Raw genomic sequence first — 56,151 nt, 5'->3', positions numbered from 1 at the left:
GTTCCAATTACGAACCTCGTCAATGCTGGTCGGGTACTTCACCTCTCGGTTGCCGCCGTCTGCGCAGGCAACCCGCGCGTTCATATCCACTTCGAGGTACGCCGTCGTTCCCCCGATGGCGAGTTGGACATCGTCGGCGGCCAAGAACGTTTTCCGGAAAGTCTTCAGATCGGACTGGGACAGGTTGCCCTGCACAACGAAGCTCTTCCAGGCAACGTCTTCAAAGTCCTGCCGGTTCACGCGCTTGCCCCGCACACGGTTCGCCTCCTCAACACCAAGTGCGCTGACCGGCCGCTCCGAGATGCTGCCCTGTTTGATGCTCGGCTTTACCGCCCACACCTCGACCTTTGTAAGTTCCTCGGTGAGGTGTTGTGCCAGCGCATGCTCCATACCTACCTGCTGGAGGCGTTCCGTGTACCGCTGCTCAGTGCGCTTTTGAGCCTCTTTGGCGTCTGCGAGCCTGCTTGCGAGATTCTTCTGTGCCTCCACAAGCTCTGCCAGCGAGGGTTCCGCTCGGAACTCCCGAACGATGTTCTCTGTTCCGGGGTACAGCACCTCAAATGCTTTCACCGCAGCGTTGGCGTACACCTCTTGTGTGCTGACGTTGGCCCAAGCGCTGTAGGTTGCCGCTTCCCGGTCGTTCAGCTTTAACATGCAGATCCCGTTCGCCGCCAACACCATGGGCCCTTCATTCGGCCCGACTGTAGCGGCGACTGCAGCTGGGGCAAGGCCGCCCGCGACCAGCGATACGGCGAGCGGCAGGGTAATAATTCGACGGTTCAACGCGGGCTCCTTTTTAGCAACAGCAGTCCGGTATCGGACACGGTGCTTTCAGGATATTTTCACCGAGCAGAACCCGCAGCAAAACGCGAAAATCTTCGGTCTTAGCGGTCGACGTCTAAAACGAGGCCGTCCTTATCGATATCAATGTCGATTTCGCCGAACTCCACCTCGAAGTAGCCGTCATCGTCCCACTCCACTTTGGCCTTGCCATCCTGGGCGGCCTTTAAGACGTCTTGGACTTCGGCTTCGGTCACGTTTTCGTCGACAAGATCCTTGCGCGCCTCGTCCGAGTAGCCGGTCACAGCGGCTGGGAGATCCTCGGACACAGCGGCTCCAGCGTTCGACGTTTCCGTCACCGTTTCGGGCGCGACGGTTTCAGTGACTGTTTCGGGCGCAGTCTCGCCAGAATCAGAACACGCCGCCACGGCAAGTCCTGCTGTGGCGGCGACTGTCAGGGCAACCATCTTCTTCGTAAGCATGGCCCCACTGTAACGACGAAGATCAGGTCGGGTTTGGCACCGCGACGAAAAGTGCGAGCGACACCGGGATGATCGTCATGAACACAAACGCAACCGCGCCGTAGATGATCGACTCTTTCTTGCGGCCCTTCGTTGCCATGTAGAACGACGCGCCGAACAGGGCAAACGCGATCAGGATAGAGACGATGCCGAGCACCGTTGCGGTGGTCATGGTTGCGTACTCACCGCCTCCACCTCAGGCTCGGGCGTGGGCTCGTCGATAAGCACAGGCTCTTTCCACTGCGCAGGCAGCGACATCAGCGGGTCGTGGCCGTTGTGCGCGTCGCGGACCTTGTCCGGGCGCTTGCCGAGCATTTGCTTGACGACGAGCACCATCACCGCCACGATAAACGCATCGCGCGCCAGGATGAAGATGTCCAGGAACCAACCCGGCACACCCATGTTGTCGTCGCCCATCATGTGCCACATCAGCACCGGCCAAACCATCATGTCCGCCACCATCCAGGACAGCAGCAGACGCCAGTACGGCAGTGCGAGGACCGCGGGAACCACGAACCACAGAGAGTACTGCGGGCTCCATACCTTGTTAAACAGCAGGAAGAAGCCGACGATGAGCACGATCAGTTCCGCAATGCGCGGGGTTTGCGGCGCACGCAGGCCGAGGATGAGGACGAACAGGCAGCCGAGCAGGAACAGGATCAGGGTGACGGCGTTGAGGATCACCGGGGCGCCCTCACCGGAGTCGAAGCCGGCCCACCCGAACTCGCGGGAGAGCACCGCGTAGATGGTGGTCCACTCCCAGCCGCGGTCGGTGTTGAGGCGGTTGAACTCGCTCCATGCGTCTGGGTAACGCAGGTACACCGGCGCGTTGACGGCGATCCAGGTGATGGCGGTGGCGCCGACCATCTTGAAGAACGGCACGAGGTCACGCTTGCGGATCGCCACAGTGAGGTACGCGCCGAGGATGAACAGCGGCCACAGTTTGAACGCGGTGCCCAAACCGACGAGCACACCGGCCAGCCACCACTTGCGGTTGCGCGCCGCGAGCATCGCTGCGACGGCGAAGAAGATCGAGGGGATGTCCCAGTTGGTAAACGCGTGGACGATCAGCAGCGGCGAACCGGCGACGAGCAGCGTGTCCCAGATGCGGTTGCCGGCAAGTTCCGCGACCATGCGGATGGTGATCACCCAGATGATGGACATCAGCAGTGCGGTGACGTAGAAGTACCAGCCGGATTCCGGCAGGAAGCTATCAGTCAGGAAGTAGGTACCGCGCGCGATCCAGGCGCTGAGCTGCTGGAACAGGCCAGCGAGCACCGGGTATTCCATGTAGCGGGTCAGGTCGTCTTCTACCCACGAGTAGGCGTAGACAAAGCCCGGCTGGTCCAGACCACGTGCTCCGTAGAGCGGGATGATGTCGTTGTAGCAGGCAGCGACGAACTGACGGTTGCCGTCCCAGTTGAGCTGCATGATGCCGTTGTCGTCCAGTTTGCCGCCAGCGCAGCGCGACTTCTGTAGTGCGCCGAAGGACAAGAAGATGTATGCGACGGCGATGATGGCGCGTAGCGGCGTCCAGAACCGGGCGCGGCCGATCTGGGCGAAGCGGCCCATTGGTCCGCCGAGGTAGTTCACCCAGCCGCGTGCCACCGGTTCGGTTTTGCCGGGCTGGACGCGGTCGGCCGGGTCCGGCCATGTGACGGTTGTTTGATCAGTCTGAGACATGCTGTTACTGGAACGCCTCCTGAACTTGGCCGATCACATCGTTGACAGCATCACGCAAGTCCGGCGCAGGCGCCGGTGCGGGAGCAGGTGCAGGTGCCGGTGCTGGCGCGGGAGCCGGTGCTGGTGCCGGAGCAGGTGCTTCGCTCGGAGCGGAAGATGCAGCCGACTCGGATTCCGTCGGCGCAGTGCCGGTAGCCGAGTTTTGGGTTGCCGGAGTGGAGTAGTAACCACCCAGGCCAACGCCACCCTTGTAGGCGTTCACGCCCCAGTACACCGGGCTTGCCGGCTCGAAGTACTCAAAGTCTTGATCCGCCAGCTCAGTGTCCAGGACCTGCTTCCAGATCTGCGACGGCGTGTTCGAGCCCCACATGATGCCGCCCCACTCGTTAAAGATTGGCGAGGTGTTGTCGGCGGTGCCCACCCACACGGCCACGGCGAGCTGCGGGGTGGAGCCGACCATCCAGGCGTCCTTGTTGTTGCCGGTGTCGCCCATTTGGGCGGTGCCGGTCTTTGCCGCGGACGGGCGGCCGCCAGCGAGCACCGCGTTGGAGTACGCCGGCACGGTCTGCATTGCTTCGAGGACGTTGTCCGCCACCTGCTCGGAGACGCGACGTTCGGTGTAGTTGCGGTCCACCTCGTAGAGGACCTCACCGTTGGCGTCCACAACCTTTTCCACGAAGTGGGTTGGGTGCATGGCGCCGCGGTTGGTCAGGGTTGCCACTGCGGTAGCCATGTCCAGCACGCGCGACTGGTACTGGCCCAGCACGATGCCCTCGTACGGCTGGCCGCCGTTTTCGCGCAAGGTCAGCGGGATGCCGGGGATGGACTTGGCCACGCCCAGGGCGTGCGCCATGTCGGCGGTGTCCTGCGTGGTGTTGTCCAGTTCGTCTTGAATGCGCATGTAGGCGGTGTTGGAGGACACGCGGGTGGCCTCAGTCATGGACAGCATTCCGCCTCCGCCGCCGTCCCAGTTGGTCACGACGTGGTTGCCCGGCAGGGTCACCGGGGAAGAATCGAACATGGACGTCAGCGGGATGCCCTGCTGCAGGGCGGCCGCGAGCGCGAAGATCTTGAACGTCGAACCCGTTTGCAGGCCCGCGTTGGCGTAGTCCCAGCCAGACGGGTCGTCGCCGCCGTAGTAGGCGCGCACGGCACCGGTACTCGGCTCGATGGCAACGACGCCGGAGCGGGCGTCATCCTGTAGGTAGGACAGGCGCTGACGGGTGATCTCTTCGACGTTTTGCTGGGTGCCGGCATCGATCGTGGTGGTGATCTGCAGGCCACGGTTGGTCAGGTCGTCCTCGGTGATGCCAATGGTGGCCAACTCCGCCACAACCTGGTTCTTAATCAGGCCGTTTGCGCCGGTTGCTTCCGTGTAGGCCGAGTAGGTGGCCGGGTCACGGGTCTCCGGGTAGTGGGCGGCTGCGCGACGCTCCTGGGTGATGGCGCCGGTTTCCACCATGCCGTCCATGACGTAGTTCCAGCGGCCTTCCGCGGCTTCGCGGTTGGTCCACGGGTCAAGCTGGCTCGGCAGCTGGATCGACGCGGCCAGGACTGCGCCCTCCTCCAGTGTGAGCTGGGAGGCTGGTTTGTTGAAGTAGGCGTGCGCTGCGGCTTCGATGCCGTAGGCGTTGCGGCCGAAGTAGACCGTGTTCAGGTAGGCGCGCAGAATGTCGGCCTTTTCCCACTGGTTGGTCATCTTCACCGAGTAGACGAGCTCTTTAGCTTTACGCTCGTAGGAGTGCTCGTTGCCCACCAGTGCGTTCTTCACGTACTGCTGGGTGATGGTGGAGCCGCCACCTGCGGATGCGTTGCCGGTGAGCTGCCCGATGGCGGCGCGAGCGAAGCCTGTCGGGGAGAAGCCGGAGTTGGTCCAGAAGTCACGGTCTTCTGCCGCAAGCACCGCGTTTTGGACGTCTTCGGGCACCTGGTCAAGCGGGATCTGCTTACGGTTGCCTTCCGGCGGGACGATGCGGGCGAGTTCCTTGTCGCCGTCGCGGTAGAAGATGTTGGAGATCTGCGCCGTTTCAATCTTGCCCGGCTCGGGCACCTCGGCGCGTGCGTAGCTCCAGAAGAACCACGCCAGCGGGATCGCCGCAATCATGGCCAAGAACAGCAAGAACGCGATAAACCACTGCCATGCGCGCGACCGTTTCTTCGTGGTGACGGTCGTTGAGCCGTTGCTTTTCTTTTTGGCGGTCGTGTCGCCGCCGTTGTCTTTATCTGACACTCGTTTTTCCCTGCGCAATTTGACCCGCGGCCCCCGCGGGGAGGGCGAAACCGCGAGCTACCTACTCGTTTTCTATGCACACCCTACCCGGCCAACGCGAAATCACACTACTGGTACTGCAGTGACTTCCTTTAACAGATGGTTCCACTTGCAGTAGCGGCAAACCTCCACGAAGTGGACGGTGATGGGGCCGACCTCGTGCACCATGCGGTCGATTTCTTCTGCGCTGCGGGCGGTGCCGGTGCGTCGACCGAGTTTTTCGCTGTACACCCAGGTAATCTCCCGCAGTTCGGCGCCACAGATGGGGCAGGACCGTGGGGATGCGGTGCCGTGGTGTTCGGCGGCGGCACGGAGGATGAAGTCGGCGTCGCAGGCGTCGTCGATACGCATGCGCCCTGCGTTGAGCTCGCGCAATGCGTGGCGACGACGCCACTCGTGCGACACCTCACCCTCATACACAAACATCTGCGCAATGGTAACGCCGTTTTCGGTGCGTCGCCGACGCCACATATGATGTTGATGTTCAAACGTTTGCTAGCGACACTGCCACTTCGAGGAGCCACGACGTGAGCCACCACGCTGTATCCCCCGAGTCTGCACGCCTACCGAACACTGTCGATTCGGATGCTCCTCTCCGCGTTGCGGTTGGCTGGGACACCACAAGCGGCGAAGCCGTCGAGTTTGCCGCCTGGCTCGGCCGCTCCCTGCCGATGAAGGTGCAGGTCATGGCATCTGCGCAACTGCCGCCGATCCAGGCGCTGACAACCTCGGCGAAGAGCCGCAAGAAGCAGCTGAAGAAGATGCGCGAAGAGTTCCACAAACGCGTGGTCAATGAACTCGACGGGCAGATCCCAAAAGCGCAGTGGTCCAAAGAGGTGGCCACACTCAAGGACGGCAAAGATACCGTCCGCTCGCTTCTCGACAACGCCTTAGAGTTCAACGCTGACCTCATCGTCATGGGCTCCCGCGCAAAATCACCCAAGGGCCGACTACGCCCGTCCAGCGTTACGGACGAAATGCTCTACTCCTCCCCCATCCCCCTCGGGCTGGCACCGCGCGGAGTGAAGCTGTCTAAGAAGGGCATCACGCGCGTGACCTACGCCGTGGTGGACACCGACGGGAAGAAAGAGCCCGAGTTTTACGGCCTGGACTACGCCACCGCCCTCGCGTGCGCGCTGCACCTGCCGCTGCGCATCATCGCGTTCTCCCCGACGAGTTACGACGAGCACGGCCCGAAATGGTACGAACGCACCCTTGGCATGCTTGACCACGCCCGCGACCGAGCCTGGGAGTACGCATGCGAACTCTCCCCCGACCGCCTCGACCATTTCGACGTGACCAGCTCCGTGTCCACCGGCAAGAGCTGGAAGCGCTCGATTGACTCGGTGAAGTGGCGCAAGGGCGACATCATGTGCCTGGGTTCGCAGCCGTCGCCGAATCTGCGCACGGTGTTTTTGGGCACGCTCGAAGGCGAGTTCATCCGCTACGCGCCTGTGCCCGTCATCGTCTGTCCGGAGGCAGCGAAGTAGGTTAGGGCGTATGCGCGACCATCCTGAAAACGACCTGCACTCCCCCGCCGACCGCTTTTCCCGCGTTCGCCCGGAGCCCCGTTCCTTTGATGAGTTGGCGGATGCCCCGGATCCGCTGGAGGTAGACCGGCGCAATAAGCGCTCCACCCGTCAGGCGATCACGTGGGCGCTGGGCACCGTTGGGGTGACGTTCCTGTTGGCGTTTGTGTTAGGCCTGGTCGCCCGCCTGCAGGGCGGGCCGCTGTGCAGCGACGGCGACGCCACCTGGCTGTGCACCCCAACCTGGCGCACCACCTGGGCTGTAGTCACCTCTCTCCCACCGATCGCCGGCCTGATTGGCTGCGCGGTGATCATGGTGCGCAAACTCAACCGCTACGAGCGCTGGATCCCGTGGATGGGCGTGTTCTGGATCCCGCTCGTGCCGTTCACCATGGCGTGGCTGATTCTGACTATTGGGATGCTGGCAACGATGTAGTTGCGCACTGCGCACAGTACGGGTTCTTCTCCCGGCAGGCCTCGCAGCTTAAGTACTGCTGGCGGCACTCCGGCTCGTTGGCGCAGTTGTAGAACTGGTTGGTCGCCTCCCCGCAGTGCACGCAGTGGCCGAGCTGGACGTAGTCCGGGTCGTCCGCGGAACCGAATTCGGTGTGCATGCGGTCGTCGAACACGTAGAGGGAGCCCTCCCACAGGCCGGAGTTGCCGAAGGCTTCGCCGTAGCGGACGATGCCGCCGTCGATTTGGTAGACCTCTTCGAACCCGCGGTTGATCATCAGGCTGGACAGCACCTCGCAGCGAATGCCGCCGGTGCAGTACGAGATGACCGGCTTGTCCTTCATCCAGTCGTACTTGCCGGACTCGAGCTCTTTGATGAAGTCGTGAGTGGTTTCCACATCTGGCACCACCGCGTTTTTAAACCGTCCGATCTCGGCCTCGCGGGTGTTGCGTCCATCGAAGAAGAGCACGTCCGGGTTGGCCTCCACGAACTCGTTGACCTGCTGCGGAGTGAGGTGCTTGCCTCCCCCGATCACACCGTTTTCATCAACCTTCAACTCCCCCGGTGCGCCAAACGCCACGATCTCGTCGCGGGCTTTGACGCTGAGTTTCGGAAAGTCTTCGGCACCGCCTTCGGACCACTTGAACTCGATGCCTTTGAAGTACTCTTTGGTCTTCTTCGCGTAGGTTTTGCAGGCGCGGATGTCGCCGCCGACGGTGCCGTTAATGCCGTGTTCGGAGACGATAATCCTGCCGGTCAGGCCGAGCCCTTCGCACAGGTCGCGTTGCCACAGACGCACCGCGTTCGGGTCGGCGATGGGCTGGAACTTGTAGTAGAGCAGGATTTTGCTGGTCATGCCTGGCAGTCTACGTCGAGCGGGTCCGTTCTTTGTAGGCGTATACGTCGCGCGTGTACACGCGGCGGTGTGTACCGACTCTGTGGCCGGGCAGTGTGCCTTCGTCGATAAGCTTGACCACGTATGGACGAGACACGTTGAGCAGGTCAGCTACCTGCTGGGTGGTCATTTCATCTTCGGGGCTGGGTGGGCGCATGAGGCGCCCCTCCGCAAGATCCTCGAGCAGATCACGGATCCAGGCAGCGGTCTGTTTGGGTAGCGTGATTTCCTCACGCTGGTCAGCTCGGGCGGCAGCAATGCCGTCGTTGAGCTGAGCCAACGCGGTCTCCACCGGCGGTTGTTGTACAGGCATACAGGCGACCATAAACCACAAATACAACGAGCGGAGCCGTTTTAAAGAAGAAATCTAAGATTTTCTTAGCGTTTGTGGTACAGCCCTTTTCGCCAGTACTGCGGCTCAGACGTTGCAAGCACACCAAGGTTGCGGAAAATGCCCTCGTCCACAGACCCAAGGATCGCCGTGATGTGAGCATCGCAACCACGAAGGGACTTCAGGTGATCCAACGCGAGCGCCGCGTCCGGGTTCGAAGCCGCCGACACGGACAAGGCAATCAGTACCTCGTCGGTGTGCAGGCGCGGGTTGACCGAACCCAGGTGGCGTGTCTTCAGCGACTGGATCGGCTCGATGGAATCGGGGGAGAGCAGGTGCACATCGTCGTCGATACCCGCGAGCTGCTTCAGGGCATTGAGCAGCACCGCAGCCGAAGGTCCGAGCAGGTCAGAAGTCTTACCGGTAACAATGCGGCCGTCCGGCAACTCAAGTGCCGCACCCGGCTTGCCGGTCGCCTCCGCGACGTCGAGCGCAGGGGCAACCACAACGCGGTCCTGCACAGAGAGATCCGCCTTGCGCATCACGTTCATCACACGGTCAGAGATGGAGGAGTCGGAGCCGGTGCGGCGTTCGTCGACACGCGATGCAAAGTAGCGGCGAATGATTTCCTGCTGGGCGGCGTGGCGGCAGGCCTCGTCGTCGGAAATGCAATAGCCCGCCATGTTGACACCCATATCGGTCGGGGACTGGTACGGCTCGGTGCCCGTAACCTCACGCAGCAGCGTCTTCAGCAGCGGGAAGACCTCAATGTCGCGGTTGTAGGAGGTGACCTTCTCCCCGTAGGCGTCGAGGTGGTACTGGTCGATCACGTTGATATCGTCCAGGTCCGCGGTGGCCGCCTCGTAGGCTAGGTTCACCGGGTGGGAGAGTGGCAGGTTCCAGATGGGGAACGTCTCAAACTTGGCGTAACCTGCGGCAATGCCTCGCTGGTTCTCGTGGTAGACCTGCGACAGGCAGGTGGCCAGTTTGCCGGAGCCAGGTCCCGGCGCGGTCATGACAATCAGGTCGCGGGAGGTTTCCACATAGTCGTTGCGGCCAAACCCTTCCTCGCTGACCACCTTGGCGGTGTCGTTGGGGTAGCCAGGGATCATGTAGTGGCGCGACACCTTCAGGCCAAGGCGGGAAAGACGCTCGAGGAACGCCTCCACGGTGCGGTTGTGGCCGTCGAGTTGGGTGCACACCACATTTTCGACGAGGAATCCGCGGTCGCGGAACACATCCACAAGACGCAGCACGTCATCTTCGTATGTAATACCCAGGTCCGCGCGCACTTTTTGGCGGATGACATCACCAGCGTTGAAGCAGATGACAATTTCCACTTCGTCCTTGATGCGGTCAAGCATGGCGATTTTGTTGTCCGGAGTGAATCCGGGGAGAACACGGGAGGCGTGGTTGTCGTCGAAAAGTTTGCCACCCATCTCCAGGTAGAGTTTGCCGCCTACCTCGGCTCTCCGCGCTTGGATGTGCTCGGACTGCATTGCAATGTATTTTTCGCGGTCAAAACCGGTCGTGTACGGCATGCGCGCAATTCTATTGCTTTGCTGCGACACCACGCACCCCGCTACCTCCACACGGTGGTAGCGCTACGGTGGCAGGCATGTTTTCCTCCACGTTTACCGCCGACCAGATCCGAGCTGCGGAAGCACCCCTGCTTGCGGCGCAGGAGTTCGAGGACCAGTTGATGCAATCCGCTGCCCACGCCGTGGCGGAGGTAGCCAACGTGATGCTCGCTGAAGGTACTGAGGCACGCGCCCGGGTGCTCGTGCTTGCAGGGCCTGGCGGCAACGGGGGAGACGGCCTCTACGCCGGCGCGGAGTTGTTGCTGGCAGGCCACCGGGTGGATGCGGTGTTGCCCACAGGCTCGGCGCAGGAGCGTGCCCTGCGGGCGTTCACAGCGGCCGGCGGGGAGGTGCTGGAGGAACTCCCGGAGCAGTGGCAGGACTACGCCCTGGTTATCGACGCGATGACGGGCATCGGCGCGACCGGCGAGGTACGCGAGAACCTTCGCCCCGCCGTCGAGTTAGCCAACGCACTCAACGCCCAAGTGCTGGCCGTGGACGTGCCCACCGGCGTGGAGGCCGACACCGGCTGGGCAGGGCAGTGCCACGTCAACGCCGATGTGACGGTCACCTTCGGCGGGTTGCGCCGCGCCCACGGGCTGTCGCCAGCGTGCGGGGTGCAGTTGCTCGCCGACATCGGATTGCCGGGCAAGCGCCTGCACGAAACGCTCGGCGACCAACTCACCTTGTGGGCAGAGGATGGCCCGCCGCTGTTGATTGCAAACCGGGCGGTGCTGCCGGAGCAGAAGTGGTCCGAGCAGAAGTGGCCCGACGGGATACAGACCCTGTGGCAGCCACCGCTGCAAGACGTCGCGCCGGCTCCTGCGGACGACAAGTACACCGGCGGCGTGGTCGGCATTCGCGCAGGCAGCGGCGACTATCCCGGCGCGGCTATCCTGTCTACTGCGGGCGCGGTGTACGCCACCCCGGCGATGGTGCGCTATGCGGGCCCGCAGGCGGTGGAGGTGGTGCGGGCGCATCCGGAGGTCGTCGCTACGCACACGCTCCAGGATGCTGGCAGGGTGCAGGCGTGGGTGTTCGGGCCGGGCGCGGGCACTGACGAGGCCGCGGCGGAGGAGTTGCGGTGGGTGCTCGGCCAAGAGGTGCCTGTGCTTATCGACGCCGACGGCCTGACCCTCCTCACCCAACACCCCAACCTGCGCGAACAGGTGGCCAAGCGCGAACAGATGACGGTGCTGACCCCGCACGACGGCGAGTTCGCCCGCCTGTGTGAAGCCGCCGACGTGGGGGAGAGCGATCGCATGGCGGAGACCATCGCCCTGGCCGCCGCGCTGCAGTGCACGGTGGTACGCAAGGGGCGGGTGACGGTGATTGCGCACGAGGGCGACCCGTACACGGCGTACGCGATCGACGCGGGGCATTCCTGGGCGGCGACTCCGGGATCGGGCGATGTGCTCGCGGGCATCGCGGGGGCGCACCTGGCGCTTATGCATGCCAAGCGGCTATGGGAGGAGGTCGCACTCGCCGGCGCGGTGGCCGTGCACGCTTTGGCTGCGAAACTGGCCGCTGCTACTGCGTACGGTGACGCGACGGCGCCAGCGAGCCGGATCGCCGAGTTCATCCGTCCCGCAACCGCGAAGATGCGAAATGATGCTTGATGCGGTCGTGATCGGCGGTGGCCAGTCTGGCCTTGCCGTGTCGTACTACCTGCGCAGATATGGCGTGAACTTCACGGTTCTGGACGCCGCCGACGCTCCCGGCGGGGCGTGGCCGAACTACTGGGACTCGCTGACGCTGTTTTCGCGCGCGGAGTTTTCCAACCTGCCGGGCTGGCCGATGCCTTCGTTTGATGGGTACCCGCCGCGTGATCATGTCGTCGATTATTTAGCGCGCTACGAGGCCCGCTACGACTTGCCCGTTCGCCGTGGGCAGCGCGTGGAGCGTGTGCTTATCGACGACACTGGCTTCACCATCCGCCCCCAAAACCTCCACGCCCGCAACGTGGTGGTTGCAACCGGGATCTGGTCGGCGCCGTTCGTGCCGTTTGTGCCGGGTGAGTTCTCGGGCAGGCAGTTGCACTCGGCGCACTACACGCGACCGGAGGATTTCGCAGGCCAGCGCGTCGCGGTCGTCGGTGGCGGTAACTCGGGTGCGCAGATCACAGCAGACCTCGCGCTAGCCGGGGTAAAGGCGCAGTGGCTGACACGTTCTGCACCGGGTTTCATGCCGGACGACGTGGACGGTTCCACGCTGTTTCGCCGCAATCGTGAGCGCCTCACTGCGATTGCGAAGGGGGAGCCAGATCCGGGCGGGGTGGACTTCGGCGGAGAGATCGTCGTCGTACCGGAGGTGCGCCGAGCGCGCGACGCCGGCCTGCTTCAGGCGCGTCCGATAGTAGGTTCGCTCGACGAGGTGGACGCGGACGTGATCATCTGGGCAACCGGGTTTCGCCCGGCCCTCGGGCCTATCCGCGGGCTGCCCCGGGACACGCATGGTTTGTACGTGTTGGGGTTTGACAACATCAACGGACCGGGTGCCGGAACGATTCGAGGGGTGAGCCCGTTTGCCCGCGATATTGCGGCTCGGATCGCCGATTCTTTTGGCGCACACCGTCGCAGGTAAGCACGCTTCGACAAAATTACATAGGTGTTATTTAGGCCTTGACGTGGAAAAATAGCCCTTTTCGGGGATACATTCACCTTTTCGTTACATGAGAGTTTCCTGAGTAGCACTAACTCAGCTTTCTCCAACCAGCACGTACGTTAATTAAGCACGGACTGGCCCGTACTTGAGACGCAGGTCACCCTACTCACGAAGGGTGAATAGTTGGACATCTGCGCTACGCTTACTTATGTGTTAAATAAACGGAGGATCGCAGCGCTTGCCCTGACAGCTACTACAGCAGCGGCTGCCACTGCCGTGCCCTCCGCCGACGCGGCCACTGTAGGCAAGCCCATTAACGGCGTGTGCTCATTGCAAATGAGCATTGCAGAAAAGGATTTCGCCGCAGCATTGCCGCGAGACCTTAGGAGCCCCCAAGCGCAGCAAAAACAGCAGTGGACCAACGCCTTCGAGGTAGCGTTCCCGGAAGCTGCGCCCATCGCACAAGAATTCCTCGAAGCATTCAACGGCCCATACTTCAGGCAGTTCCATGCCAACCGCAACGCTGAAACCGCCCGTTGGGAAGACCGCATCGCTACTGCCGCAAATGTAGATCCGGCAGGCGCAAAGTGGTACTTCACCGAAATCATTAACAGCGTGCTGGTATCCAGTGAAGACGGACTGGCGCTGGATCATGTTGAGTTCTGGCGCGTTGTGGATGACGCCCTTGAAAGTGGCACCATCAGCGCCACTGACCCACGCGACATTTACCCCGCTTTCCCACAGGAAATTAGCGACAGGCTTCTCGAGGGCGCTCTGGCAGACATGCCGGCAGACCAGCGCAAAAAGTGGGTAAACGCGCACGCCTCGTCCAAGGAAGCCATCGGCTCGGTCAATGCGGCACAGTTCCGCGATGCCTTCAAGAAGGCACGCGAGGCCTGCGCCAATGGTGGCGGCTCGGTCACTCTGCCCGTCGCTCCCAAGCCGACCACTCCGTACGACGTGCCACCGGTACAGCGCGGCAAGGACAAGCCTGGCAAGACCACAGAGCCGTCCACACCGACTGAGTCGAAGACCACCACCAACATCAGCGTTGACTTCTCCACCTCGGTTGAGCGCCAGAAGAACGAACCACAAGCGTCGATGCCTGTCGGTGCGATCATCGGCATCGTCGTCGCTCTGTTGACAATCATTGGTGGCGCTGGGGCAGCATTTGTCATGGGCGGGCGATAGGCGTAATTTGGCGCGGTGTCCAACACCGCGAAAACCCCCCAGAAAACCCCGGGCCAATTCCCCTTCGTACCACTGGCGGCGATGAGTTTCGCCGCCTTTGTTTATGTCACTTTCGAGATGTTCTCGGTGGGGCTCATCTCCCCGATGGCGCGAGACCTCGGCGTCTCCGAAGGCCAAATTGGCCTCCTCATGAGCGTCTATGCGGGCTTGGTCGCAGTGGTGACCATCCCGCTGATCCACTTCACACGCAGCGTCAATAGGCGTCCGCTGCTTATCGCCACTCTGGTGTTTCTCCTCGGCGGGATCGTGCTGCAGGCAACAGCCAGCAACTACTGGATGCTGGTGGCCGGGCGCGTCACCGCAGCATTTACACACGGCGTGTTCTGGTCGCTGGTCAACCCGATGGCGGCCCGCATCGCTCCCGCCGGGCAGACAGGTAAGGCGGTGGCTGCGGTGTCCATCGGCTCTACCTTGTCGCTGGTTGCGGGCTCGCCGCTGACCACTGCGTTGGGCACGATGATCGGCTGGCGGGCATCCACGTGGGTGCTTGGCGTAGCGACGATCGGCGCGCTGGTCACCCTGATCGCCACCCTGCCAAGTCTGCCGGCGGTGCCACCGGCGAACAGGGCGAAGGCGACGAACACGAAGTCCGCCATCCCTTCGCTTGTGGTGTACGTGCTGCTCGCGGTGACGGGTATCTTCTCCACCTTTACGTACTTGGCGCTGCTGGTGGAAGGCACCGCCGGCCACGCGTATGTGCCGTTCGGCGTGTCCCTGTACGGCATCGCGGGCTTGGTCGGCATCACGATCGCCGGCCGGAGGGTGGATAGCCGAATGATCCGGCTCAATGCCCTGGCCGCTGCCGTGATGGTGGTGTCCGCCATCGCAGGTTTGCTCGCGCTCGGTGCCGGAAGCGGCCTAGGCATGTTCGCGGTGATCGCCGTGTTCGGCATGGCCGCCGGTGCGCTGCCCACGGTGGCCACCACCATCTTCTTGCACGCAGGCCAGCGCAACCAGGACCTGGCAAGTTCGGTGTACGTGGTCACGTTCCAGGTCGGTATCGCATCCGGTTCCGCGGTTGGTGCTGCGGTGGTAGATGCGGGCTACTTGTCCGGCACCCTGATCTCTAGCGGTGTGCTCGGCGCGCTGGCGTTTGCGGTGCTGGCGCTGTGGTCGCGCACGCTCCTGCGCTAGCGCCAGCGATTGAAGCACCAGACATACAAACCCCAGACATATAAGCGCAGTCTTATGCGTAGACCGGGGTGCGTGCGTTGACGCCAACCTCGAAGACCTCGTCTCGCGGATTGATCAGCGAGCGGTCGTGGGTGACAAACCCGCAGGCAATGTTGCGCTCTTCAACCAGGTCACGCAGCAATTTCACAATCTCTTGGGAGCGGTCGTGGTCGAGGGCGGCGGTGGGCTCGTCGGCAAGCAAAAGCTCTGGCTCACCCATCAACGCGCGGGCGATGCCGACGCGCTGGCGCTGACCGCCGGAGAGTTCGCCCATACGGCGATCGCCAAGACCCTCGAGGCCGACCTTGGCCAGGAGCTCATCGGCGCGGTCCGGGCGTGGCTTGATGCCGCGGATGTCGTCGGTCACCAACAGTTGGTCACGCACGTTGAGCGCGGCGATCAGGTTGGCCTGCTGGAAGATCATGCCGATCTTGTCGCGGCGCACATCGTTGTTCACCTCAACGCCGTTGAGGGTGGCGGTGCCGGAATCCGGTGTGATCAGGCCCGCGGCGACGGAAAGCATGGTGGATTTTCCGGAGCCGGACTCGCCAACAATGAAGGTCAGCTCGCCGGGCTTGGCGGTGAAGTTCATGTTGTCCAGCACGGTTCGCATTTCCTGGCCGTCCTGGAAGGCGACGGTGACATTTTTCAGTTCAAGCATTATGCGGCACCTCCAAGGGCCTGCTGCGGGTTAACTTTTGTAATGGAGCGGGTGGCAATCAGCGCGCCGACCATGCCGAGCGCCCAGATGGCAACTGGCGGGGCGACGGCGGTGAGTGCGGTCAGGGAGAACGGTGCAGCGCCCTGCATCGCCAGCCCGAGGCCGAAGGCGACCACGCCTCCGATTAGCGCACCTGCGCCGAGCAGCACCGCGGACTGGCCGAGTGCGTCCTTGAGCAGGTACTTGTTCGATGCGCCGATGGCCTTCAGGATGGCTAGGTCGCGGCCGCGCTGCATCGTCCACACCGTGAGGAACGCGACGATCACCAGCGCGGCGATGGCGTAGAGGAAGCCCTGGATGAGCTTCAGGGAGCCCTGCTCAGAGGAGTACGCGGGCAGGCCCTCGAAGGACTCCTTCAACGACACACCGCCGCCGACCTCGTGGTCGGCGAGCAGCACGGTGCCGTCGGCGTCGGTGTGCATGATCTCTTTCCAAAAGTCCGTGGGCACCCACAGGACAGGGGAGTGGGAGAACGCAAGGTCCTCGCCAATCGCGCCGACGGTGATGGCCTTGCCGGCGACGGTGATCTCCTCGCCCTGTGTGAGTTCAAGGCCCGGCGCGGCAACCGCGTCCTTGCCCAGCGTCTGGCCGCCCGGCAGCACGGTGCCTTCCGGCAGGGACAGGATGGACACTGCGGCGTCTTCGCCGTTTGCCTTGGTCAGCAGCATTTGGCTGGTGCCAAGCGGGGTCATGCCGTCGCGAGCCTCCACACGCGAGGTGGTAAACGACAGGTCTTCCGGGTCCTGGAAGACAACGGATTCCGGCTCGAGCGCTTCAAGTGCTGAGGTGTTCTGCTTGCCCAAGCCTGCGGTCAGGCCGGTCAGCACAACCACCAGCAGGGTGATCAGGGTGACCGTGCCCACGATCAGCCCGAAGCGCCCCTTGGCCGACTTCATTTCTCTCAAACCTACGAACATGACTCCGATTATGGCTTTGACCTGCACTGTTCCACATCGGGCGGGCGGTTGAAATCCCAATCAACCGATCGGTTGATCTACGCTCAGTCCTATGTTGTCCACGACCCGGATTCTGGATTTGTTGCGCGTGAGCTTGCACGTGCTGGTCGCCGTATTGCTTGCGGTGGGTCTTATGGGGCAATTGCGTATCGACGACCCCCTGCCCGGCCTCGTTCTCTCCACCGTCTTCGCCGCTGTGTACATGGCGGGCACGGTGTGGCACTACGAGGGCCGGGCCTATCCAAGTTGGGCGCCGTACGCGTGGCTGGCGGTCGTGGCCGCGCTGTGGGTGGGGCTGGTGCAGGTCTCCGCGGACTTCGTGTGGCTGGAGTTTCCGCTGGTCATGTTGGCGTGTGTGATCCTGCCGCGCTGGTGGGAGCTGCTGGCCGCGGCCGGCTTGCTGTGTGTGTCCCTGTGGGCAGTGGCCGGGCCTAGTGTGGGACCGGGTGTGGGCTCGGGTGCTGGTGGAAATATCGGTGCGGTGGTGGGGCCGTCGATAGGCACGGTGCTCGCGGTGTTCATCGTGCACGCGTACCGGGCGCTGCGCGCGGAGGCGGACCACTACAAGCAGATGGCCGATGACCTGCGCTCGGCCCAGCGGGAGCGCGCCGCGGCGGAGCATGCGGCGGGCGTGGCACAGGAGCGAGCGCGCCTGGCGCGCGAGGTGCACGACACGATGGCGCAGGGGCTCAGTTCGATCGTGCTGCTCGGCCGCGCGCTGGATAAGCAGCTCGGCGACGACGCCGCGGCGCGCGAGACCCTGGACGTGATTCGCTCGACGGCTGCGGACAACCTGGCGGAGGCGCGCCGCTTCGTCAAAATCAATTCGGCGGACACGGTCTCGGTTGACGACAAACCCCAGCGTGTGGCGTTGCCGGTGCGGTTGGAGCGGCTTGCCCGGGCGGCGTCGGACCGCCAGCGCGCGCTCGGCGAGCCACTGGAGGTGCAGGTCAACGCGGTTGATTTGCCGGAGCCGGCGGCGTCGGTAGCTGAGCGCATGGTGCGCGAGGGCTTAAGCAACATCGTGCGCCACGCGGGCGCATCTAAGGCGGTGATCACGGTGGATAAGCTGGGCGCGACCGCAACCATCGACGTCTTTGACAACGGCCGCGGCATCTCCGGCAAGGAGGGCTACGGGCTCAAGGGCCTGCGCGCCCGCGTGGAGGAGATCGGTGGGGAACTTTCGGTGGAGGGCAACGTCCTCGCCGCGACACTGCCTGTGGAGGAGCAATGACGCTGCGCGTAATGCTTATCGACGACCACCCGGTCGTCCGCGCCGGCCTTCGCGCCGTTCTCAACTCGTTCGGCGATATGGAAGTGGTGGCTGAGGCCGCCGACGGCGATGTTGAGGTGCCGGGAGACGTGGACGTGGTGGTCTCCGACATTCAGATGCCCGGCGCGTCCGGAATCGACCTGACCCGCCGTTTGGTCAAGGCGGGCGGGCCGCCGGTGCTCATCCTGACCACCTACGACACACAGGCCGACGTGGTCGCCGCGGTGGAGGCCGGTGCGATGGGCTACCTGCTCAAAGACGCGCCGGAGGATGAATTGCATGACGCGGTGGTGCAGGCGTCGAAACGCAAGCGCGTGCTCTCTCCGCAAGTGGCGAATGTGCTGGCAGACCGCCTGGTCAACCCCGACGAGGCTCTGTCCGCCCGCGAGATCGAACTGCTTCGCGCACTGCAGACGGGCGCGTCGAACCGGGAGATCGCCGAACAGCTCTTCATCTCCCAAGCCACGGTGAAAACCCACCTGATCCACATCTATACAAAGTTGGGCGTGGACAACAGAACAGCTGCCGTAGAGCAAGCTCGGCAGCGTCGCATCATCTAGTGTGTCCCGTATGACTTTCATCGAGCTGCATACTGGGCCCTGGCGCGCCAGTACCTGCTTACTGGGGCTCAGCGGCCCGCATGACGCGCCAGTTGGCTTGGCCAGCCTGACCTGGCGCCATAACGGCTCGCTGCGTACCGGCGACGATTTGGACCGCCCTCAAGGGCAGATGTTCATCGAGGCAGATGCGTTGCCCGCCCGCCAGCAAATCGCCGAACCTGAGGCGTTTCCGCTGCGTACCGTGACCACTCGAACCGCCGGCGAGGCGTACGTGTTCATCGGTGAAATGTTCGGCCGCAAAGGAGAAATTGAGACGCTCACGCCGTGTGTCGCAGCGCAGATGACGCTTGCCACGGACGCTGAACTTGCGATGACGCTCAACCCTGACTTCGAGTACGCCATCATTGCCTGCGACGGCGATATCGAGGTCAACCGCTCCTCGGTGGTCTCTCACTCCCACATGCTCATTGGTCCGGGTGAGCGCACGCTCGGTTTGGAGAACCGTTCCGAGCATTTCACCCACGTGCTGGTGTTGGGTGGTCTTCCCGAGTAACACGAACCGGGGAGATCTTGCCCACATATAGGCCACTTACCGTGCAGACATGCGGTAACAGCGCAATAATCGGATAGTGCTATATATTCTGATTGCTGTCTTGGCCGTCGCTGCCGTCGGCTACTTCATTTACAAAAAAGTCCACGCCGCATCCGCCATCTTCGCGGTGGGTGTGCTGCTGCTCATGATCGCCGCCGCAACCGGCCGCATCGACTACGCCTCAACCGAGTTCGAATCTTCCGGCAACGCGTTCTACGACGAGTTGCTCATCATCGAGGCCCTGTTCAAGTCCCGTTTCGCCGGCACCGGCATGGCAATTATGGTGCTGTTCGGTTTCGTCGGCTACATGCGCCACATCGGCGCCGACGCAAAGACCGTAGTGGCACTGTCTAGCCCGCTGCGTCGCTTCAACGGCTCCTACTGGCTCGTACCCATCGGCTACTTGGTGGCGACGCTGCTGTCGTTCGTGGTGCCCTCTGCCAGTGCGTTGGCGCTGTTGCTCGTGGCCACGCTCATGCCGGCGTTGATCGCTGCGGGGCTGACTCCGCTGACGGTGGGTGCGATCGTCGCTACGGCCTCCACTATTGCCCCGTCCCCGCTGGAGGCGGGCCTGATTCAGGCCGCTGACCTGACCGGCATGACGGTCACCGAGTTCACCTTCGGCAACGTGGCTAAGGCCACCATCCCGGGCCTGATCGTCATCGCGTTTGTGCACATGTGGTGGCAGCACCGCTGCGACAAGAAGGACCTGGTCAAAGCCGGTGCCGCCGCAGGCGAGGCCGACCTGGAGGCCGCGAAGCACCAAGAGTCGGATCGACGCATCCACGAAGCCATGGAGCGCGCCGAGGGCCTGCCCGGTTTCTACGCCATCTTGCCGCTGATGCCGCTGTTGCTGATCATCGTCTCCGCAATCCTGAACCGCCTGGACATCGTCGGTTTCGAGGCCGGCATTCTCCCCGTGACCGTCGTGTCGCTCATGCTGACCATGATCATCGAGGCGATCCGCCTGCGCGACGTGAACTACGCCGCGGATTCCCTCCAGGACTTCTTCAAAGGCCTCGGCGAGGGCGCCGCAGGCGTGGTGTCCCTCATCGTCGCCGCCGCCATCCTGGTGGAAGGCATCACCCAGATGGGCGTTATCGAGGGCCTGACCAGCCTCGCCCAGGCGTCCTCGGGTGCTGCGATCCTGATGGTGCTGGTGTTCGTCATCGCCACCTCTGTCATGGCAATGCTCACCGGCTCCGGCGTGGCCCCGTACTTCGCGTTCTCCGAAATGGTGCCGGGCATCGCGGCCGACTCCGCCGTGTCCGCCCCGCAGATGCTCACCTCCATTTGGGCCGCCTCCAACACCATGCGCCAGGCTTCCCCGGTCAACGCTGCGGTGCTCATCGTCGCTGGCGCACTGAACGTGAACCCGGTTGACGTGGTGCGCCGCACCCTCGTGCCGTTGGCAGCGGGCATGGTCACGTCGGTGGTGTGCGCGCTGTTGTTCGTCGTGTAGCAAAAGTCCGTATTGTTTCCGGTATGACTGTCTCAGTGCTGATCACCGTCGAAGACTCTTCGCCGGAAATCTCACGTTGCTTCAACGTTGACCCCGACATGACGCTCGGCGCGCTCGCCGAGGTCATCGACGCATCCCTCGGGTTCTCCGGCGCGTCCTCGCACCTGTTCGTGGGCAAGCACGGCACGCAACGTGAGGTGTACGCCGAAAGCCCCGGTGCGGGTGAGCAGCACGAAGACACCATCACGGTCGCTGAGATGGAGCCGATGACCTACATTTACGACGCGGCGGCCGACTGGTCCATCCACGTCGAAGTCCTCGGCCCCTCCCACATCGATGCGCCAACGCCGATGCTTGTCGACGCCGCCGGCCCCGACGTCATCGAAGCCTGCAACGGCCCCGCCATGATGACCGAGTTCCGCCGCCAGGCCCGCCTGCTCGCCGCCGGTATCGAACCCGACGTGGACACCGTCACCTTGCTGTTTAGCTTCCTGCCGGTCATGCCGCCGGAGCGCATGCTGGACCGGCTGACCTTCGCCGACCCGGTCACGGTCGCCTCCCGCATGGCCAACGTCGCCGAGGAGCAGTTTTTCGACGAGATGGCCGCCGCCGAATCCGAGGGTCTGGGCCTGGCGGAGCGCTTTGACAACTTCATCAACTCCCAGCCCGGCCTGCGCGAAATCCTGGACGTGGACCCCCACCCGGAGCGCAACCCGGCGATGATCTCGGCCGTGACCGACTTCTTCAACTCCGTCCTCGGCGAAGGCACCGATTTCCCCGAACTCGCCGAACTGGCCAGCCTGCCCGGCTTCGCTGGATTGCCAGGGCTCGAAGGGCTCGAAGGGCTTCTCGACGACACCGATGACCTCGAAGCCCCCAACTCCCTGACCTTGGTGTTCGGCGACCTGATCAGCCTGTTCATCGCCAGCGTGCCCTACAACGTGGGCGAGCTAACCCCCGAGGTATCCCGCGAGATCCGCGAGATCACAGCGCTGCCGTTCCCGGGTACCGTCGTCGATTTTCTTCTCGACGCCGGCCTGTTAAAGAAGCGCCACGAAATCCTCACCCCGACCAAGGCGGGCCTGACCTTCCTCAGCAGTGACGACGCCGTCGCCGCCAACGCCGACAACCTGCGTCGCTTCTTCGAATCCGTCATGGGCGCAGACCTGTGGCGCGCCACCGTCGACTGGTTCATCGGCGAGCCCCAGCCCAACCCCGACATCGACGACTACATCCCGTGGCTTTACGGCTTCTGCGTCGTCGAAGAGTACGAACCGGGCCGCTCCGGGCTTTCCGACGAAGGCCGCGCCATGATGCACCTCCACCGCGCCTACTACGAAGGCTAGGTCTAGACCCCGCCTGGTTGGCCCCGCCCGGTTAACTCAGGCGAGCACCAGGTAGAGCCCCACCACGGCAATGCCCAGCATCATCGCGGTGAGAATGGCGATGGGGGCGGTGTTCGGGGCGCTGCGCTCGTCGGCAAGAGCAAATGCGTCGCGCCTGTACAGCCGGCGGTTCAGCAGCCCGATCGCCACCGCGCCAAGCGACAACGCGCACGCCGCGAACACAATTAACTCCGGGTAGGCATCCGCCCAGCGCAACAGCGTCGCCGCACACACCAGCATGGCAAGGCCGGTGCGCGTCCAACTCATCGCGGTGCGCTCCGGCTGCAGACCGGGGTCCGCAACGACGATGCTCACAGCAGGCTCACCCCAACCACCACTGCGGCGACGAACACACCGATGCCCAGAATCGGCACGATCGCCGGCGCCGGGATTGGTTTGCCGTGGCGCAAGGCGCGTTCGATCCGTACCCAACGCACCGCAGCACCTGCAGAAATAGCCATTGAGATCACGATGATGGTGGCGGCGGCGATGGAGCGCACGGTGTCGTCGATACGCGGAAGCTCAAACGCCTCCAATGCAATCCCACCCGCCAAAAACGCGAGCGCAGTACGCGTCCACGCGAGGAACGTGCGCTCGTTAGCCAAGGTGAAACGCGGATCCGGCTCGTTGCCATCCGGAAACACCCGCCGGGTAAACCAACCACGCTCACTCATGCGCTCAACCCTAGCGCCGCATACACCGTCAGGAGAACCACCCCAACCGCAGCGATCACCCACAAAACCGTGTTTCTTTGCGACGACACCCTCGCCCACACCGCCCCCAACAACGCACCCGCCGCGTTGCAGATGACATCGTCCGTATCGCTATACCCCCACCCGCCGAGGTACTGCGCCGTCTCGATGCCCAGGCTGAACAGCGTGCCTGCCGCGAGCGCCCTCACGATCGAGCCCCGATACGCCACGAACCCCACCGGAATGAACAGCGCAATGTTGCCAAACAAGTTCAGCCACGGACCCCACCACACCCGCGCATACGTGAACGTCTGCAGCGGATTGAGCCGGATCTGACTGATCTGGTGCGACTCCGCCGCCCACACTCCCGGGATCGACACGAAAGCCTTACCCACCGTAAACGCAAGCACGACAACGACAGTCACCACTGCCGCGGCGACCGTTGCCGGTCTACTTCTGGTCGTATTCACCCGCCCCACGCTAGACGCACGTTAGGCTGGCGACCATGAATAGCACCTTGCTGGTTACTGACAATGGTCCCGCGATCGTAGAAACCCGCGATGAATACGCCGGCGAAGGCGACACGCTGATCAACGTCTCGCACTCGTCGCTGAACTACAAAGACGCAATGGCACTGTCCGGCAACCGCGGTGTCCTGCGCGAACTGCCGCGCGTCCCCGGCATCGACGCGGTGGGCACCCTCGAAGACGGCACGCTGGTCACGGTGAACGGCCGTGGGCTGGGGGAGCGCCGTCACGGCGGCTACACCCCGCAAGTGCGTATCGACGACACCCACATCACCCGCATCCCATCCCGCTTCACCGCCGAGGACGCCGCCGCCATCGGCACCGCCGGCTACACCGCAGCACTCTCCGTCGCGGCGTTCGAGCGCGCCTCCTACTCCGTCGACGGCCCCGTCCTGGTCACCGGCGCCACCGGCGGAGTCGGCTCCATCGCCGTATCACTGCTCGCCGAGCGCGGCCACGAGGTCTGGGCGCTCACCGGGCGTATCGACGAACACAGCACCTGGCTGCGCGAACTCGGCGCCACCGAAATCCTCGACCGCGCCGACTTCACCGGCAAAGGCAAACCGCTGCAGAAGGCGCGCCTCGGCGGCGTGATCGACACCGTCGGCTCCGACATCCTGGCCAACGCGCTCACCCAACTGCGCTGGGGCGGCGTCGCCACCGCATGCGGCATGGCCGCCGGCAACGACCTGCCCGCATCCGTCCTGCCGTTCATCCTGCGCGGTACCCAACTCATCGGCGTGAACTCCGTCGACACCCCCAACGACCTTCGCGACGAAGCCTGGGCACTCCTCGACACCTCCCTCAACACAAACGCCATCCGCACCGAAACAATCGGATTGGATGGCGTCATCGAAGCCGGCCAGGCCCTGTTGGAGGGCCGGGGCGGTGGAAGGGTCGTCGTTAAGCTGTAGGCTCCTGCGGCACCGGACCAGCCGAAATCTGCCGGTAGGCGTACGCCAACGCGAGCATCGTCGCCGGCAAGGTCACAATCAAACCAAGACCAAACGGGATCGCACCAATGAGGTTGATCAAACCAGCCAACACCGCGAAGCCCAACAGACGGCCATAATTACGCGCACCCGCCTTGAAACCGCCGGTGAACGCCTGGCCAAACGTGCCATTGTTGTCACCCGCGAACCACGGCTGCAGCATAAACAGCGGGCTGATCAGCAGCATCACCACCAAACCAATGCCGAATGCCGCCATCACCGGGCCCATCACCGCAAAGAACGTCTCCGGATCATCCATGATCGCCTCCGGATTCTCCGGGATCATCGTCGGATCGATCGCCGAAAACGCACCAATGCCCAGCGCCGTCAGCAGCACCGTCATGCCAAGCATGGCGATGACCGACAACAACACCGACATGCCCAGCGTCTTACCAAACGTCGGCGACTTCACATCCCCGAAACTCAGGTTGCGCGCCAACGTCGCCTGCAACGCCGCACCAATCATCCACGGGCCGAACACCGTCGTGCCGCCCACCTGAATCCAGGTGCCCACCGTCGGCACAAACTGCACCGCCACGCTCAGCAGCAGGTACACCACGCCAAGCGGCAACCACAGCTTCGGGTTGCCAAACACGGTCTTGAAGCCCCAGCCGATCGCCTCCAAAATGTTCAGCTTGCCGGTGCCCTTCACATGCGACCAGCCGTTATTCGCCGGGTCGTTAATCGGGTGCGGGCTCACACCATCGCCCGGAACGTTGTCCGTCAACTGCTGGCCATGGAACCGCAACGCCGTGTTGCCCGCCATCGACGCCGCCGAATTGACCTCAAACGCGCTGTAGTCGCTGTAGCCGTTTTGGTAGTTGCCGGCTTGGTCGGCGTAGTTGCCGGCGTCGGCGGGGTCGGCGTAACTGTCATAGCTCGGGTAACCCCCGTCGTTCTCCGGGTGGCTTCCTTGCGGATGCTGCGGATACGGCTCGAAGCCGTCATTGTTCGGAGTGGACATTGATGTATTCCTTCATCGGATAGGTATCAGTTTTGCCCAGCCGAGTTTAACAACCCTGCGCGGTGGGACGCCGGGCCGGAACGTTGGCGCTGCCCGGGCCGCCTCCTGACAAACTTTGCAAAATCTGTCAGGAACGTTTTCTGACCTGCACGTTTACCGACGCCTGACAGATTCCGCCGTGATCTGTCAGCCGGACGGGGCGGTGGGGGGCGGTGGGGCCGGGCCCGCGGGTCGGGGTGAGGCGGCGGGGCGCCCGGGGTGAGGCAGGCCGGGCATTTTGGGCATCACCGGCAAAATAGTTCCCCGGCGGGGAATTTTCTTCGTCCGGTGGGCTAAGAAGTTTCACTACGCCCAGGACAGGTCGGCGCGGGCACAAAAAAGCTCCCCGGATTCGGCCGAACCGGGGAACTTTTTTGAGAAGGGTATGAGAAAAGGGTAGGGCAGCAGAACCCGAGCAGAACCCGAGCAGAACCCCTACTTGACCACGAGGTTGACCATGCGGCCCGGGATCGCGATCACCTTGACCACGGTCTTGCCGTCCACCAAGGCGGCGACGCGGTCGTCGGCAAGGGCGGCGGCTTCGAGGTCGTCCTTAGAGGCGTCGGTGGCCACGTCGATGCGGGCCTTGACTTTGCCGTTGATTTGGACGGGGACCTCGACGGTGTCGTCGGTAAGCCATTGCTCGGCGAACTCCGGGAACGGCTCGAACGTGATGGTCTCGGGGTGGCCCAGGAGGGACCAGAGTTCTTCGGCGATGTGCGGGGCCAGCGGCGAGACCATCTGGACCAGCGGCTCGACGGCGTCGCGAGGCGCACCCGACGGGTAGGTCTTGGTCAGGTAGTTGACGTACTCGATGAGCTTCGCGGCGACGGTGTTGTCGCGCAGGTGAGCATAGTCGTCGCGTACGCCAGCGATGGTGCGGTGGAGGGCTTTGAGGTCGTCTTCCGTCAACGAAGCGTCCACCACGGTGACCTCACCGGTGGCCTCATCCACGACCAGGCGCCACAGTCGCTGCAGGAAGCGCTGCGCGCCGACGACGTCCTTGGTCGCCCACGGGCGGGAGGTGTCGAGCGGGCCCATGGACATTTCGTAAACGCGCAGGGTGTCGGCGCCGTAGTCCTCGACAACCTCGTCGGGTGCGACGGAGTTCTTCAGAGACTTGCCCATCTTGCCGTATTCGCGGTTGACCTCGGCGCCGTTGTAGAAGAACTTGCCGTCCTTCTCTTCGACCTCGGCGGCGGGGACGTAGACGCCGCGGGAGTCGGTGTAGGCGTAGGCCTGGATGTAACCCTGGTTGAACAGGCGGCGGTAGGGCTCCTTGGAGGTGACAAAGCCGAGGTCGTAAAGCACCTTGTGCCAGAAGCGTGCGTAGAGCAGGTGCAGGACGGCGTGTTCGACGCCGCCGACGTACAGGTCAACGCCGCCGGGGTCGTTGGCGCCGTGCTCCTCGGGGCGCGGGCCGGTCCAGTAGCGCTCGTTCTCAATGTCCACCAGCGCATCCGTGTTGGTCGGGTCGATGTAGCGCAGTTGGTACCAGGAGGAGCCGGCCCATTGCGGCATGACGTTGGTGTCGCGCCAGTACTTCTGCTTGCCGTGGCCCAGGTCCAGTTCGACCTCGACCCAGTCGGTGGCCTTGGCCAGCGGCGGGGCGGGTTCGGAGTCGGCGTCTTCGGGGTCGAAGGCGACGGGGTTGTAGTCCTCTACCTGCGGCAATTCGACGGGCAGCATGTCTTCCGGCAGGCCGTGCGCCTGGCCGTTTTCGTCGTACACGATGGGGAATGGCTCGCCCCAGTAGCGCTGGCGAGCAAACAGCCAGTCGCGCAGTTTGTACTGGATTTTCTCGGAGCCCTTTTGCTTATCGACGACCCACCCAAGGGCCGCTTCAATCGCCTCATCCTTACCCATACCGTTGAGGTCCAGGCCGGATTCGTTGGCGGAGTTGATGTGGGTGGCGTCGCCGGTGAAGGCGGCTTCGGAGACGTCGCCGTCGAGAACAGGCGTAATCGGCAGGCCGAAGACGGTGGCGAACTCGTAGTCGCGCTCGTCGTGGGCCGGGACCGCCATGATGGCGCCGGTGCCGTAGCCGGTGAGCACGTAGTCGGCGATGAAGATCGGGACCTGCTCGCCGTTGACCGGGTTGACCGCGTAGGTGCCCAGAAACACGCCGGTCTTTTCCTTGTTTTCCTGGCGTTCCACATCAGACTTGGCGGCGATGGAGCGCAGGTAGGCGTCGACAGCTGCGCGCGGGGTGGCTTCGCCGTTGGTCCAGCGGGTGTCGACGTCGGTGGGGTAGGAGTCGGCCACGAGGTCGTCGACAAGCGAATGCTCGGGCGCGAGCACCACGTAGGACGCGCCGAACAGGGTGTCGGGGCGGGTGGTGAAGACGGTGATGTCGCCGGCGGGCGATTCGAACACGACCTCCGCGCCGCGGGACCGGCCGATCCAGTTGCGCTGCATGCTCTTGACCTTTTCGGGCCATTCGAGCAGGTCAAGGTCGTCAAGCAGGCGGTCGGAGTAGTCGGTGATGCGCATCATCCACTGGCGCAGACGCTTGCGGAAGACCGGGTAGTTGCCGCGCTCAGAACGGCCCTCGGCGGTGACCTCCTCATTCGCCAGCACGGTGCCCAGGCCCGGGCACCAGTTGACCATGGAGTCGGAGAGGTAGACGAGGCGGAACTCGTCGATAGCCTTGTGCTTCTCCTCGGTGGTCAGGTCGCGGAAGTTGCGGCCGTCCTTGGTCTGGCGAGCGCCGGACATGAGGTCGCGCACGAGGTCCTCGATCGGGCGGGCCTTCTGCTGCTCCTCGTCAAACCAGGCGTTGTAGATCTGCAGGAAGATCCACTGCGTCCAGCGATAAAACTCCGGGTCCGTGGTGGCAACGGAGCGGCGCGGGTCGTGGCCGAGGCCCAACATGGCCAGCTGGCGGCGCATGTTGGCAATGTTCGCCTCAGTGGTCGTGCGCGGGTGGGTGCCGGTCTGGATGGCGTACTGCTCTGCCGGCAGACCAAACGCGTCATAACCCAGTGTGTGCAGCACGTTCTTGCCCAGCATGCGGTTGTAGCGCGCGTACACATCCGTGGCGATGTAACTCAGCGGGTGGCCGACGTGCAGCCCCGCACCCGATGGGTAGGGGAACATGTCCTGAACGTTGAGTTTGTCCTTGGGCAGCTCGACCTGGTCTTGCGACGCTTGCGGAGCAAGATCACCAACCGGGTTCGGTGCGTAAAACGTGTGGTTGTCACGCCAGTACGCCTGCCACTTCTTCTCGATCTCATTGGCCAGCTCGGCCGTATAGCGGTGCGGGGTCGCCTCAGTCATGGTTATGCAGTGTAGTGAACAGGCATTGCTTATCTGCGACCTCCGCCCCGAACGCCATTTCCCCAGGGAATTGTTTTCGGGGTCGTTTTTGGGATGTGAAAGATATAGAAAAGATATAGCGGGCGTTTGGACGAGCCGTTTTGCCAGTTGCCGCAGGTCAGCGAATTGTTTCGATATCTTTCACTATCTTTCGGAATTGTTTTCTGCGCGGATTTACGCGCGAATCCAGCGGGTGCCGCGGCCACGAGGGGGACCTTCCGGATCAATCTTTGCCCTACCGAGGCTTCGAAGGTGTCGCAGGATTCTGCCCGCCTCTGCAACGCTGACGCCGGTTTGATCGGCGATGTCGGCGGACCGGAGGGTTTCGCCGTCGAGAAGCTTTGCCTCGATCCATTCCTGAATGCTTACCGTTGCCAGTTCACCGGCCTGGCCCAAATTAAGAAGTTTCCGAGCCTCGCCGCTGAGTGTCCATTCGTTTGCGTCGGCTACGGAATCGAGGAGGCCGCGGTCCACGAGCTCGTCCATGAGCTCCCTGACCTCAAGCGAAGTGAGCTGGGTTTTCTGCACTGCGGTCGTTGCCGTGATGAGCGCTGCGGAGTTGAGGTGCCACAACACAATCAGGGACGCCACACTATCGACGACAACCTCCCCGTAACGCTTCGACAACCCCCTCAGCCCCTTAATGAAGTCCACGTCCGGTTTCTGCGCAGCCAGAATCACTTGGACGTTCACGTCGGTCGCGATAACCTCCGGCTCACTGCGTCCGGTACGGATCATGGTCGCCCACATACGGTCAAAACCACGAGAGCTTTCTTCCGCCAAGCCCAGCGTGCGCATTGCCGCCATCAGCCGGTTGTTCCGCGGAACCGAGGACGTAGATAGGAGTTTGTCCCGGGTCACACCTGGCGGGAGTGGGCCAGGGGAGGTGACTTTAAGCGTTCGATTGGACTGCTCGACAACCACCGGGCCGGGCAGTCGCCAGTCGCGGTGAATGAATGCATTCGCAACAACTTCATCAACCGCTTGTTCCGGAAAACGGCTGATGGCAACTTCTTCACCGTCGTCAAACTGGACCCGTTCAATCTCAATGTCACCGTTTTCGGCGATCAGTCGGCGAAGGCGTGGCAGTGCCAGCAGGACCGGGTCGGAAATCAACGTCGCTCGGGGTTCCTCACCCGGCAACGTCCGCCAAAGGTGGCGCACAACCACGTCCGTTGGCTCTGGACTGGCCAGGAGAATCTCGCCGGCGCGTTTAAGTTTGCCGTCGTCACGCAAAAGCCCAAGCTCCCGCAACAGTCCGCTTGTGGTCTGAGGGACGGCAGCATCGAGGCCGCGCGTCCTGCGGTGTTCGCGGAGCATCCTGCGCGCTTCTTCAACTACCGCTAACGGCAAGTCGACTATCGAGATATCGGCTGGACCGTTTGAGTAGTCCGGGTTGCGACGTGCCGCGTCGATAGCGCGTCGCTCCTCTTCCGTGATCTCCTTGCAGGAGAATTGGCCGTCTGCGGTGCGCTTCTTCGCGGCGCCGTCGCTACGCGTATACAACGCCCGCGCTTCAGGGACGTGAATAACAACGAGCCTTGCGCCCCACGCATCCAACGTCGTGACCTGGACGTTCATGTTGGGATTGGTCTTGACGAAGATCCGGTGAGTGATCTTTTCTTCATCCAGTTTGGTACCCGTAAACGCTTCCCTCCCGGGAACCTTGTCGGCGACACCCACCACGATGTACCCCATGGCTGCTTCCCCGTTCGCCATGCAGACGGCCTCATCCACCAACTTGTCGACGAACCGCTCCCTCTCCGCCTGTCCTCCTCCTCGAGCGGCGGGGTCCTCCTTGAACTCCAAGATGAGCGACTCCTGCGAGTCCGCCGTTGCCCCGTCATTGATCGCCTGAAGCGCATCACGCACGTTTGGGAGAAGATCATCCCAGGCAGATTCTGTAACCATGGTGCGATTGTACATTTCCCCAGGGAATTGTTTTCGGGGCCGTTTTTGGGATTTGAAAGATATAGAAAAGATATAGCGGGCTTGCGGGCAGGCATCTACATGAAGTTTCCCCAGGTCAGAGAATTGTTCCGATATCTTTCTATATCTTTCGGAATTGTTTCCTGCGCATTTATTCGCCCCAAAATGTCCCTACATTACAAATTAATAACGACAACTGGCTATATTGATAGCTGTTCATAACTCCCCTCTAAGATTTGGAGCTCCCGTGAAGAAGATCGCCGCAGCCACCCTGGCAGCAACCATGACCCTTTCCCTCGGCGCTGTTCAGGCCAACGCCGCAACCAACGAGATGCGCGGCACGGGCGACGACCGCGTCTGCGTTCTGACCCTCGATGGCCAGAAGAACAAGATCGAGGTCGCACCGGCCAAGGTTGACGAAAAGGTCAAGGACATCCTCCCGGACAATACGAACGGCCTGGTGCGCACCAGCGCTGACCTCGGCCAGGCTTTTGGCTCCTCCGACCAGGAGCTCATCAACGGCGCTAACAACCTCGAGGCTATCGACGCCTGCAAGAAGGGCGTGGACTACAAGACCGCCGATATGACCGCGGGCAAGAAGGCTGCCATCATCGGCTCCACCGTGCTCGCTGTGATCTTGGCAATCGCTGGTCTGGCATCGCCGTTCGTCGGCCCGATGATCCAGCAGTTCCTCCCGCGCTAATCTTTGCGACGACACCAAGCGGCCGTTCCTCACCGAACGGCCGCTTTTTCGCTGCCCGGCGCCGATAGTTGGTGCGCCCCCAGTTGTCCGCAATGCGGAGTCCGCAATGCCCGTGACACCTGCGGCACCTGCGGTGCCTGCGGTGCCCCGAACAGGGGTGACGAAATTCCCTTTCGGCGACCGTAATTGTCACCCGCCATACATGGGAATATCTTCATAAGTGGAACCTGTTTTTCCCCTGTCCAAGAATTGGAGTTTCCCTGTGAAGAAGATCGCCGCAGCCACCCTGGCAGCAACCATGGCCCTTTCCCTCGGCGCTGTTGACGCCAACGCTGCGTCCAACACGATGTCCAACCTCAACCACAATTGCCGCGTTGTCACCGCCATGGGCATCGATAACATCACTCCAGACACTGCCCAGGAGTACCTGAAGATGAATCCGGAGCTCGATGCAAAGGTTGTAGGCTCCGCAGACATGGCCGAGGCCTTCGGCTCCAGCGACTCCGCAACCATTGACGGCCGCGAGACCTTTAATGCATACAAGGCCTGCGCTAACCGGGAGAACTACCAGTCCCAACCGATGACCGACACCAAGAAGGCCCTGGTCATCACCGGCACCGTCATCTCCGCTCTGGTCCTGATCGGTGGCGTTCTCGCCCCGGTCGTCGGCCCGATGATCCAGCAATTCCTGCCGTTCTAATTTCGATATAGAACACCAAAGCCGCTCCGGCGAATACCGGAGCGGCGTTTTCGTTGGCCACGACCAATCGTTGGTACGGACCCAATTGTCCGCAATGCGGAGTCCGCAATGCCGCAACTAGCCTCGCGGGTATGCACCTTTTCACCATTGGATACAGCAAGAAGACCGCCGAAGAATTCTTTGACATTCTGCGTGACAACGACATCAAGCAGGTCGTCGATATCCGGCGCCACAACTCGAACCAGCTCGCGGGCTTTACTAAGCAGTCCGATCTGCCGTGGTTCCTCGACACCATCGCGGGCATCGGCTACACCCACGAACTCGCCCTCGCGCCCAGCGAGGACCTCATGCACGCCTACCGCAAGGAGGGCCTGCCGTTCGAGGAGTTCGCGAAGAAGTTGCGGGCAGAGTTCGACGAGCGCGCGATGCCGAAACTTGCCGACGCCTCCGTGCTCCTCTGCTCAGAACCCGACCCCGACGTCTGCCACCGTTCCGTGGCGGCGGACTACCTGGCCGAGCAGGACAGCGATGTCGAGGTCGTGCACCTTTAAGCGTCCGCTTGACGACGAACCCATGCCACCACCGGGTCCAACGCCGCAAAGGCCACCCAGTCGGTGTCTTTGCCGTACATATCCACGGTGTCCTGCTCGGAGGCGCTGAGGTTACCCTTGGCCTTCAGCGCGGTGACCAGCCCGCGCATCACCATCTTGTGCTTGAGCGACAGCCCTGAGTAGTTCATCCGGCCCGGCAGGTAGAAGCGGGTGACGGAGTCGGCACGTTTGCCGAGAAGACCTGCCGCCGGGTCGGTCTCGGGCGCTGCCGTAGACATGCACACGGTCACCAGCGCCACCGGCACGTCGGCCGGCAGCGACTTCACAAACTTCGCGCCGGCGTGCGACGGGCCGTGGATGGGGGAGAGGACCACCACCGGCCCGTCGATTGAAGGCGAGGTGGAGGGAATCGGCTGCGCGGTGTCGTCGAGAAGCGATGCGAGCTCCTCGGCGTACTCGCGGGTCGAGCCATAGACGGTGGAGTAATAGATCCGAACCATGACTCTTATTGTGTCACCTAACCGGCGAACATCTGCCAGATGGCGACGCCCATGATGATCACACCGAGAACGAACACGAAGATCGTTTCGGGTTTGTTGGCAAAGCGGTGGAAGGCCTTGGCGTTGCGGAAGAGCAGCATCGGCACGATGTACACCAGGAAGGTGATGAATACGCCGCCGACGACCGAGATCAGGTCCAGGATGGACGGGTTGACCACGGCTGCAGCAACGGTGGTGACGAACACGAAGACGTAGATGCCCCAGCGCATGGCTTGGGGACTGACGCGGTCGGCAAACTTCGGGGCGACGGCGCGCACGAGGTAGGTGGTGCCTTCCTCGGCACCCATGACGTGGCCGAAGTAGGACGACGCGATCGCACACAGGGCGACGATGGGGGAGAGCACCGCCAGGAACGGCGCGTGGGTTTCGTTGGCCAGGTAGGACAGGACCGGGATGTTTGCTTCGCGGGCGGCGTCCATGCCGTCGGCACCGAGTGCGAGGCTGCAGGACCAGACGAAGAACATGGTGAAGCCGACGAGCATGATCGCGGAGATGACTTCGATCTTGGAGACGAGCTTTTCGGTGGCCTTCTCGTCGCCATCGAAACGCTTCTGCGCGTCGAGGGCCGCCTGGGAGATCGCCGGCATGTGGCTAAAGGAGAACACGAAGACCGGCAGGATCAGCAGCAGCGCCTGCCAGGTTGGGGTGTCGGACTGGTAGGAGCGGAAGCTGGCCAGGTCCCACTGAGGGATGAGGTAGATGGACACGGCCGCGAGCGCGATGATCAGCGGGTAGACCAGGATGTTGGCAAACGCCAGGGTGGCTTTCTTGCCCATGGCGTAGGCGCCGGTGAGCACACCCACGCACAGCGCCGCCAGGACCCAACGCGGCAGCTGCGGCCCGCCCAATTGGTTGACCAGGAAGCTGTCCATCGTGTTGGTGATACTCACGCCGTAGATCAGCACGATGGGGTAGATGGAGAGCCAGTACATCAGGCCGGTCATCAGCCCGCGGGTGCGGCCGGACAGCGCGGTAACCACCTGCAGGACGTCGAGGCCCTTCACCGGGGAGGCCGACACGATGCGCGAGTAGGTGCGGTGCGACATGAACACCATCGGCAGCGCCAGCAGCGAGATGAAGATGAGGGGGAGGATGCCGAACGATCCGGCGTCGATAGGCAGGAACAGAATGCCCGCACCGACTGCGGTACCGAACAGGGTGATCGCCCAGGACAGGGTGCTGCCGTCGGGCGCGTCAGCGGCACGTTCGGCCTTGATTTGCCGCATGTCCGCATCTGTCAGATGGTCTAAGTTAAATTCACGCGCTGGTGTGGTCAATGTCGCCTTCCTCGTTAGGGGGTGTCATACGCCACACGGATCATAGACCACGCCTTTGCTTATCGACGAAAAACGCCCGCGGCCCCAAACCTCGGGGACGCGGGCGTACATGCCGTTTACCGCTTATGCACGGGGGAGGACTGCCAGCGGGGACACGTCGATGTGCGTGGCAAGGCCACGGTCCTCATCGCGGAACCACGCGCGAATCTGGTCGAACAGGTTCATCATGCGGGTTCACCTCCTTTCAAAGCGTGAAGGTTGTTCACCTTCCGTTCATCTTGAGGCAACCCTAGGCCGGGCCAAATAGTTTGTCAACACCAACGATTGGCCCGAGCGAATAATCCCTGTATACGCACTAAAAATTAATGTGACGCATGTGACTAGAGGAACGGATACGGGTCCCATCCGGTGAAGTACTCGATGCGCTCGCGGGCGATCAGCAGAATCGCCGCAACCACCGCCACCAGCACCATAGCTAGGAACACCCAGCCGATCACCCGGCGCGCACCCACGGGTGCCGTGCCGTCCTCCTCAGGCGACAGGAAGTGGATGCTCAACGAGAACAACGCCGGCAGGCCAGCGCCGAGCAGCAGGCCGGTGCCGAGCACCATCAACAGAGACTTCAGAATTTCAAGCATGACCTATACCTCTTTACTGGTGGTCCAGGCCGCGGGTCGTATCCACGATGTGGGCGGGTTCGCCGCGGTGGGGGGTGGTGGGTTCGTCGATAAGCGAATCGCTCTCCCAGTCATCGTTGACATTGTCGCGGTGCACCGGCTCGCGCTGCGCCACGATGAACATGTAACCGCCGCAGATCACAAGCACCACTGCCAACATGATGCCGCCCCACACGGGGTCGCCACCAAGATCCGAGACCCAGCGGGCTGCCCACCAGGTGACGAACGCGACGAACGCGGCGATCGGCAGGGTGGTGATCCACGCGATGGCCATGCGGCCGGCAACGCCCCAACGCACCTCGCCCTTCGGGCCCGTCAGGCCGGAGCCCATGATGGAACCGGTGGCGACGTGGGTCGTCGACAAGGCCATGCCCAAGTGCGACGACGTCAGAATGATCGCCGCCGACGACGTCTCCGCAGCCATACCCTGCGGCGGGTGAATCTCCACCAGACCCTTGCCCAGGGTGCGGATCACGCGGAAACCACCCGAGTAGGTGCCAATCGCGATCGCAAGCGCACAGGACGCCTGGATCCAAAACGGCATCGTGTGATCCGAATCAAACTGACCCGCGGCCACCATGGCCAGGAAGATCACACCCATCGTCTTCTGAGCATCCGACGTACCGTGCGCCAACGCCACCAGCGACGCCGTGCCAATCTGGCCCCAACGGAAGTAATTGTCGCGGTGCTCCTTCTCCGCATTCGACGTCAGGCGGTACACCAGCCACGTACCAATCATTGCGACGAGACCAGCCACGAACGGCGCGAACAACGCCGGCAGGATGATCTTGTGCAGCACGCCGCCCCACACAACGCCCTGCCAGCCAATCGCCGCGATCGCCGCACCGATCAGGCCGCCGAACAGCGCGTGTGACGACGACGACGGGATGCCGTACAGCCACGTAAACAAGTTCCACAGAATGGCGCCCGTCAGGCCCGCGAACACGACCAGCAGGAGCCGCTCCGACTCAACCGTGTCGCTGAGATCAAACACGTCTAGCTTCACAATGCCGTTAGCCACGGTCTTTGCCACCGCCACCGACAAGAACGCGCCGATGAGGTTCAAAATGCCAGCCAACGCCACAGCCGTCTTCGGCTTCAACGCGCCAGTAGCAATCGACGTCGCCATCGCATTCGCGGTGTCATGGAAGCCGTTCGTGAAATCAAAAAACAGCGCCACAACAATAATTAGGACGAGGAGGATAGTGATGCTCACATCCTGGCATTATGCGCCCTAATTAGCACTTAAGAAACTCACGGTCGCGCCATTAACCTCCTGTTCACCAAGCCCTTTGGTGCTACTTTGCTTTACCTGGGGGTTTCCGGCCTACGGCACCTAGCGTTCACCTTCTGGGGGGTAGTTAGCCGGCCACAATGTTCCACACAGTGACACCCATGATCACCAACCCCACCACGAGCACAAAGATCGTGTCCGGGCGACGCGCGTAGTGCTTAAACGCCACCGCCTTATGGAACAGCAACACCGGCATGATGTAGACCAAGAACGCAACGAAAATGCCGCCGACCACCGAAATCATGTCCAGAATCGACGGGTTCGCCACCGCCACCAACACCGCAGTGACAAAGACGAAGATGTTAACGGACCAGCGCAGGGTGGTCGTCGACACGCGAGACGCAAAGCCCGGCGCGACCACGCGCACGAGATAGCCGGTGCCCTCCTCCGTACCCAGGAGGTGACCGAAGTACGACGTGACAATCGCAGCGATGGCAATGATCGGGCTCATCCACGCCATGAACGGCGTATCCGTCTCATTGGCCAAATACGACAACACCGGCACGTTCTGCTCGCGCGCCGCATCCATACCCTCCGCGCCGAGGGCCAACGCGCACGACCACACGAAAAACATGGTGAACGCCACCAGCATCAGCGCGGTGACCAACTCCACCTTGGACACCTCACGCTCGACAGCCTCAACGTCGCCGTCCTTCTTCTTCTGCACATCCAACGCGAACTGGCTCAACGCCGCCATGTGGCTGAACGAAAACACCAGCACCGGCAGAATCAGCAGCAGACCCTGCCACACCGGAACATCCGACTCGTAACTCCGGAAGCTGGCAAAATCCCACCGCGGAATCAGATACAACGACACCGCCGCAAGCGCAATGATCAGCGGATACACCAGTGCATTCGCGATCCACAGCGTGATTTTCTTGCCCAACGCGTAGGCACCCGTCATGATGCCGACCGACACCGTGGCCAGCACCCACCGGTCCACCTGCACGCCGCCCAACTGGTTGACGATGAAACTGTCCAGCGTGTTCGTAATCGAAATGCCGTAAATCAACACCGTGGGATAAATCCCCAGCCAATACAGCACCGCCGAGGCGAACCCCCGCTTGCGGCCCGTCAGCGCCGTAATCACCTGCAGCACATCCAGGCCCTTCACCGGCGACGCCGCCACAATGCGCGCATACGTCCGATGCGAGAAAAACACCATCGGAGCAATAAGCAGCGTAGCGACGACCAACGGCCAGAACCCGAAACTCCCCGCATTAATCGGCAGAAACAGGATGCCCGCACCCACGCCGGTACCGAAGAGCGTGATCACCCAACGCATAAACGAACCGTCTGGTTCGTCGCCCTCACGCTGCTCCTTGATCTGGTCGATATCCGCGTCGGTGAGGTTCTCCGCGTCGAACTCGTCACGCGCGAGTTCCAGGTGTTCATCGCTGTACTGCTCCGGCAGCTCCGGTTTTGTCATAAAGAATTACGGTACAGGCGTTGTCTGCGTCCGGCACGCTGCGTGTTTTTGTGCGGTGGGGTTGTCGGTGGTTCGTGCGGAACGCCAAGGTGAGTCGGGGGCGTTACGTTCATATGCAGGTCTCGATATGCGTAAGTGCCGGTCAGAGCGTTTTCCGAAATTTCGGCCGATTTTCCCAGAAACGCCGTGACCAGGGGTTACGCATATCGAGACCTGCATATGAAGCCTGGAGGGGCAGCGTGAGAGCCGAAACGGAAACTGGTAACGACGCAACCGCGGCCAGCGCTAGATTCGGCGGCCGGCGTGGTCGGCGAACTCGTCGAGAAGTTCGAGCACGTCGGGGGAGCGCCACCCGCGTTGGCGCTTATCTAACTGCGCGGACACGGCGATCCCGTCGACTTCCAGGCGCTCGAGTGCGTTGCGGGCGGTCTCCGCTGACACGCTGAACTCTGCGGACACGGTGGCGGTTGTCAGTACGGGGCGCTGCACGAGGAGGTCGAGGACTCGCCATGCGAGGGCATCGGCACGTGCGGTGAGCAGGCCGTTCCACTCGTTGCGGATCTGCGTGAGCTCTTCTGCCAACCGCGCTCCGCGCCGTGCGGCTTCGATCGATGCCCGGGCGAACAGTTGGACGATGCTATCGACATCACCAGCGCGGTACGCGTCCAGTGCTGCGAAATATCGTGTGGTGTCGGTGAGGAGGCTAGCGGAGATGGGCAGTGCGGTGGTCGTCGCTAAGCAACGGCTCCGCATTAACACGTGGACGAGCGCTCGCCCTGTGCGGCCGTTGCCGTCGGCGAACGGGTGGATCGTTTCAAACTGCGCGTGCGCAATCGCCGCCTGCGCCAGCGCCGGCATGTCGTCGCGCTGCATGAACGCGCCGAGGTCCTTCATCAACGCCTCGAGGTGGCGGTGGTGCGGCGGAACAAACAGAGCACCGGCGGGGGAGTGGTCGCTACCGCCGATCCAAACCTGCTGGTCACGCAGCCGCCCTGCGATGTTCGGCGAAGACTGCCCCAACAGAATCCGGTGCATCTCCACGATCCCCTGGACGTCCGCCCGCGCGTTCTCCACCGCCGCCGCCATCTGCCGTGTGTTGGCCACGATGAGGTTCGCGTTGGCGCTGCCTCGTCCAGTCACCTCGGCCTCCAGCACTTTCCTTGCCGACGACGTCAGCTTCTCAATCCGACTCGACGCCACCGACTCGCTCCGCAACAACAACGGCGTAAACGGTACGACCCGGTGTGCCTCGGTGGCGTCGAAACGAACCGTCTCAATCGTTGCTGCGTCCAGGACCGTCTGCGTCTCCTGCGACAGTGCAACGCGTTCGTTGGCAATGCGTGGCACCACGGCCGCTGCGTATTGACGCGGCGCATTCCGAATCGCCCGCCGCGAGTACGCAGCAGGCGACGGTGTCCACGGCAGCGTCTCACTACCAACCTTGGGCCAAGTCATGATTTTGAAACTACCACCAAACTTTTGGCCTTAAGTTTGGCAGTTTGCGCGGATCGCCAAGGTTTCGGTGGCCTCGCCGGACCGCCCGTTTCGGTGGCCTCGCCGAACCGCCCGTTTCCGTTCATATGCAGGGCTCGATATGCGTAAGTGCCGGTCAGAGCGTTTTCCGAAATTTCGGCCGATTTTCCCAGAAACGCCGTGACCAGGGGTTACGCATATCGAGACCTGCACATGAAGCCTGGAAAGGCAGCACGGGAGCCGGTACGCTCGGCCCCATGACTCAGTCAACCCGCAGCGCATCGCTTCACGACGACACCACCACCGACCGCCTCACCCAATCCGCCATCGCCGGCGCCCTGATCGCGGTACCCGACTACGTCCGTTCCACCCCAGGACGCATCTTCGCGTGGACGGCGATCCTCGGCGCGTACGCGACGGCGGTGGCGAAGTTCGACACCGTCTACGAAGACACCGACCACGACGTCACCGCCAAGGTGGAGGAGAAGCCCGACACCACGAACCCGAAGGTCACGTGGGGGTTGTTCGCCGGGGGGATCGCGCTGAATGCGCTGGGCCTGCGCCTGCACGTTGTCGTCCAGACGAAACTCGCCCGCGCACTGGAGCGCCGCGGGGTGAAGAAGCCGCACACGTTGCTCGGCGCCGCGTTTGCAGCGGTGATGTTCGCGGTGCTCGAGGCCGCCGCACGGGTCAGCCTGCGCTAGCGCTGCCTATCGACGAACGCTCGCCCCACCAATAGCTCCCTCACCGGCTCCTTCTCACCGAAGACGTAGAACCGGGCGAGGAAATCGTTGAAGTGCTCGGCGACTGACGGGTCCTTCTCATCGAAGGGGACCGTAAGGAGCAGGCTCGACCCCTCGCCGATGAGGTAACTGTTCGCGGCGAAGATAGCGGTGCGCTTGTTGCCGTCTTCGAACGGTTGCGCGCGGGCAATCTCGAGAAACAGGTCGACCGCTGCGTCTTTGCTGGTGTCGCTATTGAGCGTCTCGGTGATCAGGACGTCCAACGCCTGCTCCGACACCGCCGGCGGCTCGTGGCGACCGTAGCGGGTGCGCACGCCGATGCCCTGGTCGTCGGTACGCAAACTGCCCGGGTTGAGCGCGGCGCTTCGCGTCAGTGTGGCGTTGATGCGCCGCAGGTAGGCGGCACTGATCGGGGTACCGGTGTTGCTGAGGATGAACTCGCCGGCTGCCTTGAGATCCTCGAGCAGGGCGAGGTCACCGCGGCCGCGCACGCCGGTGGTGTCACCGGTTTCGAGGAAACGACCCGTGGCGGGCCTGCTAGTGGAGAGGTTGTCGAAGACGACACCCGCGGTGAAGATGACCTCGAGAAGTTGGCCGACGTTCATGGGGCCTCCCGGTTCCGGCGGTTGGGGTTGATGGGATCGAGTGTAGGGGGCGGTTAGTTACTGAGCGCGCCGCAAGTCCGACACTTCGCGGTGGCGGGCTCGCTCTCGAATGTTCGCAAGCCGCTCCTGCGCAACAGAGTCATGGGACTGCCTCCAACGCAGGTACGTGTCCTGCAGGTTCAGCCACAGCTCTGCCGAAGTTCCCAGCGCCGCCCCGACGAGGGCTGCTGATTCTCTCGTGAGCTCGTGTTGCCCTGAAATCAACGCTTCCACAAACGTCGTTGGCTGGGCCAGGATTTCTGCAAAGTCTTCTTTGCTCCAGCCACGCGCTTCCAATTCTTCGGCCAGGTAGTCTCCGACCGGAAAGGCTTCGGCCAGTGGTTGAGTAGTCATCGTTCACCTCCCATTAGTGGTAGTCGACCATCTCGATCACAACTACGATGCGTCTATCTTCATCTGTCTCAAACCGAATGACAAGGCGAAATTGCCTGTTTAATCGAATCGATGAGGTACCGACTCGATCGCCTCGAAGTTGCTCGAGTCTTAAGGACTTCAGCGCTCGCAAATCTCTTTCGTCACTGACATTTGCAAGTACCTGAATCTTGCGACGAAAGGCTCGCACCAGCTCGGGAGACCAACGCTTTGGCTGGAACGTTGAATCTTCGGCAAGGCGTTTAAGGATCTTGTCTTCGAAACGAATTCTCACGCAGGCCATGACTCCGTCTGGTGAAAACACCGGCCGTTTGAGAACTTGCCTAAATTACGCGTTGGCCCGCTTGCCCACCCTTTTCTCCCCATGAGAAGAAGTGTAGAGAGCGATCTACGGTCTGCATAGCCTCTGCCTGCTCATTTGAGTGAACACTTCCCCGCGGAAAACCGCACCAAACGAATAAAGTGCTAAACAAGCAGCGCTTGGGGGTTCACACGCAAGACGCGCCGATGCTGGCGACCTCGCCCGACTAGAGGAACCGGCCTTCGCGAGCTGGCTGGTGGACAGGTCGTCGAAGACGACACCCGCGGTGAAGATGACGTCGCGGAGCAGCGTGACGTTCATGGGCACCTTCCGGGACAGCGACGAAGACAGACAGCACCGAGTGTAGGAGGCGGATGCGGGGGTCAGTTACTCCTCGTCTGGCAGTGGCTCACCGTATCCGGTGAGAAGGCAGAGTTTCGAAAGGTTGTTGTAGATCTCGATACGTTCCGCCTTGAACTTCCAGCACAACGTGCCGAATAGGTCGCCAGGGTTCACGCCTTCTTTGCTTTTGGCCACGAACAGGTGGGCAAGACGGTTGGCGAACTCTTGGTCGTGCCCCTCCACGGTTGCTCCGCCGCCCGCTGTTCTGCGGTCGGTATAGATAACGTTCCACCCGCCGTTGGGCGACTCGATAACCGCAACCTCACCACGACCCGAGACAAGACCATATGGAAGATAACCAGCCATTGCTTCTCCTCGTGACGCTGACCTGTAATCGTCTCGGCCCGCGTCGCTTCGGCTAGTACAACTTGTTGGTGCCGCCATCGACCATGAGGGTTTGGCCGGTGATGTAGCGGGCGTCCTCGCTGAGCAAGAATGCAACGACCGGGGCGACGTCTGTATCTGGGTCTCCGAAGCGGCCGAGCGGGATGCGCTGCAGGGACTGCTGGTAGAGCTCCGGGAAAGCCTCGGACCACTTCTGCACGCCCTCGGTTAGCGCCATCGGGCCGACGACGTTGACGCGAATGTCGTCGTTCGCCCACTCGTTGGCTACCACGCGTGACAGGCCGCGGATCGCTTCCTTAGCTGCTGCGTACGCCGCCTGGGTGGGCTGGCCGACAATGCCGGCGCCGGAGGCAAAGTTCACGATCGCGCCACCGTTGTCTTTAAGGTGCGGGTAGGCAGCAAGCATGAAGTTCTTGGTGGCCTCGAAGCCGGTGCCGAAGGACAGGTCCCAGTCCTCCTGTTCCAGATCGCTGAATGGCTTTTGTCGCGACGCGTGAGCGTTGTTGACCACGCCGGTGAGCTTTCCGAACTTCTCCACCGCAAGTTTTACGGCCTTCTTTGCGGTCTCCGGTTTGCTTACATCGCCGTTGAGGAAGACAACATTGTCGCCGAGGTCGTTCTCGAGGGCGGCGCCGGCGTCGTCGTTAATGTCTACGGCCACAACCGTCGCTCCACGTGCGACGAGAGTGCGCGAGATTGCCCCGCCGATGCCCGCCGCGCCGCCGGTGACCACGGCGACCTGATCCTGCAACTGCGTGTTCATATCTTGAGTGCTCATGAACCCGAGTGTAGGGGCGGATTGGCGAGGTTACCCGTGCCTCCACGCAAGAAATGTGTCTTGCAGATTGAGCCACAGCTCTGCCGAGGTACCACGTGCTGCTCCGACCAGCTCAGCGGATTCCCGCGTAAGCTCCCGCTCGCCCGAGATGATCTCTTTAACAAAGCGCGTCGGCCGTCCCATGATCGCGGCGAAATCTGCTTCGCTCCAACCACGTTCTTCTAATTCCTCCGCGAGGAAATCTCCCACTGGGAACGCTTCTGCCAAAGGTTGAGTAACCATTGTTCACCTCCGTCAGTGGACCATCGGAGGACCGTCAGTGGACCTCCAGTGGCCACTGACGATACCGCCGCTACGCGGGCCGCATCCCCCAACTGCTGAACCGGTGCCGGTCTACCGCCTCCTCCACGGCATACACCATGTCCCGAAGGGCACCGTACCCCGCGAGCTTCGCCTCCAGGTCCACGATCAATTGCAGGCCATCGACCCACATCTCCATAACCACGCGCGGTTCCGCCGTCCCCGGCGCGAACAGCGGCAGCGGGAAGTACGCTGAGCCGGAGTCTTTACCGATTTCACTGCCATCCACCTCGCTGCATTTGTAGTTCAGGCCCATCTCTGCCAGGCCGTCACCAGCCAATTCAGCGCTAGGTTCTGGGAACTCAACCTCTCGGATTTCCACCCGCATCGCGCGATCCGCCTCGTCCGCATAGGAGAGAGGTTGCGGCAACACGCGTGAGATGGTGTCGCAAATCGGCCCCATCATGTCCAGACGTCCGGCGTCGTCGCATTCCCGCGCGGAGATCGCGAGCCCGTATACGCCAGCAAACCGCAGTTCGTGCGCGAGTGCCTCCCCGCTGATCTCCACCATCAACCTGGCCGCCGAACCCGCTGATTCGACGGTTGTCGCCTGCCGCATCAGCAGCAGCAGCGGCAAGCCAGCCATCAAAACGATGCCTGCGAGGTGCTCAGCCACCTCACCTGCTTCCGGCTGCTTCATACTGACCGTCCGACGCTTTCTGGCCGCCCGATTCAGTCCGGCAACAACCGCGTGCCCAAGCTCCCGCCCGGAACCGTCAATCTCACCGAATCGGTTCGCAACAATTATCCGGCCCCCAACGTGCGTTCCCGCCGCTTTGGCCCCAATTTTCCAAGTTTTCATCCCCATGCCCGGCAGCCTACGTCGCACCCCGCGCGAGCACAGCCCCTCACGTGCTCATTTCAGTGGACATCCGCCTACCGACGCACCAAAGGTTTTCTCACTACAAACAGTTGGTGAACACCCAATTGTCCGCAATGCGGAGTTGTTAGAGCCAGTCTGCGCCCTTGTCATCGAGATCGACCATGGCGGCCCACCACAGTCATATGCAGGTAGCTCATCCTCAGCATTTGACCCCGCCGATTCCTCAGACCGCCTCAGTGTCTGACGGAGGTCGTTCTTTTCAGCCGCTAACTTGGCTGCCTCGAGAATGTCCGAGAAGAGATTGATGGAGGTGCTCATGCCGAAGATACCATTAAGCGTCAACGCTTCAGGCAATAGCTCCATGCCCGGCAGTTTCAAAACTTGGCGGCCTCAAACAGTTGGTGCGTACCTACTTGTCCGCAATGTGGAGTCCGCAAGGGGCGACGCTCAAAATCGCCCCAGCTCGTCAGCTCTATGCACGACGGGTTCAAGGTCGTACCCGAGCACGGCAAGAACGTCGATCACCTTGCCGATCTCCGCCGTCGGCTTACCGTGCTCCAGCTCCCGAAGGAACCGGTCCGACACGTCGGCAAGCTCGGCGACCTCCAGTTGGGTCAGCCTCCGCTCCTTACGCTGGGCGCGCACAAAGCTGCCGAGTGCCTCTATGTCCACGTGTCACGTCTCCTCGCTGACCGTATGCTGTTACGGAACGTTCGCACCGAATCTGTTCCTATAGGCCGTGAGGTTAGCGCAAAACAGCGCATTTCGGTGTGTTCGCTCCGACTTGGAGGCAAGCGCCCTCAATTTCAGATCGGCACGTTCGTTTCGCCGAGGGCAAGCTCGCAGGGTGGCCTCGGCCGCATACACGCAGCGATCTGCCTATCTACGCACCGGCTTAGCCCAGCGGCGCGTAGCCAAAGTCACCGCGCTGCACCTGACTGCGGGCATTCGGGTCGAAGGTTGCGCACAGGGCTGCCGCCACGTAGCGCACACCGCCTGCCGGCGAAGAGGAGCCGACGCGCTCGGCGCAGTTCTCCAGGGCTGGCAGGCCGATACTCTCCCCGGGCGAAGTCATGGAGAAGAAAGACGCGGCCATCATGGTGTTGCCATCGGCGCGCACGTATTCCGAAGAGCCCTTAATAGCTTGCCAAGCAATCGCCCCGACGGGATCGGTGCGGAACTGGTCCCGCTCAGTAGGGGTCAGCTCGGCGTTAGCAGCAGGCACGGACAGTGTTGTGATGAGTAGTGCTGCTGTTGCAGCAAGGAGAGGAAGCTTTTTCATAGGAACACTCTATCTCCCGCGCCACAGTTCTTCTTGGCATTGCCGACCCCGGCTTAACTGATGGCGCTGCGCAACTGTCGAATCTCGGCAGGCCCCACACGGCGCAATGCGGAGTCCGCACGGGATGACGCATCGACGACCTCTACCACCTCAAGCTGAGTCAGGATTACGCTCAACCCAAGCGGAGCTGGACGAGTTCATCGAGAACACCAACCTCATCATCAGCGCTCTAGGCGTTTCCGCTTTCCAGCCGAAGGCAACTTCGTCGAAGTCTCGCACCTCGACCAACACGGCTTCAGCTTCGGCGCGCCCGAGCGACGACGAAGAACCGATCTTCGAGCTCACCGTTCTCAGCCAAGGTGTTCAAGGCTTGGGCCAGCGCACCACTTCCGGTTTCCTCGTCCTCGAGGGATCCACGTTGCGGCCGGAGCTGCGTCCCAGCGCCCCGCGAGGGGTCCACGCTACCCGGGAGCGCTACGCGGACCAGATCCAGGACAACACGCTGACCTCAGACTTGGAGTTCACCAGCCCGTCCGCCGCAGCGGCGTTCCTGGTGGGCGGTGCAGCAAACGGCAGAACGATGTGGCACCTGCAGGATGAACCGTCCACCACGCTCGCAGCCTGGGAAGACCGCGAGGGGGACGAAGCCGACCAGCAGGCAGTGCTGCCCGAGCCGCCCGAAACCCCCTAACCCTCCGGAAGCAGCTCCGACCGGTCGCCGACGGTTGTGATCACGAGTTCGTCGCGGGCTCGAGAAGCAGCGACATACAAAAGCGAGCGTTCACGCTGCAACGCAGCGCGGGCATCGGCTTCAGAGAGGTGCTTGAGGCGGTAGCGCACCGGCATGATGTCTTTGCCTACGCCCATGAGGATGACGTGGGTGAATTCCAGGCCTTTGGCGCCGTGCATGGTCATTACGCTGACCTGCTCGTGGGAGGCGAGTTCAGCGTTTTTGGTTTGCACGGCGTCGATGCCGTGAGCGGCGAGTCCGGCTACCACTCGGGAGAGTTGGCCGCGGGTGCGGCACATAACGCCAATGCGGACTTCGGATGCGTTGTCGACATCCAGCCAGCGGTTGATGCACTCGGCGGCTGCGGCGAACTCCTGTTCCTCCGAGGTGCAGGACAGGATCTCGGGGGCGGGGCCGGTGCGCGCAGAGCGGTAGTGCTCGACGTGGTCCTCGGCGCCTTCGGCGTCGATAAACGCGGTGTCCCCACCCAGCAGGATGCGCAGGGCGTAGTCGAGGTTCTGCTTGGTGGTGCGGTAGTTCAGCGTCAGCCGGGCCGAGGCCCGTCCGCGGGTGGAGATGCCGAAGTGGGACAAGGTCAGCGGGTTGCCGTAGATGCGCTGGTGGGAGTCTTCGGCGATGAAGATATCGTTCGGTCCCGGCGCGACGCAGGCGCGGAGGAAGTGCCAGTGGCCGGCGTTGAAGTCCTGGGCTTCGTCGACAATGACGTGCTCGAACATGGCCCCGCCACCGCGCTCGCGGCGAACGTTCAAGATCTCGGCGCCGACGGCGGACATGGTGGGCCAGAAGAGTTGACCGTCGATGGCTTGGGTGTGCATGACGGATTCGAGCACCGCCCAGACCTGTTTGCGCTGCTTGCGGTTCAGTGGGGTGCCACGGCCGGTGCGGGCGACTTTCAGATACTCAGCCTGGGTCGTGATCCTGTTCGCCAGGACGACGGTTTCGTATTCGGCTTGGAGGAAGGTGTCGTTAGCTATCTCGCGTGGCATGGCCTCGTCGGTGCTTTCGATCGCGGCGTCCCACACGTTGCGGGCGGCGAGGTCGGTGTAGGGGCGGACGTGTGAGACGGAATCCCCAAGCACGCGCCGGGTTGCTTCCGAGACTTCCTCCGGAGTTCCCAGGGATACGGCTTTGCGGACGACGGCGTCGATGTTGTCTACCCAGACGCCGGGCTCGCCTGGCTCACCAGCTTCGGGGTACGACGCGTTGAGCGCGTTGAGCTGGGACTTCAACCCGTGGGCGAGGCCTTTGGTGAAGGTGGTCAGCAGGATGGCCGGCGGGGTGTCGCCGGGAGTCTGGTTGGCCACTTTGCGGCGTGCGAGATTGTTCGTGCGGTGCACAGCGACGACGGTCTTGCCGGTGCCGGCGCCACCAAAGACGCGGGACGAGCCATTGCGTGCGCCTTCAGCCATACGGCGCTGCTCCGGGTGGATGTACACGCGCCACTGGTTGAAGGAGCCGGACTCGATGACGGCGCGCAGGGATTCGGTCTCCACGTCGTCGACGTAGGCGAATTCCAGCCCGGCGGCTGCCTTGCGCAGGCCGGCGAGCAGACGCGTGTCTTCCGGTGCGGCGGCGTCTTCGGAGGAGACTTTCTCCAGGTCAAGCGCTTCGCGGGTTTGATCGATGTCGTAGCCAGCAACCAGGGCGAGCATGGCTTCGTGCTCCCACTTGGGGCGATCTGCAAGCAGCGCGTCCAACTCGGCCTCGGTGTCCAATTCCTGCGCGCGCGTGGTCAGCGCTGGGTCGATGCCCAGTTCGTCCCAGAGTTGCTGCGGGGTGTAGCCAGAAAGCGCTTCGCGCGGAACAGCGGTGTGCGTATCGACGACCTCCGCAACCACACCGGAGCCCTCCTCAACAGCCTGCTTCTCCGCCAACTCCTGGGCAGCCTGCGCGGCGGCCTCGGCTTTGGCTTGGGATTCGGAAACGGCCTGCTCGGGGGTTTCTTTGATCAGGGTGGTGATGCCGTTGATGGGGTTGACTTCGAGGCGCAGTGTGGCGGGGTCGAGGCGTTCGGCTTTGAGGTTGCCTTCGTCGTGGGAGTCGACGTCCACAAGCACGAAGTGGTGCGTTTCTTCGTCCTTGATCTCGAACAAAACAGCGCGGAACTGGTCGTTGATGCGGCCGGTGCGGACGCGCTTGTCCACGGCGTTGGACAGCGTCTTGATCTTCAGCGACGGGCTGGTTGGGTCCACCGAGAGCTTCTGCAGGAAGTTCATCGTCGGTTTCATCAGGGAGCCGTCGAGTTTGAGGCCGCTGTAGAGGCTGAACGTCACCATGGTTGTCACTCCTTGCCCAGCAGTGCGGCCGGGATTGTTTGCGGGTTCAGACTACCGGGGTAGAGCAGGGTCCAGCCCTCGTTGCGCAGTTTGGCTTCGGTGTCGGCGTCGGCACCCTCCTCATCCAACATGAGCGCGATCTGGTGTTCGACCCAGGTCACTGCGGTGGGCAGGCCGTGGAGTTCCTCGCCGATTTCCTCGGTCTCGGCCGCACCTGCCTCCGCGAGCGTGCGCAAGGCCGTGGCGACCTCCGGCTCGTCTTCGAACTCCTCGATCGCCTCCGCCCACAGCTCGGACACTGCTGCTTCAACGGCACTCGGGGCTTCTTGCTTATCGACGACCCCATCTCCCGCACCTGTCGCCACCTCCACATGGTTGTTTGCCAACCACATGATGTTGGCAAAGCGCAGGAACGTCACCCACGTGTCTTCGGTGATTGAGCCGGGGTGTTCGGCATCCACCATGAGGCGCGCAGGCACCACGGTCCCGCTTGTGCGGTGCACGTCGAAGAACAGCTCGTTGCGGTATGTGAACCGGATGCCACGTGCGGTGCGAGCACCAGGCGACACCTGGGACAAGTACCACATCATTGCCGTATCCATGGCGGCGTAGGACTTGCGGAAGGGGTCCGTTAGGTAGCCGAGCAGTTGCGTGACCGGCGAGGACTGCAAGAAGGTAAGGGCCGGGTCATCCAGAGCCCTGCAGTACGTACCAACCGCCGCGCGCCCCTTCTCGGTCACCCACGACGGACGCGTGGCCGTTTGGTTCACTTCTGCCTCGCGCCAGTCGAGGTCGGGGTTGGTGATGGACCAGGGGAGGTAGTCGTCGATAAGCAATGCGTTGCGCAGGGCGATGTCGCCGGGGAAGCGGTAGTGCTGCTCGCTGAAGTGAAATGCCTTGCCGTCGGTGTACACCGCGACGGGGCGCACGCTGGCGTTGGTGCGGTGGCGGAAGACGAAGTCGGGGCGGGTGCGGCCGAGGTCTACCTGTTCGTGCATCGTCCAATCTTGGCCGCCAAGTTTGATGTTCCACTTCACCCCGCCGGCACTGGGCAGATCCTCGACGGTGCCCTGGGCAGCGACGATGGCCTCGCGGATGACTTCGCGGAAGCGCACCTCCAGGTTGGAGGCCGGATCCAGCACCGGTGCCTCGGTTTGGGGTTCCCACTGCACCGCGAGGGGATCCTCGTCGGGGGAGGGGTGGTCCTGGTTGGTCAGGATGGAGCGCAGCGCACGCTCGGCGGCGGCGCGCGAGGTCACGTCCAGCTGCTGTGAGTTGGCGTAGGGGAGGAGGCAGTCGGGGCAGGCGAGGCGGTCGTCGTCAAGGCAAGAGCATGCTTTGACTTGCTTGAAGGCTTGCTCGAGGAGTTGGCGCACTGCCTCGGGGGAGGCGAACTGCGACAGGTATCCGGTGCCACCTGGGACGTTGTCGTGCATGAGCAACGCCTCGACGGTGTTGCCGCGCGCGTCCGGCACGCGCACCGTGGCCACGCTGAGGTGCTGCGGATCCCCACCGAGGACTTCCTTGAAGCCGAGTTTGATCGCGGCGGTCAGGCTCGGAATGGTGGCGTTATCCCCGGCGGTCAGCGCGACCGGCACGTGCAGCAGCACACCCTGGGTCTGCAAGGTGCGGGACAGGGCGACGGTGACCACGTCCTCTTCGCGCTTGTTGCGCTGCGGGCACCACGGGCGGTGGTCCCACTTGGAGTTCGCACCCTTTTCGGAATCCAGGTGGCCGCAGTAGTTACACACGGTGAACAGGGGCGAGTCGTATTCCTTCGCCGCAATCATGCGCTTCGCCGCCGGACCCCGGCCAAGGTTGAACCACCGCAGGTCCACGTACCGCAGGTACTGGGCGCCGAAACCTTGGGAGAGGAACCACGCCGGACCCTCGCCGCCCTCGGGCACGGCGAAACTCAGAGTGGTTTGGAAGCGCAGGTTGATGCGTTCTTCGCGGGAGGCATCGATAACCGCACGCGCCCGATCCACCTCAGCGCTCACGCGGCGCATGCGGACGGTGTCCAGCACCTGGCCCTTGTCCGCAAACGTCGGCTCCGCACACACCGGACACGCGCCGGGCGTGTGGCCTGCCTGGACGAGTTCGCCGTAGGAACACTGCGGGCACAGGCGCCACTGTTCGATGTCAGCGCCGTTGTGCCCCAACTCCACCGCGTCCACGCGCGCGGCGATGCCCCTGGCGTAGAACGTGTTGCCCGGCGCGAGTTCTGTCAGCGCGGAGGAGACACCGCGAGACAGTTCGAACGTTTCCGGGTCGATCTGCATGGTGGTGGGGTTGAGTTGGCTGACCACGACGGAAAGTTCCACCGTGTCGTCGAGCAGCGTGAAGTTGGGCAGTAGGCCGTAGCGCTCCATGGCGCCGATCCAATGGTCGCCGTCCACGATGTAGCGCAGGTCCTGCTTCACGCGGTTGAGTGCAGCGTTGGTGCTGCGCTTCTCGCGCTCCAGGTCCGGGTCGGCGTTTTCAGTACCGGCGTTCGGGTCCACCTTGGCAGCGAGTTCTTTACGACGATCCTCTAACCGCTGCCGGCGCTGCTCCAGCGTGTGACGTTCTTGCTGCCACAGGTTCTGGGTGCGCTGCAGTTCGCCTGCCTGCGAGTCGTGGCCTTGGCCGACAGCCCAGGTGCGCACGCCGTCGATGGTGAGCTCGTCCACGTGGGAGGCGGACACGGTGGCCAGGAAGGCGTTGACGCGGTCGGCCACGCCGTCCACGATATCGTCGGTAAGCGCCTCCACCAGGGAGATCTTCCGGTTGGAGAACACGTCGATGGCTTTGCTGATTTGCAGTCCGTGGGCGGAGAAGTTCAGCGTGTCCACCAGGTAGGCGGTGGTTTGACGGCGCAGGATCTCCGTTGCGGATAGGAACGCCGCGGGTGGCGCGACGGTGCCGGCGATGACGGACAGCGGCTGGTTCAACTTCGGCAGAATCGCGCCGCGGCCCTGCACGAACGCCAGCACGAGCGAGTTGCCGGTCAGACGCCCGGCGCGGCCCACGCGCTGCACGTAAGAGGCGACGGTGGTGGGCAGGGAGGCGAGCATGACGGTGGAGAGATCACCGATATCGATACCCATCTCCAGCGTTGGCGTTGCGACGAGCACGTTCGGGGCATTCGGCGCATCCGATGCGCCATCGCCGCCACGGAAGGCGCGCTCAAGGGCCAAGCGTTCATCCTTGGGCACCAGGCCGGTGTGTTCACGTGCGACGATGGTGCGTGGGTTCGTGGAGGTGTAGAGCTCCGAGTAGTAGTCGCCCTCCACCTTGTCGGTGCGCAGCTCACCAGGGCAGCCCGGAGTTGGGCACGGCAGGCCGGCAAGCAGTTCGCGGTTGCGCTCGTCCACGCCGAGTTGTGCGTGGCAGGTGCCACACAACAGCATGCGGGGGTTGTCCTCGCGGCGCAGGATGACGCGCTCGGGTGGGATGGCGTAGATGGTGCCGCCGGTTTCGGTACTCACGGCGGTAAGCACCTCCGCTGCGGCCAGGGCGCGGAACGCCCCGGTGAGCGCGGTAGCGGCGTCGTGGGTGGAGATGCCCAACACCTTCCCGGTCCAGCGCGCGTAACGGCCACGGGCGCTGCCGAGTGGGGTCAGGCCGCGGTCGACGTCGTTAAGCGTCGGCCCGGAACGCGGGAACTCGGGCGCACCACCCTTGGGGAAGCTGGGCACGCCGTCGGCTTTGGCGTAGCGGTTGTGCAAACGCCAGGAGTTGGCGTCGTCCGCCAGGTAACTCTTCAGCAGCGGCGAGTTGATGCCACCGCGCTCACGGACCTGCTCCAGCAGCCCCCGCATCCAACGAAGGCGCAGGTCCTCGGTGAGTTCGACGGTATCGAAGAGGGTGTCGTCGAGAGCTTTGAGCGCCTCATCGGCGGTCTCCAGCAGCACTGCGTCCTCGGCCTCCACCGCGGGTGCGAGCGTGCCCGTGGACACCAGCGAGCGTGGCAGGTGGGCGCGCTGGCCGAACTCTAGGGCGACATCCAGATGCAGACGGTTCAACACCGCCGTGGTGGCCGCCCGGCGCGCGCTGCCGTCGGCGTCTTTAGACCAGAACGGGGTGAACTTCGGGGTCTCGGCGATCTCGGGCGGCAGGAGTTCGAAGCGGGCGCGGTAGGGGTCCTCCATCGCGTCTGCCTTCTGAACGATCAACTGTGGCAGGCCCGCGACCGAAACTGCATCGTCGCCAACCACCCGGCGCATAAGCGTACGGATGCCAAAGGCACGCGCACGCGACTGCACAAAACCGGCGCGGTGCGCGGCGTCCTGCACCGAGTCTGCGAACACCAGCGTCTTCTTCTCGTGCTGATCTAGCGACGGCATACCGAACAGGTTGGACAACCCCACCGATAGCAGCGTGGCCACGCGCGAGCCGATGTAGCGGATCGCATCCGCCTCACCGCAGGAGGGGCAGACCTGGTTGATCGCGTGCTCCTCGGCGTTCAAGCCCGTATAGGTGAGCACCGGCACGGACAGGCCTTCTTCGCGTTCCTTCTCGTCAGGTTCGCGGCTGGTCAGTTCCTGGGTCCAGGAGTGGAACCAGGTCAGGTGGCGTTTGCCGTCCTCGTCGTCGAACTCGGAAGCGTCCGTGCCCTCGGAGAGGGATTGGCGGTGTTCGTTGGTGGCATCGATAAGCGGGCGCACGCGCTCCGGCGATTCGATGGACGCCTTGCGGATCTCGCTACCGCCAAACATGACCGCTTCCGTACCCGGCTCCAGCGCGGTCATCCACCCGGCGCGACCGCACGCCCGGCAGTAGATGGCGGGCAGCCAGACCGAGGAGTCGTCGAGACCCACGTGGCCATCGTCGGCGAAGCGGAAGATGTGGCCGTCCTCGATGGGGGTCACGGCGCGCTCGATGCGGGAGACCTCGCGGACCCACAGGTGCGTTTCCACGCCGGGGAGGCGCTTGCCCTCGAACCCGTAGGCCTCACCAGCCATGGCACGCACGTGCGCGACGGCAGTAAGCAGGTGCGTGACAAACTCGCGCGCGGTGTTCTGGCCGAGGCTGCGCACCACAATATCGCCAAGCACCCGCGCCGGGAGGGTGTCCTTCTCCCCGGCGCGCTCGATCAGCGGGCGAGCGGTGGCAGCACCTTCCAGCAGGTCACGCGTGAGCGGGTGCACGGCGTACGCAGCGATGATCTCTTCGAGGTCCTCGCCAGCACCCCACAGTTGCGTACGGAAGACGTCCAGCACAACATCCGCGTGGTCGCGCCCGGACGTGTCCGCAGCAATAGTGTCCACGATCTCACGCAACTGGTCGATACTCGGGGGCTCCTGTGCTTTTCGACGACCAAAGCGCCCACCGATCTCATCCACCCACTGCCCATAGGTCAGCGTCTTTTCCCCAACCAACGCATCAGCGGCGAAGCGCTCGCCGAAGATGGTCTCTGCAAAGTCGAGCACCTTCTGAGTGTCCTCTTTGCCACCCAGCGTTGCCGAGGTAGCCACCGGCGTGACCCGCCCCAACGGGTTGTCCGCGTATTCGCCGATGAACCCCTCCGGCTGGTGCTGCTTGAGCATCAACCCCAAGCGGCGCAGCAACAACGCCACGTCGGTGCCCTGGGCGCCGTCGTACGTGTGGAACTCATCCAACACCAGGTACTGCAACGACGTTGCGGAGCGCTCCCAAATCTGACGATCAGCCGGACGCAGCAACAACTGGTCCAACATCTTGTAGTTGGTCAGCAGAATGTCCGGCGGGTCCTGGCGGATCCGGTCGCGGTCCGTGATCAACGAGTCCGCCGTGACCTTCTTTACGTTCCCGGTCGCCTCACCGGTGTAAATCCCGGCATTGACGTTGCCCAACGCCGGCTCGCTGGTGATCAACTTGGCCAAACGGTCTGCCTGGTCATTGGCCAGCGCATTCATGGGGTAGAGCAGCAACGCCTTCACACCACGGTGCCCTTGCGCGCGGGCGCGTGCCGCATGGTCCAGCACGGGATACAGGAAGGATTCCGTCTTACCGGAGCCGGTACCCGTGATCACCAACGTGGGATCCGGGCGGCGCGGCCCGTGCTCGTCCCGGCTGCGCAGCCTGCGGAACGATTCCGCCTGGTGGTGGTACGGGGTGAACCACCCCGGCATCCAATCCAAGATCCCTTCCCAGCCAATCGCGCGCGCGTACGGCAACCGGGAGCGCACGTACGGCCCGTGGAACATGCCGTATTCGGTGTCCTCGAAAAACGCCTTCAGCGCATTGGACGTTTCCGGGTTAGCAAGCGAAAACGCGGTAGCCAGGTACTCAGTTACGCCACCGAGGACGCGCTCTGATGCGTGGACGGGGATCAGGGAAGACACAGTGTCACTCTATCGGGCAGGTCCTGTCGTTTCAGGCACCACCGGAGATAGATATAGAGGTGCCCCGACCAGAGATTTCCTGGCATTTAAGAAAACGGCTTGTTCGCCCCTGCGCACACCTCTATGGTGGAGATCAATACGGCAGGCTCGCTTCCCGGAATGGGAACGCGAGCATTGTCCTTTCTAGGCCCGGCTACTCCTCCCCGCACCGCCCCGCCAACGCGCGTGCCACAGCGAGGTCCTGCCACGGCATGCCAACCGTCTTGAACACGATGCGTCGTGTCGGATCAAGCACAACATCACCACGCACCACGTCCACCATCGGGATCACGTCATCCCAGGACAGCGCACCCTTCTCAACGGCAATCGCGACATCGCCAGCCTCGCGCTGCGCGGCACCTGGATCCTCAACGATCACCTGCGCACCGGCTAGCACGTCCTCGTGCAACTCGCGCGTATCGGTGGTGTGCGCGCCAACGGCCAGCACGATGACATCGTCACGCAACACCTCCACCGACAGGATCGGCTCTGGTGCAGACGTCGCCGTCACCACCAACCCAGCCCTCCCCACAGCCTCATCCGCCTCCGGGGTGCCGGTCTCCAGCCACTCGTACGGGAAATCATCTGGCGCGTTCCGCGAGACAAACGTGAACGACACCTCACGCACACCATCAAGCACGTCCGTGATGGTCTCCGCGTGCCCGACCCCTTGCGCGCCGGTGCCGAAGATAACGACGTCCAGCGGTTCCGACAACCCCCGCAACAGATCAACCACACCAGCTACCGTCACCGCCGGCGTGCGCAACGTTGTCAACGCTGCCGCATCAATCACCCACTCCGGCGTCAACGTCTTACCACCCATGAGCAGGTACGACCCCTGGATGAACGGGACATCCACGTCCGAATCCGTGGGCTGAATGCCGAGCACTTTCACCCCAACAGCACCATCAAGTGCCGATGGCAGCAGGTGCATCTCACCGTGAGGGAGCGCCACCTTCTGCCGCTCTTGGTCGCTCGCAGGGTCGAACCCACCCGTGAGCTCCTCGCGCAGAGCGTCTACCGCTGCCCTTGGCGAAAGCGTTGCCATCGCCTCGTCATAGTCCACGTAATGCATGCGCCACAGTGTATGGATTTTTCGAGTAGGGGAGCGGAGTCCTTGCGGTGAGTCCATGCGCGAAGCTCAACCTCAATTAGGGCAACCAGAGGTTCAACGATTCCCATCCTTGAGGAAATCCCATTGACCTTTCAAGACTCAAGTTAGGCACAGCAGGAAAGTCTACAAAAATAGAGGCAGCTTTCACGTTCCAATTATCGGCGGGATCGATCGATTTGAGCGAGTAAGCAAGAAGTGCTGCTGGCGGATAAATCTTTTTTGTCTTCCTGTCCGAAAGATGGTGAATATCAGAGCTCACCGCGCTTTTGACTGGAATGCGAGGACGCATTACCAACACTTGGTTCCATAACCGGGAATGGTGTGCCACTACATTCCGCAAATAGTTAAATGTGCGGAGCCAACTAGAAAAGATCTTGCCCTGTGTCACTCCAAATTCACGCGCAATCGCGTTCTTGGTGGGTTAAGCGACAAAATGTGTGTCCGGAAT

54 protein-coding genes and 1 pseudogene (1 of these 55 only partly in view) are annotated in these 56,151 nt (G+C 62.9%); 17 read left to right on the top strand and 38 right to left on the bottom strand.

Annotated features, from left to right (window positions below):
• The 6 genes from HMPREF3048_RS03055 to HMPREF3048_RS03030 all read right to left on the bottom strand — a co-directional run.
• A protein-coding gene (locus HMPREF3048_RS03055) for a hypothetical protein (RefSeq protein WP_141758833.1) crosses the window boundary here: on the bottom strand, positions 1-783 show its 5' portion. Its footprint begins 192 nt before the window's first position; the window shows 783 of its 975 coding nt (coding positions 1-783); the start codon lies at positions 781-783; the stop codon falls past the left edge of the window.
• Positions 784-884: 101 nt separating this feature from the next.
• Complete coding sequence (locus tag HMPREF3048_RS03050) at positions 885-1,262, bottom strand: hypothetical protein (RefSeq protein ID WP_070450698.1); 378 nt, start codon at positions 1,260-1,262, stop codon at positions 885-887.
• Between the two features lie 22 nt (positions 1,263-1,284).
• Positions 1,285-1,473 (bottom strand): hypothetical protein, encoded by a 189-nt coding sequence (locus tag HMPREF3048_RS03045; protein ID WP_070422058.1) that lies wholly within the window; start codon positions 1,471-1,473, stop codon positions 1,285-1,287.
• Positions 1,470-2,984 (bottom strand): glycosyltransferase family 87 protein, encoded by a 1,515-nt coding sequence (locus tag HMPREF3048_RS03040; RefSeq protein WP_083279383.1) that lies wholly within the window; start codon positions 2,982-2,984, stop codon positions 1,470-1,472. The genes HMPREF3048_RS03045 and HMPREF3048_RS03040 overlap by 4 nt, the downstream gene beginning before the upstream one ends.
• Positions 2,985-2,988: 4 nt before the next feature.
• Entirely contained in the window at positions 2,989-5,214 is a 2,226-nt protein-coding gene (locus HMPREF3048_RS03035; protein WP_070771151.1) for a transglycosylase domain-containing protein, read from the bottom strand.
• 102 nt (positions 5,215-5,316) lie between these two features.
• Complete coding sequence (locus HMPREF3048_RS03030) at positions 5,317-5,679, bottom strand: DUF5318 family protein (protein ID WP_070771169.1); 363 nt, start codon at positions 5,677-5,679, stop codon at positions 5,317-5,319.
• A gap of 101 nt (positions 5,680-5,780) precedes the next feature.
• Between HMPREF3048_RS03030 and HMPREF3048_RS03025 the strand changes: the two genes are divergently transcribed.
• Both HMPREF3048_RS03025 and HMPREF3048_RS03020 read left to right on the top strand, forming a co-directional pair.
• Positions 5,781-6,743 (top strand): universal stress protein, encoded by a 963-nt coding sequence (locus HMPREF3048_RS03025; protein WP_070771150.1) that lies wholly within the window; start codon positions 5,781-5,783, stop codon positions 6,741-6,743.
• Between the two features lie 10 nt (positions 6,744-6,753).
• On the top strand, positions 6,754-7,218 hold the full coding sequence (locus HMPREF3048_RS03020) for a hypothetical protein (RefSeq protein WP_070422061.1): 465 nt from the start codon (positions 6,754-6,756) through the stop codon (positions 7,216-7,218).
• Here HMPREF3048_RS03020 and HMPREF3048_RS03015 read toward each other — a convergent pair.
• From HMPREF3048_RS03015 to HMPREF3048_RS03005, 3 genes are all read right to left on the bottom strand, one after another.
• Positions 7,193-8,092 (bottom strand): oxygen-dependent tRNA uridine(34) hydroxylase TrhO, encoded by a 900-nt coding sequence (locus HMPREF3048_RS03015; protein WP_070771149.1) that lies wholly within the window; start codon positions 8,090-8,092, stop codon positions 7,193-7,195. The two genes, HMPREF3048_RS03020 and HMPREF3048_RS03015, sit on opposite strands and share 26 nt — an antisense overlap.
• A 10-nt stretch (positions 8,093-8,102) precedes the next feature.
• Positions 8,103-8,444, bottom strand: coding sequence for a helix-turn-helix domain-containing protein (locus HMPREF3048_RS03010; RefSeq protein WP_209273055.1), 342 nt, complete (start codon positions 8,442-8,444; stop codon positions 8,103-8,105).
• Positions 8,445-8,509: 65 nt separating this feature from the next.
• Entirely contained in the window at positions 8,510-10,003 is a 1,494-nt protein-coding gene (locus HMPREF3048_RS03005) for a DUF1846 domain-containing protein (protein ID WP_070614181.1), read from the bottom strand.
• A 77-nt stretch (positions 10,004-10,080) separates the two neighbouring features.
• Here HMPREF3048_RS03005 and HMPREF3048_RS03000 point away from each other — a divergent pair, with 77 nt between their 5' ends.
• The 4 genes from HMPREF3048_RS03000 to HMPREF3048_RS02985 all read left to right on the top strand — a co-directional run bounded on the left by HMPREF3048_RS03000 (position 10,081) and on the right by HMPREF3048_RS02985 (position 15,031).
• Complete coding sequence (locus HMPREF3048_RS03000; protein ID WP_070771147.1) at positions 10,081-11,661, top strand: NAD(P)H-hydrate epimerase; 1,581 nt, start codon at positions 10,081-10,083, stop codon at positions 11,659-11,661.
• A complete protein-coding gene (locus tag HMPREF3048_RS02995; protein WP_070771168.1) occupies positions 11,654-12,625 on the top strand; it encodes an NAD(P)-binding domain-containing protein in 972 nt (323 codons plus the stop codon). The genes HMPREF3048_RS03000 and HMPREF3048_RS02995 overlap by 8 nt, the downstream gene beginning before the upstream one ends.
• 357 nt (positions 12,626-12,982) lie before the next feature.
• On the top strand, positions 12,983-13,837 hold the full coding sequence (locus HMPREF3048_RS02990) for a hypothetical protein (protein ID WP_070771146.1): 855 nt from the start codon (positions 12,983-12,985) through the stop codon (positions 13,835-13,837).
• Between the two features lie 81 nt (positions 13,838-13,918).
• On the top strand, positions 13,919-15,031 hold the full coding sequence (locus HMPREF3048_RS02985; protein ID WP_070771167.1) for an MFS transporter: 1,113 nt from the start codon (positions 13,919-13,921) through the stop codon (positions 15,029-15,031).
• Between the two features lie 52 nt (positions 15,032-15,083).
• On the opposite strand, the gene HMPREF3048_RS02980 is transcribed toward HMPREF3048_RS02985, so the two are convergent.
• Both HMPREF3048_RS02980 and HMPREF3048_RS02975 read right to left on the bottom strand, forming a co-directional pair.
• Positions 15,084-15,731 carry an ABC transporter ATP-binding protein gene (locus HMPREF3048_RS02980; protein WP_070450720.1) on the bottom strand — a complete coding sequence of 216 codons (648 nt, stop codon included), beginning with the start codon at positions 15,729-15,731 and terminating at the stop codon, positions 15,084-15,086.
• Positions 15,731-16,687, bottom strand: coding sequence for an ABC transporter permease (locus tag HMPREF3048_RS02975; RefSeq protein WP_311524491.1), 957 nt, complete (start codon positions 16,685-16,687; stop codon positions 15,731-15,733). Before HMPREF3048_RS02975 ends, HMPREF3048_RS02980 begins: the two co-directional genes overlap by 1 nt.
• Positions 16,688-16,799: 112 nt before the next feature.
• Between HMPREF3048_RS02975 and HMPREF3048_RS02970 the strand changes: the two genes are divergently transcribed.
• The 5 genes from HMPREF3048_RS02970 to HMPREF3048_RS02950 all read left to right on the top strand — a co-directional run bounded on the left by HMPREF3048_RS02970 (position 16,800) and on the right by HMPREF3048_RS02950 (position 21,980).
• Positions 16,800-17,981 carry a sensor histidine kinase gene (locus tag HMPREF3048_RS02970; protein WP_070771144.1) on the top strand — a complete coding sequence of 394 codons (1,182 nt, stop codon included), beginning with the start codon at positions 16,800-16,802 and terminating at the stop codon, positions 17,979-17,981.
• Complete coding sequence (locus HMPREF3048_RS02965) at positions 17,978-18,580, top strand: response regulator (RefSeq protein WP_070771143.1); 603 nt, start codon at positions 17,978-17,980, stop codon at positions 18,578-18,580. Before HMPREF3048_RS02970 ends, HMPREF3048_RS02965 begins: the two co-directional genes overlap by 4 nt.
• 10 nt (positions 18,581-18,590) lie before the next feature.
• Entirely contained in the window at positions 18,591-19,133 is a 543-nt protein-coding gene (locus tag HMPREF3048_RS02960; protein WP_070484586.1) for a pirin-like C-terminal cupin domain-containing protein, read from the top strand.
• Between the two features lie 76 nt (positions 19,134-19,209).
• Entirely contained in the window at positions 19,210-20,634 is a 1,425-nt protein-coding gene (gene dcuC, locus HMPREF3048_RS02955) for a C4-dicarboxylate transporter DcuC (protein WP_070771142.1), read from the top strand.
• A 23-nt stretch (positions 20,635-20,657) separates the two neighbouring features.
• Entirely contained in the window at positions 20,658-21,980 is a 1,323-nt protein-coding gene (locus tag HMPREF3048_RS02950) for an IS1096 element passenger TnpR family protein (RefSeq protein ID WP_070452874.1), read from the top strand.
• A 36-nt stretch (positions 21,981-22,016) separates the two neighbouring features.
• Here HMPREF3048_RS02950 and HMPREF3048_RS02945 read toward each other — a convergent pair whose 3' ends face one another.
• From HMPREF3048_RS02945 to HMPREF3048_RS02935, 3 genes are read right to left on the bottom strand one after another with little or no spacing between them, the layout of a single operon-like run.
• Positions 22,017-22,334, bottom strand: a complete 318-nt coding sequence (locus tag HMPREF3048_RS02945) for a DUF202 domain-containing protein (protein ID WP_070771141.1) — start codon at positions 22,332-22,334, stop codon at positions 22,017-22,019.
• A complete protein-coding gene (locus HMPREF3048_RS02940; protein ID WP_070452871.1) occupies positions 22,331-22,693 on the bottom strand; it encodes a YidH family protein in 363 nt (120 codons plus the stop codon). The genes HMPREF3048_RS02945 and HMPREF3048_RS02940 overlap by 4 nt, the downstream gene beginning before the upstream one ends.
• Positions 22,690-23,181, bottom strand: coding sequence for a VanZ family protein (locus HMPREF3048_RS02935; RefSeq protein WP_070452880.1), 492 nt, complete (start codon positions 23,179-23,181; stop codon positions 22,690-22,692). Before HMPREF3048_RS02935 ends, HMPREF3048_RS02940 begins: the two co-directional genes overlap by 4 nt.
• Before the next feature lie 35 nt (positions 23,182-23,216).
• Here HMPREF3048_RS02935 and HMPREF3048_RS02930 point away from each other — a divergent pair, with 35 nt between their 5' ends.
• Positions 23,217-24,152: an acrylyl-CoA reductase family protein gene (locus tag HMPREF3048_RS02930; RefSeq protein ID WP_070771140.1), complete on the top strand. Its 936-nt coding sequence runs from the start codon at positions 23,217-23,219 to the stop codon at positions 24,150-24,152.
• Here the strand turns inward: HMPREF3048_RS02930 and HMPREF3048_RS02925 are convergent.
• The 3 genes from HMPREF3048_RS02925 to HMPREF3048_RS02915 form a co-directional block, all read right to left on the bottom strand.
• On the bottom strand, positions 24,142-25,194 hold the full coding sequence (locus HMPREF3048_RS02925; RefSeq protein ID WP_070771139.1) for a DUF2189 domain-containing protein: 1,053 nt from the start codon (positions 25,192-25,194) through the stop codon (positions 24,142-24,144). The genes HMPREF3048_RS02930 and HMPREF3048_RS02925 overlap by 11 nt on opposite strands.
• Positions 25,195-25,668: 474 nt before the next feature.
• Positions 25,669-28,512 (bottom strand): leucine--tRNA ligase, encoded by a 2,844-nt coding sequence (gene leuS / locus HMPREF3048_RS02920; protein ID WP_070771138.1) that lies wholly within the window; start codon positions 28,510-28,512, stop codon positions 25,669-25,671.
• A gap of 213 nt (positions 28,513-28,725) precedes the next feature.
• Complete coding sequence (locus tag HMPREF3048_RS02915) at positions 28,726-30,462, bottom strand: ATP-binding protein (protein WP_070771166.1); 1,737 nt, start codon at positions 30,460-30,462, stop codon at positions 28,726-28,728.
• A 265-nt stretch (positions 30,463-30,727) separates the two neighbouring features.
• Here HMPREF3048_RS02915 and HMPREF3048_RS02910 point away from each other — a divergent pair, with 265 nt between their 5' ends.
• The 3 genes from HMPREF3048_RS02910 to HMPREF3048_RS02900 all read left to right on the top strand — a co-directional run bounded on the left by HMPREF3048_RS02910 (position 30,728) and on the right by HMPREF3048_RS02900 (position 32,434).
• Complete coding sequence (locus HMPREF3048_RS02910) at positions 30,728-31,183, top strand: hypothetical protein (RefSeq protein ID WP_070771137.1); 456 nt, start codon at positions 30,728-30,730, stop codon at positions 31,181-31,183.
• Positions 31,184-31,445: 262 nt separating this feature from the next.
• Entirely contained in the window at positions 31,446-31,883 is a 438-nt protein-coding gene (locus tag HMPREF3048_RS02905; RefSeq protein ID WP_070771136.1) for a hypothetical protein, read from the top strand.
• Between the two features lie 131 nt (positions 31,884-32,014).
• Entirely contained in the window at positions 32,015-32,434 is a 420-nt protein-coding gene (locus HMPREF3048_RS02900; protein ID WP_070422079.1) for a DUF488 domain-containing protein, read from the top strand.
• Here HMPREF3048_RS02900 and HMPREF3048_RS02895 read toward each other — a convergent pair.
• The 6 genes from HMPREF3048_RS02895 to HMPREF3048_RS02870 form a co-directional block, all read right to left on the bottom strand.
• Positions 32,431-32,934 (bottom strand): flavodoxin domain-containing protein, encoded by a 504-nt coding sequence (locus HMPREF3048_RS02895; RefSeq protein ID WP_070422080.1) that lies wholly within the window; start codon positions 32,932-32,934, stop codon positions 32,431-32,433. The two genes, HMPREF3048_RS02900 and HMPREF3048_RS02895, sit on opposite strands and share 4 nt — an antisense overlap.
• A gap of 17 nt (positions 32,935-32,951) precedes the next feature.
• Positions 32,952-34,220 (bottom strand): amino acid permease, encoded by a 1,269-nt coding sequence (locus HMPREF3048_RS02890; RefSeq protein ID WP_070771135.1) that lies wholly within the window; start codon positions 34,218-34,220, stop codon positions 32,952-32,954.
• A gap of 431 nt (positions 34,221-34,651) precedes the next feature.
• Positions 34,652-34,909, bottom strand: coding sequence for a hypothetical protein (locus HMPREF3048_RS02885; RefSeq protein WP_070452853.1), 258 nt, complete (start codon positions 34,907-34,909; stop codon positions 34,652-34,654).
• Positions 34,910-34,922: 13 nt separating this feature from the next.
• A complete protein-coding gene (locus HMPREF3048_RS02880; RefSeq protein ID WP_083316681.1) occupies positions 34,923-36,164 on the bottom strand; it encodes an inorganic phosphate transporter in 1,242 nt (413 codons plus the stop codon).
• A gap of 145 nt (positions 36,165-36,309) precedes the next feature.
• Positions 36,310-37,671 (bottom strand): SLC5/6 family protein, encoded by a 1,362-nt coding sequence (locus HMPREF3048_RS02875; protein ID WP_070771134.1) that lies wholly within the window; start codon positions 37,669-37,671, stop codon positions 36,310-36,312.
• 285 nt (positions 37,672-37,956) lie between these two features.
• Positions 37,957-39,126, bottom strand: coding sequence for a Fic family protein (locus tag HMPREF3048_RS02870; RefSeq protein ID WP_070771133.1), 1,170 nt, complete (start codon positions 39,124-39,126; stop codon positions 37,957-37,959).
• 275 nt (positions 39,127-39,401) lie between these two features.
• Here HMPREF3048_RS02870 and HMPREF3048_RS02865 point away from each other — a divergent pair, with 275 nt between their 5' ends.
• Positions 39,402-39,848, top strand: a complete 447-nt coding sequence (locus HMPREF3048_RS02865; protein WP_070771132.1) for a hypothetical protein — start codon at positions 39,402-39,404, stop codon at positions 39,846-39,848.
• On the opposite strand, the gene HMPREF3048_RS02860 is transcribed toward HMPREF3048_RS02865, so the two are convergent.
• The 10 genes from HMPREF3048_RS02860 to HMPREF3048_RS12410 all read right to left on the bottom strand — a co-directional run bounded on the left by HMPREF3048_RS02860 (position 39,845) and on the right by HMPREF3048_RS12410 (position 45,560).
• Positions 39,845-40,492, bottom strand: a complete 648-nt coding sequence (locus HMPREF3048_RS02860) for a Fic family protein (protein WP_070422085.1) — start codon at positions 40,490-40,492, stop codon at positions 39,845-39,847. The genes HMPREF3048_RS02865 and HMPREF3048_RS02860 overlap by 4 nt on opposite strands.
• 57 nt (positions 40,493-40,549) lie before the next feature.
• Positions 40,550-40,885, bottom strand: a complete 336-nt coding sequence (locus HMPREF3048_RS02855) for a helix-turn-helix transcriptional regulator (RefSeq protein ID WP_070422086.1) — start codon at positions 40,883-40,885, stop codon at positions 40,550-40,552.
• Between the two features lie 13 nt (positions 40,886-40,898).
• Positions 40,899-41,207, bottom strand: a complete 309-nt coding sequence (locus tag HMPREF3048_RS11710) for a type II toxin-antitoxin system RelE/ParE family toxin (protein WP_070816745.1) — start codon at positions 41,205-41,207, stop codon at positions 40,899-40,901.
• A 405-nt stretch (positions 41,208-41,612) separates the two neighbouring features.
• Entirely contained in the window at positions 41,613-41,933 is a 321-nt protein-coding gene (locus HMPREF3048_RS02850; protein ID WP_070771131.1) for a hypothetical protein, read from the bottom strand.
• A gap of 52 nt (positions 41,934-41,985) precedes the next feature.
• Positions 41,986-42,750, bottom strand: a complete 765-nt coding sequence (locus tag HMPREF3048_RS02845) for an SDR family NAD(P)-dependent oxidoreductase (protein WP_246818833.1) — start codon at positions 42,748-42,750, stop codon at positions 41,986-41,988.
• Between the two features lie 30 nt (positions 42,751-42,780).
• Positions 42,781-43,032 carry a helix-turn-helix transcriptional regulator gene (locus tag HMPREF3048_RS02840; RefSeq protein WP_070422090.1) on the bottom strand — a complete coding sequence of 84 codons (252 nt, stop codon included), beginning with the start codon at positions 43,030-43,032 and terminating at the stop codon, positions 42,781-42,783.
• Between the two features lie 70 nt (positions 43,033-43,102).
• Positions 43,103-43,750 carry a hypothetical protein gene (locus tag HMPREF3048_RS02835; RefSeq protein ID WP_141740813.1) on the bottom strand — a complete coding sequence of 216 codons (648 nt, stop codon included), beginning with the start codon at positions 43,748-43,750 and terminating at the stop codon, positions 43,103-43,105.
• Positions 43,751-44,380: 630 nt separating this feature from the next.
• Entirely contained in the window at positions 44,381-44,605 is a 225-nt protein-coding gene (locus HMPREF3048_RS02830) for a helix-turn-helix transcriptional regulator (protein ID WP_034996602.1), read from the bottom strand.
• A 223-nt stretch (positions 44,606-44,828) separates the two neighbouring features.
• Positions 44,829-45,215 (bottom strand): hypothetical protein, encoded by a 387-nt coding sequence (locus HMPREF3048_RS02825; protein WP_070568356.1) that lies wholly within the window; start codon positions 45,213-45,215, stop codon positions 44,829-44,831.
• A 150-nt stretch (positions 45,216-45,365) separates the two neighbouring features.
• Entirely contained in the window at positions 45,366-45,560 is a 195-nt protein-coding gene (locus tag HMPREF3048_RS12410; RefSeq protein WP_168167612.1) for a hypothetical protein, read from the bottom strand.
• Positions 45,561-45,585: 25 nt separating this feature from the next.
• Between HMPREF3048_RS12410 and HMPREF3048_RS12405 the strand changes: the two genes are divergently transcribed.
• Positions 45,586-45,906: a DUF4357 domain-containing protein gene (locus HMPREF3048_RS12405; RefSeq protein ID WP_168167274.1), complete on the top strand. Its 321-nt coding sequence runs from the start codon at positions 45,586-45,588 to the stop codon at positions 45,904-45,906.
• Here the strand turns inward: HMPREF3048_RS12405 and HMPREF3048_RS02815 are convergent.
• From HMPREF3048_RS02815 to HMPREF3048_RS12700, 5 genes and pseudogenes are all read right to left on the bottom strand, one after another.
• Positions 45,903-48,242, bottom strand: a complete 2,340-nt coding sequence (locus tag HMPREF3048_RS02815) for a 3'-5' exonuclease (protein WP_070771126.1) — start codon at positions 48,240-48,242, stop codon at positions 45,903-45,905. The two genes, HMPREF3048_RS12405 and HMPREF3048_RS02815, sit on opposite strands and share 4 nt — an antisense overlap.
• Before the next feature lie 5 nt (positions 48,243-48,247).
• Positions 48,248-54,550, bottom strand: a complete 6,303-nt coding sequence (locus HMPREF3048_RS02810; RefSeq protein ID WP_070771125.1) for a DEAD/DEAH box helicase — start codon at positions 54,548-54,550, stop codon at positions 48,248-48,250.
• A gap of 193 nt (positions 54,551-54,743) precedes the next feature.
• Positions 54,744-55,664 carry an ornithine cyclodeaminase family protein gene (locus HMPREF3048_RS02805; RefSeq protein WP_070771124.1) on the bottom strand — a complete coding sequence of 307 codons (921 nt, stop codon included), beginning with the start codon at positions 55,662-55,664 and terminating at the stop codon, positions 54,744-54,746.
• 76 nt (positions 55,665-55,740) lie between these two features.
• The gene (locus HMPREF3048_RS11705; RefSeq protein ID WP_246818832.1) at positions 55,741-55,992 is read right to left on the bottom strand and encodes a hypothetical protein; all 252 of its coding nucleotides are present in this window, start codon (positions 55,990-55,992) and stop codon (positions 55,741-55,743) included.
• Between the two features lie 24 nt (positions 55,993-56,016).
• Positions 56,017-56,109 (bottom strand): annotated as a pseudogene (locus HMPREF3048_RS12700) (Abi family protein); the annotation flags it as partial.
• Positions 56,110-56,151: the final 42 nt, after the last annotated feature.

Source organism: Corynebacterium sp. HMSC075D04, from assembly GCF_001815635.1.
Classification (GTDB): Bacteria; Actinomycetota; Actinomycetes; order Mycobacteriales; family Mycobacteriaceae; genus Corynebacterium; species Corynebacterium coyleae.
Note: the sequence above shows the minus strand (reverse complement) of the source record. Positions and strands in the feature narration are given on the sequence as shown.

What these genes read in the sequence shown, in the direction of transcription:
- HMPREF3048_RS03050 (WP_070450698.1), bottom strand. Translation starts at nt 1,262, where the DNA reads ATGCTTACGAAGAAGATGGTTGCCCTGACAGTCGCCGCCACAGCAGGA.
- HMPREF3048_RS03045 (WP_070422058.1), bottom strand. Translation starts at nt 1,473, where the DNA reads ATGACCACCGCAACGGTGCTCGGCATCGTCTCTATCCTGATCGCGTTT.
- HMPREF3048_RS03040 (WP_083279383.1), bottom strand. Translation starts at nt 2,984, where the DNA reads ATGTCTCAGACTGATCAAACAACCGTCACATGGCCGGACCCGGCCGAC.
- HMPREF3048_RS03030 (WP_070771169.1), bottom strand. Translation starts at nt 5,679, where the DNA reads ATGTTTGTGTATGAGGGTGAGGTGTCGCACGAGTGGCGTCGTCGCCAC.
- HMPREF3048_RS03020 (WP_070422061.1), top strand. Translation starts at nt 6,754, where the DNA reads ATGCGCGACCATCCTGAAAACGACCTGCACTCCCCCGCCGACCGCTTT.
- HMPREF3048_RS03015 (WP_070771149.1), bottom strand. Translation starts at nt 8,092, where the DNA reads ATGACCAGCAAAATCCTGCTCTACTACAAGTTCCAGCCCATCGCCGAC.
- HMPREF3048_RS03010 (WP_209273055.1), bottom strand. Translation starts at nt 8,444, where the DNA reads ATGCCTGTACAACAACCGCCGGTGGAGACCGCGTTGGCTCAGCTCAAC.
- HMPREF3048_RS03005 (WP_070614181.1), bottom strand. Translation starts at nt 10,003, where the DNA reads ATGCCGTACACGACCGGTTTTGACCGCGAAAAATACATTGCAATGCAG.
- HMPREF3048_RS03000 (WP_070771147.1), top strand. Translation starts at nt 10,081, where the DNA reads ATGTTTTCCTCCACGTTTACCGCCGACCAGATCCGAGCTGCGGAAGCA.
- HMPREF3048_RS02995 (WP_070771168.1), top strand. Translation starts at nt 11,654, where the DNA reads ATGCTTGATGCGGTCGTGATCGGCGGTGGCCAGTCTGGCCTTGCCGTG.
- HMPREF3048_RS02990 (WP_070771146.1), top strand. Translation starts at nt 12,983, where the DNA reads ATGAGCATTGCAGAAAAGGATTTCGCCGCAGCATTGCCGCGAGACCTT.
- HMPREF3048_RS02985 (WP_070771167.1), top strand. Translation starts at nt 13,919, where the DNA reads ATGAGTTTCGCCGCCTTTGTTTATGTCACTTTCGAGATGTTCTCGGTG.
- HMPREF3048_RS02980 (WP_070450720.1), bottom strand. Translation starts at nt 15,731, where the DNA reads ATGCTTGAACTGAAAAATGTCACCGTCGCCTTCCAGGACGGCCAGGAA.
- HMPREF3048_RS02975 (WP_311524491.1), bottom strand. Translation starts at nt 16,687, where the DNA reads ATGAAGTCGGCCAAGGGGCGCTTCGGGCTGATCGTGGGCACGGTCACC.
- HMPREF3048_RS02970 (WP_070771144.1), top strand. Translation starts at nt 16,800, where the DNA reads ATGTTGTCCACGACCCGGATTCTGGATTTGTTGCGCGTGAGCTTGCAC.
- HMPREF3048_RS02965 (WP_070771143.1), top strand. Translation starts at nt 17,978, where the DNA reads ATGACGCTGCGCGTAATGCTTATCGACGACCACCCGGTCGTCCGCGCC.
- HMPREF3048_RS02960 (WP_070484586.1), top strand. Translation starts at nt 18,591, where the DNA reads ATGACTTTCATCGAGCTGCATACTGGGCCCTGGCGCGCCAGTACCTGC.
- HMPREF3048_RS02950 (WP_070452874.1), top strand. Translation starts at nt 20,658, where the DNA reads ATGACTGTCTCAGTGCTGATCACCGTCGAAGACTCTTCGCCGGAAATC.
- HMPREF3048_RS02940 (WP_070452871.1), bottom strand. Translation starts at nt 22,693, where the DNA reads ATGAGTGAGCGTGGTTGGTTTACCCGGCGGGTGTTTCCGGATGGCAAC.
- HMPREF3048_RS02930 (WP_070771140.1), top strand. Translation starts at nt 23,217, where the DNA reads ATGAATAGCACCTTGCTGGTTACTGACAATGGTCCCGCGATCGTAGAA.
- HMPREF3048_RS02925 (WP_070771139.1), bottom strand. Translation starts at nt 25,194, where the DNA reads ATGTCCACTCCGAACAATGACGGCTTCGAGCCGTATCCGCAGCATCCG.
- leuS (WP_070771138.1), bottom strand. Translation starts at nt 28,512, where the DNA reads ATGACTGAGGCGACCCCGCACCGCTATACGGCCGAGCTGGCCAATGAG.
- HMPREF3048_RS02915 (WP_070771166.1), bottom strand. Translation starts at nt 30,462, where the DNA reads ATGGTTACAGAATCTGCCTGGGATGATCTTCTCCCAAACGTGCGTGAT.
- HMPREF3048_RS02900 (WP_070422079.1), top strand. Translation starts at nt 32,015, where the DNA reads ATGCACCTTTTCACCATTGGATACAGCAAGAAGACCGCCGAAGAATTC.
- HMPREF3048_RS02895 (WP_070422080.1), bottom strand. Translation starts at nt 32,934, where the DNA reads ATGGTTCGGATCTATTACTCCACCGTCTATGGCTCGACCCGCGAGTAC.
- HMPREF3048_RS02890 (WP_070771135.1), bottom strand. Translation starts at nt 34,220, where the DNA reads ATGCGGCAAATCAAGGCCGAACGTGCCGCTGACGCGCCCGACGGCAGC.
- HMPREF3048_RS02885 (WP_070452853.1), bottom strand. Translation starts at nt 34,909, where the DNA reads ATGCTTGAAATTCTGAAGTCTCTGTTGATGGTGCTCGGCACCGGCCTG.
- HMPREF3048_RS02875 (WP_070771134.1), bottom strand. Translation starts at nt 37,671, where the DNA reads ATGACAAAACCGGAGCTGCCGGAGCAGTACAGCGATGAACACCTGGAA.
- HMPREF3048_RS02870 (WP_070771133.1), bottom strand. Translation starts at nt 39,126, where the DNA reads ATGACTTGGCCCAAGGTTGGTAGTGAGACGCTGCCGTGGACACCGTCG.
- HMPREF3048_RS02865 (WP_070771132.1), top strand. Translation starts at nt 39,402, where the DNA reads ATGACTCAGTCAACCCGCAGCGCATCGCTTCACGACGACACCACCACC.
- HMPREF3048_RS02860 (WP_070422085.1), bottom strand. Translation starts at nt 40,492, where the DNA reads ATGAACGTCGGCCAACTTCTCGAGGTCATCTTCACCGCGGGTGTCGTC.
- HMPREF3048_RS02855 (WP_070422086.1), bottom strand. Translation starts at nt 40,885, where the DNA reads ATGACTACTCAACCACTGGCCGAAGCCTTTCCGGTCGGAGACTACCTG.
- HMPREF3048_RS11710 (WP_070816745.1), bottom strand. Translation starts at nt 41,207, where the DNA reads ATGGCCTGCGTGAGAATTCGTTTCGAAGACAAGATCCTTAAACGCCTT.
- HMPREF3048_RS02850 (WP_070771131.1), bottom strand. Translation starts at nt 41,933, where the DNA reads ATGGCTGGTTATCTTCCATATGGTCTTGTCTCGGGTCGTGGTGAGGTT.
- HMPREF3048_RS02845 (WP_246818833.1), bottom strand. Translation starts at nt 42,750, where the DNA reads ATGAGCACTCAAGATATGAACACGCAGTTGCAGGATCAGGTCGCCGTG.
- HMPREF3048_RS02840 (WP_070422090.1), bottom strand. Translation starts at nt 43,032, where the DNA reads ATGGTTACTCAACCTTTGGCAGAAGCGTTCCCAGTGGGAGATTTCCTC.
- HMPREF3048_RS02835 (WP_141740813.1), bottom strand. Translation starts at nt 43,750, where the DNA reads ATGAAGCAGCCGGAAGCAGGTGAGGTGGCTGAGCACCTCGCAGGCATC.
- HMPREF3048_RS02825 (WP_070568356.1), bottom strand. Translation starts at nt 45,215, where the DNA reads ATGAAAAAGCTTCCTCTCCTTGCTGCAACAGCAGCACTACTCATCACA.
- HMPREF3048_RS02815 (WP_070771126.1), bottom strand. Translation starts at nt 48,242, where the DNA reads ATGGTGACGTTCAGCCTCTACAGCGGCCTCAAACTCGACGGCTCCCTG.
- HMPREF3048_RS02805 (WP_070771124.1), bottom strand. Translation starts at nt 55,664, where the DNA reads ATGCATTACGTGGACTATGACGAGGCGATGGCAACGCTTTCGCCAAGG.
- HMPREF3048_RS11705 (WP_246818832.1), bottom strand. Translation starts at nt 55,992, where the DNA reads ATGCGTCCTCGCATTCCAGTCAAAAGCGCGGTGAGCTCTGATATTCAC.